Source organism: Pelomonas margarita (genome assembly GCF_043555875.1).
Classification (GTDB): domain Bacteria; phylum Pseudomonadota; class Gammaproteobacteria; order Burkholderiales; family Burkholderiaceae_C; genus Pelomonas; species Pelomonas margarita.
In genome coordinates this window covers 1-57,671 of the sequence record NZ_JBIGHW010000001.1, presented here as the reverse complement: position 1 = coordinate 57,671, position 57,671 = coordinate 1, and the positions used below count along the sequence as shown (strand labels likewise).

Here is a 57,671-nt window from a genome sequence, read left to right as displayed (position 1 = left end):
ATCTTGGCAAGACCGCCGAACCCTACTGGCAACCCCTGTTCGCCGGCTACGACTTCTCCAAGCGCTGGTTCACCGAGAACAAGCCAGACGTCGTCTTCCTCGTCTACAACGACCACGCGACGGCCTTCAGCCTCGACTTCATCCCCACCTTCGCCATCGGCACCGCAGCCCGCTTCGAGCCCGCCGACGAGGGCTGGGGCCCGCGCCCGGTGCCCCCCGTGATCGGCCACCCCGACCTGGCTGCGCACATCGCGCACAGCGTCATCCAGGACGACTTCGACCTCACCATCGTCAACCGCATGGACGTCGACCATGGCCTCACCGTGCCGCTGTCGCTGATGTGCGGCCAGCCCGACCCGGTGCAGGGTGCCTGGCCCTGCACGGTCATCCCGTTCGCGGTCAACGTCGTGCAATACCCGGTGCCGTCGGGCCGGCGCTGCTTCATGCTGGGCCAGGCCATCCGCCGCGCCGTCGAGTCCTACGGGCCCGACCTGAACGTGCAGATCTGGGGTACCGGCGGCATGAGCCACCAGTTGCAGGGCCCGCGCGCCGGCCTCATCAACCGCGAGTGGGACAACCGCTTCCTGGATCGCCTCATCGCCGAGCCCGACGCGCTGTCCCAGGTCAAGCACGACGAGTACGTGCGCGAGGCCGGCTCCGAGGGCATCGAGCTCGTCATGTGGCTGATCGCCCGCGGCGCGATGGCCGACATCAACGGTGGTGCGGCCCCCAAGGTCGCGCACCGCTTCTATCACGTGCCCGCGTCGAACACGGCGGTGGGCCATCTGATTCTCGAGAACTCCTGAGGAACCGCTTATGAGCAAGACCATCCGCGTGGCCCTGGCCGGCGCCGGCGCCTTCGGCATCAAACACCTGGACGGCATCAGCAACATCGACGGCGTCGAGGTCGTCTCACTGATCGGCCGTGACCTGGCCAAGACCCAGGAAGTCGCCACGAAGTACGGCATCGGTCATGTGACGACCGAGCTCGCCGACAGCCTCGCGCGGCCCGAGGTCGACGCCGTCATCCTGTGCACGCCCACGCAGATGCACGCCAGCCAGACGCTGGCCTGCCTGAAGGCCGGCAAGCATGTACAGGTCGAGATCCCGCTGTGCGATGTGCTGGCCGATGGCGAGGAAGTCGTTCAGGTGGCCCAGGCCTCGGGCCTGGTGGCCATGTGCGGCCACACGCGGCGCTTCAACCCCAGCCACCAGTGGGTGCACAAGAAGATCGCCGCCGGCGACTTCAACATCCAGCAGATGGACGTGCAGACCTACTTCTTCCGTCGCACCAACATGAACGCGCTGGGCCAGCCGCGCAGTTGGACCGACCATCTGCTGTGGCACCACGCCGCCCACACGGTGGATCTGTTCGCCTACCAGGCCGGCAGCCCCGTCGTGCAGGCCCATGCCATGCAGGGCCCGGTCCATCCGCAGCTGGGCATCGCGATGGACATGAGCATCCAGCTCAAGGCTGCCAACGGCGCGATCTGCACGCTGAGCCTGTCCTTCAACAACGACGGCCCGCTGGGCACCTTCTTCCGCTACATCGGCGACACCGGCACCTACATCGCCCGCTACGACGACCTCGTCAACGGCAAGGAGGAGAAGATCGACGTGTCGCAGGTGGACGTGTCCATGAACGGCATCGAGCTGCAGGACCGCGAGTTCTTCGCCGCCATCCGCGAGGGTCGCGAGCCCAATGGCAGCGTGTCCCAGGTACTGCCCTGCTACCGCGTGCTGCACCAGCTCGAGCAGCAGCTCAACGCGGCGTGAAGACCCGCCCATGAAGACCCGGAAGATCGGTCCCTTCGACGTCTCGGCCGTCGGCCTGGGCTGCATGAACCTGAGCCACGCCTACGGCGTGCCGCCGCCCCGACCCGTGGCTGCGGCGGTGCTGCACGCGGCGCTGGAACAGGGCATCACGCTGTTCGACACGGCGGCGCTCTACGGTTTCGGCGCCAACGAGGCGTTGGTGGGCGAGGTGCTGGCCACGCACCGCGAGCGCATCGTGCTGACCAGCAAATGCGGCATGCACGGCGTCAACGGGCAGCGCGTCATCGACGGCCGGCCCGACACGATCCGCAGCAGCGTCGAGGCCAGCCTGACGCGGCTCAGGACCGACGTCATCGACGTGCTCTACCTGCACCGCCTGGATCCGGCCGTGCCGGTGGAGGACAGCGTGGGTGCCATGGCGCAGCTGGTGCAGCAGGGCAAGGCCCGCGCGCTGGGCCTGTCGGAGGTGTCGGCCGCCACGCTGCGACGCGCGCATGCCGTGCACCCTATCGCCGCGGTGCAGAGCGAGTATTCGCTGTGGACCCGCAACCCCGAGATCGCCGCGCTGCAGGCCTGCCGCGAACTGGGCACCGCCTTCGTGGCCTTCAGCCCGCTGGGCCGCGGCTTCCTGGGCGGCAAGCTGCGCAGCGTGCAGGGGCTGGAGCCCAAGGACATCCGCCGCGCGATGCCGCGCTTTGCACCTGAGCACTTCGCGGCCAACCTGCCGCTGCTGGACGCCTTCGACCAGGAAGCCGCCTCGTTGGGCTGCACGGCCGCGACGCTGGCAGTGGCCTGGCTGCTGCATCAGGGCGATGACATCGTGCCCATCCCGGGCACGGCCCGCCCCGAGCATGTGCGGGATCTGGCGCTGGCCCCGCGCCTGCCGCTGGACGCGGCCACGCTACGGCGCCTGGACGCGCTGATCAACCCACGCACCGTGCACGGCGCGCGCTACAACGCCGCGACGCAAGCCGAAATCGACACCGAGGAGTTCTAGGGCCGTTGGCCCGGCGGCTGGCTCAGACGGCGAACAACCGCTGGATGCCGGCCCGCAGCCACACGGTGCCCGAATCCTTGTGCGCGCGGCGGTGCCAGAACTGGTGTACCGGGATCACCGGCGCCCGCACCGGCGTCTCCACGATGCGCAGCTCCGCATAGCGGGAGCAGATGTCGGCAAGGTCGCGCGGCACCGTGGCGATGAGGTCGCTGCTCTCGATGATGGGCGGCAGGCTCATGAAGTGTGAGATCTCCAGCGCCACATCGCGCTTGAGGCCCTGCTGCTGCAGGTACTGCTCGAACACATGCGCCCGCCCCTCCGGCTTGACGAGCACGTGGCGCATGCCGAGGTAGGCGTCCACCGTCAACGGCTCGCTACCGACGCCCGGGTGGTTGCGCCGCACGATGCAGACATGGTGGTTGTCGAACAGCTTCTGGCGGAAGAACTCGGCACTGTCCAGATCCGGAAAGTAGCCCAGCGCCAGGTCCGCCGCGCCTGAGGCCAGCGCCTCTGACGCCGCCAGCCGCGGGCGCGACACCACACGCAGCCGCAGCCGCGGCGCGGCCTGCACCAGATGCTCCAGCAGGGGTGGCACGAAATGCATCTCGCCGATGTCCGGCGTGATCAGCGTGAACGTGCGCTCGCTGGTGGTGGGGTCGAACTCGGCGCTGTTGAGGATCTCGGTCTTCACCGTCTCCACGACACGCCGTACATGCGGCGCCAGCGCCTGCGCGCGCAGCGTGGGCTCCATGTGGCTGCCCGTCTTGACGAACAGCGGGTCGCCAAACAGCGCACGCAGCCGGTTCAGCGCCGCGCTCATCGCGGGCTGGCTCAGGCCGATGGCCTCGCCGGCACGGGTCACGCTGCGGTGCTCCGCCATTGCATCAAAGCTCACCAGCAGATTCAGGTCGACCTTTGATATATCCATTTCGTGGATTCTAAATATCCACACCATCATCTGGATGAATTGAAACCGATTTTCTAGAGTCGCCTCCCATGCCAAGCAATGCCTCGCGCCCCAAGCGCCAAGAGGCTCACCCGGAGACGACACCCATGAGCACGCTGACCCTGGCGCAGGCCAACACCCTGCTGGCCGCCGCACTGGCTGCCGCCCGCGCGGCGGGCCACGCCCCCATGGCCGTCGTCGTGTTGGACGAGGCCGGCCACCTGAAGGCCGCACAGCGCGAGGACGGCGCCAGCATGTTCCGCATCGACATCGCCACGGGCAAGGCCTGGGGTGCCGTCGCGATGGGCGCCTCCAGCCGCGTGCTGGCCGAGCGCGCCAAGGGCAACCCGAACTTCTTCACGACGCTGGCGGACACCGCGAAGGGCCGCTTCCTGCCGCAGACCGGCGCCGTGCTCATCCGGGACGGCTCGGGCCGCCTCCTCGGCGCGGTCGGGGCATCCGGCGGCAGCGGCGACGAGGACGAGGCGATCTGCATCGCCGGTGTGGCAGCCACCGGCCTGGTCGCCGGCTGAGCGGCCATGTCGCTTCGAGCCTGTGCCTGCCGCGGCATCGACGTGCATGCGCACGTCGTGCCCGAGCACTTCCCGGCCTACCTCGGCGCGCAGGTGCCGGCGTCATGGCCGTCCACCGTCGCGGCGCCCAACCAGGGCGGCCTGTGCCATCGCCACGTGATGATCGCCGGCAAGCAGTACCGCACCGTCTCCGAGAAATGCTGGAGCACGCCGCGCCGCCTGGCCGACCTGCCCGGCATGGGCCTGGCGCGGCAGGTGATCTCGCCCATGCCCGAGCTGCTCAGCTACTGGCTGGAGGCCCGTGACGCCCAGCCGCTGCTGCGCTACCTGAACGAGCAGACCGCCGCGATGGCGGCCGACAGCGGCGGCGCGCTGCTGGGTCTGGCCGCCGTGCCGCTGCAGGATCTGGACCTCGCCATCGCCGAGCTGCGACACGCCGTGCAGGCGCTGGGCCTCGTCGGCGTGGAGCTGGGCAGCAACGTCAACGGCGTGCCCATCGGCGACCCGCGCTTCCTGCCGTTCTTCCAGGCCTGCGAGGCAATGGACGTGCCGGTCTTCGTGCACGCACTCAAGCCCACCGGCATGGACCGCCTCGTCGGCCCCGCGCCGCTGCAACAGGTGCTCGCCTACCCGAGCGACGTCGGCCTGGCCGCCGCCTCCGTCATCACCGCCAACCTGCTGCTGGCCTGCCCGCGGCTGCGCATCGCCTTCAGCCACGGCGGCGGCACGCTGGCGATGCTGCTGCCACGGCTGCAGCAAGGCTGGCAGGTATTTCCGGCGCTGCGCGACCAGGTGCGCGAGGCGCCCGTCGATCAGGCGCGCCGGCTGTTCTTCGACACGCTGGTGTTCGACGACGCAACGCTGCGCCACCTCGTCGAGCGCTTCGGCCCAGGTCAGCTGATGCTGGGCAGCGACCACCCCTTCAACTTCCATGACCGCACGCCGGCCCAGCGTGTCGAGGCCGCCGGCTTCGACGACGTCACGGTGGCCGCGCTGCTGCATGGCAATGCCGAGCGCTTCCTCGGCCTCACTCCCAAGGTGCTTTCTTCATGAGTTCACGCTGGATCAGCGGGCTGCGCAGTGTGGCCCTGGACGTGCCGGACCTGGCGCGTGCCGAAACCTTCTACACCGACATCTGGCGCCTGAGGGTCGCCGCGCGCACGGCCGATGCGCTCTACCTGCGCGGCACCGGTGCCGACCACCACCTGCTGGCACTGCACTCGGCCGACCGGCTCGCCATCCGCCACGTCACGCTGCGTGCCCGCAGCGAGGCGGCGCTGGCAGACGTTGCCCGGGCCGCAGTCGACGCGGGCGGGCGCGTGCAGCAAGCCCTGGCCCCCATCGCCGAGCCAGGCGGCGGCCTCGGCCTCACCGTGCGCGACCCCCACGGCCGGCTGTTCCAGGTCGTCCACGGCGACACGCAGCACGCCGACACCACCGGCGAGCCCGACCGCCCCAGCCGCCTCGCGCACACCGTGCTGAACAGCCACGCGGTGGAGGACAGCCGCGCGTGGATCGAGCGGGCGCTGGGCTTCACGCTGGCGGACCGCACACGCATCATGGCCTTCCTGAACTGCGCCAGCGACCACCACACGCTGGCCCTGGGAGACGCCGACAACGACGCGCTCAACCACATCGCCTTCGTCATGCCGGATGTCGACGCCGTCATGCGCGGCGGCGGCCGCATGCGCGATGCCGGCCACGCCATCGAGTGGGGCCCGGGCCGCCACGGCCCAGGCAACAACGCCTTCAACTACTTCATCGGCCCCTTCGGCGAGGTCATCGAATACACGGCCGAGGTCGAGCAGATTGATGACAGCTACCGCCCCGGTGGCCCTACCGATTGGACCTGGCCGCCCGGCCGTGTCGACCAATGGGGCATCTCCGCCCCGCCCAGCGCCGCGCTGAAAGCCGCGCAGCGCAGCGTCTTCTTCATCCCGACCTGAGGCCCTTCCCGCCATGAAATTCACCACCTTTGCCACCGCCGACGGCCGCACCCGCCTGGGCCTCGTCGACGGCCAGAACGTCATCGACCTGAACGCCGCCCAGCCCCAGGTACCGGCCGACCTGCGCGCCGCGCTGGCCGCGAGCGTGGATCTCGCGGCCGCCGCCACGGCGGCGCTGGCAAGCAACGCCCCGCGCGTGCCGCTGGTCAGCCTGACGCTGGCGCCGCTGGTGCCCGAGCCCGGCAAGACCATCTGCCTGGGCCTGAATTACTACGACCACGCCAAGGAAGGCGGCCGCGAGAAGCCCGAGTACCCGTGGTTCTTCTTCCGGGGAAAAAGCTCGCTGATTGGCCACGGCGCCGCCGGCCAGCTGCCGCGCGTGTCAGAGAAATTCGACTACGAGGCCGAGCTGGCCCTCGTCATCGGCGCCACCGTGCCGCGCCACGTCAGCCAGGCCGACGCGCTGCAGTACGTGTTCGGCTACACCTGCTTCAACGACATGTCGGTGCGCGACTACCAGAAGCGCACCCCGCAGTGGACGATCGGCAAGAACTTCGACGCCACCGGCGGCTTCGGCCCGGTGCTGATCACGGCCGACGAACTGCCCCCCGGCGCCACCGGCCTGCGCATCCAGAGCCGGCTCAACGGCCAGGTCATGCAGGATGCCTCCACCACCGACATGATCTGGAGCGTCGCCGAGACCATCGCGCTGCTGTCCGACTGCATGACGCTGGAGCCGGGCGACGTCATCGTCATGGGCACGCCGGCAGGTGTGGGCCAGGCGCGCACGCCTCCTGTGTGGATGAAGGACGGCGACGTCATCGAGATCGAGATCGAGCGCATCGGCACGCTGGTCAACCCCATCCGCCGGGAAGAGGGCTGAGCCATGACCATCGAGAAAGCCGCAGCGGGGCCAGCACCGGGCCGCTACCAAGCGGCCCCGCATCCCCTCGGGGGATCGGGCGCCGTACCCAGCGACCGCGGGGCTGACATGCACGACGTCGCCATCGTTGGTTTCGGGCCTTCGGGGGCCGTAGCCGCCGCCCTGCTGGGCCAGGCCGGCTTCAAGGTGTTCGTGGCCGACCGTGCCCACGAGGTCTACGACCGCCCGCGCGCGATCGCGCTGGACCATGAGGTGCTGCGCGTGTTCCAGCAGCTCGGCGTGGTCGAGCAGGTCGAGCCCTTCACCGAGCCTTTCACCGACTCCTGCTACTACGGTGTCGACGGCGCGCTGATCCGCCGCATGACCATGGTGGCGCCGCCCTACCCGCAGGGCCACACGCCGTCGGTCGTGTTCACGCAGCCACCGGTGGAGGAAGTGCTTCGCCGCGCCGTCGCCGCAATGCCCTCGGTCATCATCAGCACCGGGCTGACCGTGTTCGACTTGCAGCAAGCCGACGACCAGGCGGTGCTGCACTGCCGTGCCGAGGACGGCAGCGAGCACCCGGTGCGCGCCCGCTACGTGATCGGCTGCGACGGTGCGTCCAGCACCGTACGAGAACTCGTCGGCATCACGCTGCGGGACCTGGCCTTCGACGAGCCCTGGCTGGTCGTCGACGTGCTCGCCAACGCACAGGGCTTGGCCAAGCTGCCCATCACCAGCGTGCAGTACTGCGAGCCCGACCGGCCCTGCACCTACGTGATCGGCCCCAAGAACCACCGCCGCTGGGAGATCTCGCTGAAGCCCGGCGAGGACCCCAAGGCCGTCGTCGAGGATGCAGCGACCTGGGCACTGCTGTCGCGCTGGCTCACGCCCGCTGACGGCACGCTATGGCGCCAGGCGGCTTACCGCTTCCATGCGCTGGTGGCCGAGCGCTGGCGCGTGGGCCGCGTCTTCATCGCCGGCGATGCGGCCCACCAGCAGCCGCCTTTCCTCGGCCAAGGAATGTGCCAGGGCGTACGCGACGTCGTCAACCTCGCGTGGAAGCTGGCTGCCGTGCTGCGCGGCGACGTGCAGGGCCTGGCGGCCGATGCGCTGCTGGACAGCTACAGTCTGGAGCGCGGTGCGCACGTGACCGAGCTGACGACGCGGCTCAAGGGCATAGGCACCGTCATCTGCGAGCGCGACGTCGACGCAGCGCGTGCGCGCGACCGCCAGATGCTGGCCGAGGGCGTGGCGCCCCGGCCGCGCCAGGACATGCTGCCTCGCCTGAGCATCGGCCTGCTGCACGCCAGCGCCGCTGCCGGCAGCCTGGCACCCCAGCCCTGGCTGCTGCAGCAGGGCCGGCGCGTGCGCATGGACGATCTGCTGGGCTGTGGCTGGCGGCTGCTGGTGGCAGCCGCCAGCCACCTGGGCGGTGCCACGCCGGCGCAGGCGAGCGCGCTGCAACTGCAGACGCTGCACCTGGGTGACGGTGACGGCTGCGTGGCCGAGGCCGAGGGCGTCATGGCGCGCTGGTTCGCGGCGCAGGGCTGCACCGCTGTGCTGCTGCGCCCCGACCACTACGTCTACGGCACGGCTGGCGACGCGGCGGGCCTGCGCGCGCTGCTGGACGGCGCGGTGGCAGCGCTTCATGGCTGACGGCCTCGTGCTGTGGGCCGCGCCGGGCGCCTGCTCGCGCATCAGCCTGACCGCGCTGCTGCATTGCGGCCAGGCCTTTCGGCTCGCCGGCGTGACCCTGGCACGCGGCGAGCAGCTGCGCCCCGACTACCTCGCGCTGAACCCCAAGGGCAAGGTGCCGCTGCTGCAGACACCGCACGGTCCGCTCACCGAGACCCTGGCCATCGTCTGCTGGCTGGACGAGCAGCACCCGCTGGCCGGCCTGCTGCCCCGGGCCGGCTGGCCCCGCGCCCAGGCGCTGAGCTGGCTAGCCTTCGTCAACGCCGGCCTGCATCCGCTGCTGTACCGCGCGCGCATGCCGCAGCGCATCCACGCCGACACCGGCGCGCACGCCGGCGTGCGCGAGGCGGCGCTGGCCGAACTGCAGGCGCAGCTCCAGGTGGCCGAGGACACACTGGCCGACGGTCGGGCCTGGCTGATGGGGCCGCACTGGTGCATCGCCGACGAGGCGCTGGGCTGGCTGTGGACGCGCGCGCTGCAAAGCGGCCTGGCGCCCGGCCCCTTTGCCGCCGTGGCGGCGCTGGCCGACCGGCTGGCAGCCCAGCCCACCCACCAGGACGCGCTGCGGGCCGAAGCCGCGCTCCACTGATACTCATCCCGCCATGACCACCGTCCCCCAAGCCATCGCCGCCCGGCTGGCCGAGCTCGGCAGCAACGCCGCCCTGCCCGACGTGCAGGCACTGTATGCGCCGTTGCTCGCCCGGCAAGCCACCGAGGGCGTGCTGCACGTCGCGTCACAGCGCTACGGCGCGCACGAGCGCCAGGTGCTGGACGTGTACCGCCCGACGGCCGACGCCGCCGCGCCACGCCCGCTGCTGCTGTTCTTCCACGGTGGCGGCTTCATCCGCGGCGACAAGGCGCACAAGGCCAACATCGGCTGGCACCTGGCACGCCACGGCATCGTCACCGTGCTGCCAAACTACCGCCTCGCGCCAGAACACCGCTGGCCCGCCGGTCCCGAGGACGTGGCGGCCGCCGTGGCCTGGGCGCGTGCGCACGCGGCGTCGCTGGGCGCCGACCCGCAGCGCATCGTGCTGATGGGTGAATCGGCCGGTGCTGCGCATGTGGCGGCGGCCGTGCTGCTGCGGCGCTTCGGACTAGACGACCTCCGCGGCGCCATCCTCGCCTCCGGCCCCTACAACGCGCGGCTAGAGCGGCTGTCGCGCGCAGCCTTCGGCGTCGCGACACCGGACCCGCGCAACGATGCCTATTTCGGCACCGATGACCCTGACGCACTGGCCGCGATGAGCATCGTCGAACAGGTCGATGCCGCCCCCCTGCCGCTGCTCATCAGCTACGCCGAGCGCGACCTCGTGCAAATGCAGGTGCAGGCGGGCGAGCTGTTCGCACGGCTGGCAGGGCGGCATGGCTTCAGGCCCGAGCTGCAAGTCATTGCGCAGCACAACCACTTCTCGCAGACGCTGGCCGTCAACACCGGTGACGCCAGCCTCAGCGGCCTGATGCTGGACTTCATCGCGCGCCACGCCTGAGCCACGGCAGGCCTCGCAGCCGCGCCCTCGCGTGGCCAGGCCGCCTCGGTGTTTTCCCCTGAAACCACGCCCTGCGGGCGCCCCATGGGCCCGCCACGCCCCGGCCGCCCGGCCTCGACCAACGTCATCCACCAAATGGATTCAGAGAATTCACTTCATCCCCTGGATGAATAAATAGCCTGTCCATAGACTGGCCCGCAACAGATCAAAAGACCCGCCCGCAACGCCGCAGGGCGAGGTCCACAGGAGACAAGCCATGAGCCCGACCCCATTGCTGGCGACACCATCGCCCAGCCCTGCCCGCGCACCGCGCCGCAGCCTCTCGCCGGCCACCGCCGCCGGCACCGTTTTCCCCCGCCCCTAAAGAACCACCGCACCGGCCCGCAGGCCGGCTGCCGGCACACGGTCCACGCACGAGCACCGACTCGGCATCCCCACACAGGAGACAACCTCGATGACCCACTTCGCGCCCTTCCGCCCTAGCGCCATTGCGCTGGCACTGTCCACGGTCAGCCTGCTGGCCCAGCCGGCGCTCGCCCAGCAGACCGATGCGCCCGCCGCCCCGGCCAAGGCCGACGTGAACGAACTGCCGACCGTGGTCGTCACGGCCCAGAAGCGCACGCAGACACTGAAGGAAGTGCCGGTCGCGATCAGCGTGGTCAGCGCGGAGCAACTGCAAAAGCAGGGCGTGTCGGAGATCTACGACCTGGCCAAGAGCGTGGCCGCACTGGAGTTCGGCGACAGCAAGACCGGCGGCGCCGGTGGCAGCGCCTCCATCCGCGGCATCGGCACGGCCGTGTTCACGACCTCGGCCGAAAGCTCGGTCGGCGTCGTCGTGGACGGCGTGCCGCTGGGCAACACCGCGGGCGGCGCGCTGTTCGACCTGGAGCGCGTGGAAGTGCTGCGCGGCCCGCAGGGCACGCTGTTCGGCAAGAACGCCTCGGCCGGTGTGCTGAACATGGTGTCCAAGGCGCCCCGCCTGGACCGTTTCGAAGGCTCGGCCTCGCTGGAGCTGGCCGGCCTGGGCAAGCTCGGCTCGCAGCTGGGCAACCTGGTGGTGCGCGGTGCGGTCAACCTGCCGGTCAACGACATCTCGGCGCTGCGCATCACGGCCCACGCCGACCGCCTGACGGGCGTCTACCGCAACGTATTCAACGGCACCGATGCCGTCACCAACGCCAGCGGCGTGCGCGCCCGCTACCTGCTCAAGCCGGCGGCTGACCTGAACATCAACCTCATCGCCGAGTACGACCGCAGCAAGAGCAGCAACGCGGTCTTCTTCGCCCCGGCCATCGCCTATGCGAAGAACACCGCCGGGAACCACTCGCCACTGGCCGAGTTCGCGGCCTGCGGCGTCACGGTGAGCCTGGACAACAACAGCGTCTGCTCCGACTCTCCGGAGGTCTGGCAAGCCAAGGTGGCCGGCCTGTCCGCGCAGGTCGACAAGACGCTGGCCAACGGCGTGACGCTGACCTCCATCACCGCACTGCGCGAGCGCAACACCGGCCCCGACTTCGCCGCCATCGACATGTCGGTGGGCTACGACAAGGTGCGCACCGCCAACACCGTCATCAAGATTCGCCAGCTCACGCAGGAACTGCGCCTGTCCTCGCCCAGCGGCCAGGCGGTGGACTGGGTGGCCGGCGTCTTCCTGTCCGACTACCACGGCACCAAGACCTCCACCACCACCATCACGCCAGCCCCCTACCTGCCCTCGCCGCCGGTGCCGCGCTCCATCTCCACGCTGATCGACTACGAGACCGACACCGGCTCCGCCGCGCTGTTCGGCCAGGCCACCATCAAGCTGGACGAGCGCTTCAGCCTGCTGACCGGCCTGCGCTACACCCGCGATCGCGTGAAGGACCGTCAGGTCCGCAACGGTGACGTCGTGTTCTCCACCTTCGCGCTGCCGACGACCGTCATCACCAGCCACGGCGCGGTGCGCGAGACCGACCTGTCCGGCAAGCTGGGTCTGCAGTACGCGCTGGACAAGCAGACCCAGGGCTACCTGACGCTGAGCCGCGGCTACAAGGGCCCGCAGATCGACAACGACACGCCCATCGGCGCGATGTCTGCCAGCGGCAGCACCACCGGCGCCATCGTCAAGGCCGAGCAGCCCACCAGCGTGGAGCTGGGTGTCAAGACCAGCCTGTTCAACCGCCACCTGGAACTGGACATCGCGCTGTTCAACACCGGCATCAAGAACTTCCAGGAGCAGAACTGCACGCTCAGCGCCGTCGGCGCCCTGAACTGCATCCCGCTCAACGTGCCCAAGGTCAAGAGCTACGGCCTGGAAGTGGACGCCCGTGCCCGCGTGCTGGGCGCCCTCAGCCTGCGCGCCAGCGGCGCCCTGGTGCTGGGCACCGAATACACGGCCGGCTTCACCTTCGACAACCAGAACGTCGGCGGCCAGCGTCTGCTGTACTCGCCCAAGGGAAAGCTGACCGTGGGTGCGGACTACGACACCACCGTCTGGGGCGGCTACGAATGGAGCCTGGGCGCCGACGTGACCTACAAGACCACTGTCCGCCTGTGCAACACGCTGGCGGCCGAATGCAGCTACCGCGCGCACAGCATCGTCGGCCTGCGCACCGGCCTGCGCAGCCCGGACGACCGCTGGGGCGTGGGCCTGTTCGTTCGCAATGCCGGCGACGAGCGCGTGCCCAATGCCATCCTCTACCCGCTGCCAGGCAAGGGCGCAGGCTCCGGCTACGCCTACTCGCTGGGCGCCAACTCCTTCCGCACCGTGGGGCTGCAGGCCGACTGGAAGTTCTGAATGGCCCTGAAGCCCCTCGCCCAACCTCGCGTCGCTGAACGCGAGCGAGTCTGGTCGGTCCCCCGAGGGGACGGCGATGCTCGCGGCATCGAGCCGCGAGCACATCGCCCGACGCGGCCCGGCTTGGGAGCGGCCCGGCGCTCGGCCCGCCATGCCCCGCGTCATCTGAGGCGGGTGTTGGGCAACACCATGAGCAACTGACATGACGCCGCCCCTCGTCCACACTCGCAGCGCTGCGCACCGGCGCGTCGCGTCGCTGCCCCGAGGGGATGGCGCCTCACCCGCCCTCGACCACTGACATGCACGACCTGTTCCGCGATCCCCCCACCCACCACCGCCCACTGCTGCGCTGGTGGTGGCCGGGCGGCGCCGTCGACGCCACCACGCTGTGCGAGCAGCTGCGCGGCTTCGCGGCCGCCGGTTGGGGGGGCGTGGAGATCCAGCCCTGCCGCATCGGCCTGCCCCATGACGGCCCGGCAGCACCTGCCGACCTGCACGACGTCTTCACGCCACGCTGGTTCGACACCGTCGCCACCGTCATGGCCGAGGCCGCCCGGCTGGGGCTGCGCGTGGACACCACCTTCGGCTCGGCCTGGCCCTTCGGCGGCGGTGAGGCCATCACGCCGGAACTCGCCACGCAGGAGCTCAGCCTGGCCTGGACCAGCGTGCAAGGCCCCTGCCGCTGGCAAGGCCAGCCGCGCCGGCCCGAACGGCCGCAACGCTCGGCCAGCTGGCTCGCCAGCCACGGTGGCCTGCCTGAAGAACAGGCACTGCCGGCCGATTGGCTGACCCGCATGGCAGCGGCCGAGACCGTCGCCGTCGTCGCATTGCGCGGCAGCACGCCCAGCCTCGGCCCCTACCCCGGCTTCGTGCCCATGACGCTACCTGACCGCTGGGGCCAGGTATTCGCGCCGGGCTGGGTCGACGCCTCGCAAACGGTCGACCTGACCGACCGCCTGCAGCCTGACGGCCAGCTCAGCTGGGACGTGCCCGAGGGCGACTGGCAGATCGTCGTCGTGCAGCGCTTCGTCAGCGACCAGCTCATTCTGGAAGGCGCCGGCCACGGCCCGCAGCTGGTGCTGGACCACCTGCAACGCGCCGCCTTCGACGCACATGCCGCCCGTGTGGGCGACGCCGCGCTGCCGCACTGGGCCGCCCATGCCGGCAGCACCTGGCGCAGCGTCTTCATCGACAGCCTGGAAGTGCCGACCGACCTGCTGTGGACGGCCGACTTCGCTGCCGAGTTCCAGCGCCGGCGCGGCTACGACCCGCGCCCACACCTGCCGCTGATGCTGCAGCCCGGCTGGCGCAACTGCTTCCAGGCGCGCCGCGGCGCCGCGTTGTTCGACGCCGCTGATGCAGGCGAGCGCCTGCGGCACGACTACCGCCTCACCGTCTCCGAGCTGATGATCGAGCGCCTGTACGCGCCGCTGGCCGACTGGGCCCGCGCACAGGGCCTGCAGTCCCGGGTCCAGGCCCATGGCGCGCCGGTGGACTGGCTGCAGGCCTACGGCACCGCCGACATCCCCGAGACCGAGGACCTTGCCGGTGGCGCAGCGCCGCATTTTCTGCGTGTGGCCCGCTCGGCGGCCCACATCTACGGCCGCGACACCGTCAGCGGCGAGGCTTTCTGCTGGCTGCTGGAAGGCCTGGCCATCACACCCCGCCAGGTGCGCGAGCGGGCCGACGCCTTCTATGTGGCCGGTATCCAGCAACTCGTGGGCCATGGTGCCAGCGCGAGTGTCGCCGGCTGGCCCGACGGCCAGCACCCGTGGTACCCGTTCGAGGCCATGGAGATCGGCACGCCGCTGGACGAGCACAACCCCTGGTGGGCGTTCGCCCGCCCGCTGACCGACTACCTCGCCCGCAACCAGAACTTGTTGCAGCGCGGCCGCGCCGTGGTGCCGGTGGCCGTGCTCGCGCCGCTGGACCTGTTCGCCTTCATGGGTGCCGCCGACCGGCTGACGCCGCCGGCCTGGCACGACGCGCTGCAGGACGCCGGCTACGACTGGGACTGGATCAACGAGCACGGCCTGCGCGCCTGCCACGTGGAGGCCGGCGCGCTGGTCACGCCGGGCGGCCACCGTTACCGCGCCGTCGTGCTGACCGACCTGCACGCACTGCGCGCCGAGGTGGCCGAGTGCCTGGCCGCCTGCCTGGCGGCAGGCGTGCCCGTGCTCGCCTGCGGCAGCTTGCCTCGCCGTGAGGCCGGCTGGCTGGACGCAGCGGCTCGCGACGCCCGCGTGCGACAGGCGCTGCAGCCCGTGCGCACCGTCGCACCGTCCGCGCTGGGCCAGGCCCTGCGCGAGGCCGGCGTGCCCGCCACCTTGGAACTCGCCGCCGGGCACGGCTGCAGTTTCCATGTGCGCGAGGACGGCGAGCAGCGCTGGGTGCTGCTACGCAACCCCGGCGCCACGCCGCAGGCACCGGTCTGGGCGCTGGCCCCGGGCCTGGCTGCCGAAACCTGGGATGCCTGGACTGGAGAAGTGCACGGGATGAAGACCCACGACGCCACCGACATGCAGCTGCCGCCCACCACGTCGCGCTGGCTGCGCATCGCCCCCAGCGCGCAATGCCGCCCAGCGCGGCCGCGCCGCGCCGCGGCCCGCAGCACCACGCGCGAGCTGCGCGGGCCCTGGCAGGTCAGCGGCGACGGCGTGGGCCTGGCTGGCCGCCGCATCCGCTTCGACGCCACCTGGGACTCGCTGAACGACCTGCGCAACCTCGCCGATCTGGCCGACTTCGCCGGCCAGCTGCGCTACACGCTGACGCTGGACGTCACGTCCGCCGAGCTGGCCGCCGGCACGCTATGCCTGGACCTCGGCACGGCGCACGATGCGCTGTCACTGCAGGTCAACGGCGACACGCCATGGATGCGCAGTGAAGGACCGTTCGTCTTCGACGTGACGCGCCGGCTGCAGGCCGGCAGCAACACACTGGTCATCACCGTCGCGAACGTGCCCGAGAACGCCCACCGCGACCCCCAGCGCCCCGGCGGCCTGCCGCTGCCCGGCCGGCGCCTGACCCGACTTCCCACCGGCCTCCTCGGCCCCGTTCGCCTGCTTGCTGAAAGCCTCTCATGAGCACTTCGCGCATTTCCTTCCCTGAAAAAGTGGCCTACGGCCTGGGCAACTTCATGCCGACCGCCGTGACCGCCACCGGTGGCATGGCGATGTACTTCTACACCGACGTGGCCGGGCTGTCGGCCGCCTTCATTGGCGCGCTGCTGCTGCTGGTACGCATCGTCGACGCCGTCTGGGACATCTTCGTCGGCCGCCGTGTCGACGCCACGCGCAGCCGCTGGGGCCAGGCGCGCCCCTACCTGCTGTGGTTCGCGCCGGTGCTGGCGCTGGCGCTCGTGGCCAGCTTCACGGTGCCGCCGCTCGAAGGCATGGCGCGCACGGTGTACTTCGTCGCGGCCTACACCGTGCTGTGGTGCGCCTACAGCCTCATCATGATTCCGTTCCAGTCCATGCTACCCATGGTCGCGCCGGATCCCGACGAGCGCCTGCGCATGGCGGGCGTCAGCAGCTTCGTGCAGTTCATCTTCGTGGTCGGCTGCGCGGTAGGCTTCCCCGTGCTGAAGGACGCGCTGGCCGATGGCAGCCCGGCCCAGGGCTTCCAGCGCGCCGCCATGGTGTTCGGCGCTGCCGGCCTGCTGTTCACCTGGGCCTGCTTCGCCTTCGTGCGCGAGCGCGTGCCGCCCATGACCGGCGGACCCGCCCCCGACCTCAAGGCCGACCTGCGCGCGCTGCTCGCCAGCCGTGCCTGGCGGGCCGGCGTGCTGGCGCAATGCGTGCTGGCCACGCTGATCGGCCTGCCGCTGGCGGCGTGCGTGTACTACTTCACCGCCGTCATCGGCAAGCCGCAGCTCATCGGCCCCTTCATGGGCCTGGGCGGCATCGGCCTGGTGGCCGGCGTCGTGCTGAGCGACCAGCTGACGCGGCGCGTGTGCAAGAAGCGCGTCTATGTGGGCGGCATGCTCGCCGGTGCCCTGCTGTGGACGGCCATCCTGCTGGGCGGGCCCGACCGCCTGCCGGTGGTGTTCGTGCTGTCGCTGCTGGCCAATGTCTGTCTGGGCATCAGCGCGCCCATCAGCTACTCGATGAACGGCGACATCGCCGACGACATCGAGCACCGCAGCGGCAAGCGCGTCGTCGGCACGCTGATCGCGACGATCAACTTTTCCAACAAGGTCGGCGCGGGCCTGGCCAGCGCCATCGTCGGCGGCGTGCTCAGCATCACGGCCTACCAGGCCGGCGCTGCGCAGCAGGCTCCGCAGGCGCTGCAGGGCGTCGTCGCGCTGATGAGCATCATCCCCGCCGTCATGGCCCTGGGCGTGGCCGCCATCATGGGCTGGGCCTATCCGCTGGGTCGCGCCCAGCTGCAGCAGATCAATGTCGAACTGGCCGAGCGCCGCGCCGCGCTGGCCTGACCCTTTCTTGCGAAATCCGATCATGAACCACGCTTTTCCAGCCGGCTTCCTCTGGGGCACGGCCACCGCCGCCCACCAGATCGAGGGCGGCAACGACAACTGCGACACCTGGGCCGAGGAATGGGCCGAGGGCTCGCCTTATGCCGACAAGAGCGGCGATGCCATCGCCCACTACCGCCTCTTCCGCGACGACATCGCGCTGCTGGCCTCGCTGGGCCTGAAGGCCTACCGCTTCTCCATCGAATGGGCGCGCGTGGAGCCGCGCGAGGGCGAGTTCAGCCCCGAGGCGCTCGCCCACTACCGCGCCGTGGTGGATGCCTGTGTCGAGCACGGCCTGGAGCCGCTGGTCACGCTGCACCACTTCACATCGCCGAAATGGCTGATGGCGCTGGGCGGGTGGAAGGGCGAGCGCACGCCGCAACTGTTCGCCCGCTACGTCGAGCGCGTGATGCCGGCGCTGGGCCCGGCGGTGAAGCGCGTCGTCACGCTCAACGAATGCAACATCGGCGTGCTGCTGCAGAGCATGTTCGCGACGCTGGGCTTCGTGCCGCCCATCGGCGTGGACGTCAAGAGCTGGCGTGCGCCCGGGTGGCGCGAGAGCGCAGCCAAGGCCTGCGGTACCGACGTCGCCACGTATTGCGCCTTCCAGATGGCCGGCGACGAGCGCGGCGTGGCCACCATCTCAGCGTCGCATGTTGCCGCGCGAGAGGTCATCCGCCGCGTGGCGCCGGGTGTGCAGGTCGGGCTGTCGCTAGCACTGAGCCAGCCGCACGTGGCACCCGGTGGCGAGCAGCAGGCCGCCAAGATGTGGCACGGCAACTTCCGCCAATGGCTGCCGGCCATCCAGGGCGACGACTTCTTCGGCCTGCAGAACTACACCCGCGAGATCTACGGCCCCGAGGGCCAGATCGCGTCGCCTGAGGGCGCTGAGACCACCGGCATGCGCTACGAGTTCGCGCCGCAGGCCGTCGCCTCGGTCGCCCGCCGCGTGGCGCATGAGCTGAAGCTGCCCATCCTTATCAGCGAGAACGGCTATTGCGGCGACGACGATGCGCGGCGCGTCGACTTCATCGGCCAGGCACTGGCCGGCCTGCACTCAGCCATCGCGGATGGCGTGCCCATCATCGGCTATGCCTACTGGACGGCCTTCGACAACTTCGAGTGGGTGTTCGGCTACCAGCCGCGCTTCGGCCTGATTGCGGTGGATCGCAGCACGCAGCAGCGCGCGCCCAAGCCCAGCGCCCACTTCCTCGGCGACATCGCGCGCCACAACGCCTTGCCCGACGGCGTCACCACACATCACCAACCCGGCAGCTCGCAGGACCTGGCCATGGACCACCGCTACATCCCGCCGATGCCCGAACCCGGCGTCGTCTTCACCAACGTGCGCATCTTCGACGGCAGCGGCAGCCCCCCCTTCGCCGCCGAGCTGCGCGTGGACGGCCGCCGCATCACGGCCATCGGCAACAGCGTGTCGCACGACAACGCCCGCGTCATCGACGGCCGCGGCGGCATGCTGATGCCCGGCCTCACCGAGGCCCATGCGCACCTGACCTGGCCCACCAGCGTCGAGAAGTTCGTGCCCGGCATGAGCCTGCCTCCCGAGGAGCTGACGCTGACTGCCGCGCGCAACGCCCGCATCCTGCTGGACCACGGCTTCACGAGCGCCTACTCCGCCGGCGCCCTGGGCAAGCGCATCGAGCCCGCGCTGAAGGACATGATCGACAGCGGCGGCATGCCGGGGCCTCGCCTCATCGCCTCGTCCGTCGAACGCGAGCCACCCATGGAAGGCACACTGCTGGACCCAGGCAAGGTCGACGAGCATGGCGCAGGCCCAGCCAACGTGGCCGCCTTCGTGAAGGGCTGCAAGGACATCGGCGCTAAGGCCGTGAAGTTCCTGATCTCGGGCGAGAGCGCCCTGAAGCCCGGCGCGTCGCTGGAGCTGCTCTACACCGAGGAAGAGCTGATGGCCGCCGGCGCCGCCGCGCGCGAGCACGACCTCTGGCTGACCGGTCACGCCCACGCGGCCAACGCCGTCAAGCTGGGCCTGAAGGCGGGCTTCCGCGTGCTCTACCACTGCACCTATGCCGACGAGGAGGCGCTGGACATGCTGGAAGCGGCGCGCGACACGGTGTTCGTCGCGCCCAGCATCGGCATCGTGCAGGCCACGCTGGACGCCACGCCGCCGCCGCACTTCGACATGACGCACATGAAGCAGGACGCCGCCATCGTTCTGGAGACGCAGAAGAAGCTCGTGCCCGAACTACGCCGCCGCGGCGTGCGCCTGCTGCCGGGCGGCGACTACGGCTTCCCCTTCAACCCCAACGGCCGCAATGCGCGCGACCTGGAGCTGTGGGTGCAGCACTTCGGCTACACGCCCGCCGAGGCACTGCATGCGGCCACGGCCCTTGGCGGACAGATCATGGGCATGGGCGACGAGCTGGGCCAGCTGAAGGAGGGCTTCCTGGCCGACCTGCTGCTGGTAGACGGCGACCCGACCGAGAACGTCGCCATCCTGCAGAACAAGCATCACCTGAAGGCCATCATGAAGGACGGCCGCTTCCACAAGTCGCCGAACTGACATGGACCGCCGTCTCGTCCTCGCGCACGGGGCTGCGCTGGCCGCCACATGCCTGCCTCTGCGTGCTGCGCCGCTGATCGCGCAGCGCCCCTCAGCCCGCGTCATCGTCGACAACGACTTTGCCGGTGACCCGGACGGCCTTTTCGCACTGGCCCATCAGTGGCTCAGCCCGACGACCAAGACCGTGCTGGTAACGACGACGGCGCTGGATGCCAAGCTGGCGGCGATGGCGGGCGAGCCCGCCGGCCGCACGGCCGCCAAGGGCCGTGACCTTGTCACCGAGCTGGCCCGCATCGCCGGCATTGCTCCCTGCCCTGTCATCACCGGCGCCGAGAGCTTCGGGGCCAGCGATGCGCAGGTCAGCGCTGCCGCGCGCGCCATCGTCGCCGAGGCCCTGCGCGACGATCCGCTGCCGCTGTTCATCACCTGCGGCGGACCGCTGACCAACGTCGCCGCCGCGCTGCGCCTGGCGCCGCAAATCGCCACACGCATGACGCTGATCTGGATCGGTGGCTCACTCACCCCAGGCGGCGAGCCCGAGTACAACTTTGCGACCGACGCCGCTGCCGCGCGCGCGGTGCTGGCGCATCCCACGCTGCCGCTGTGGGTCGTGCCGCGCGAGACCTACCGGCAACTGGCCGTCTCGGTCGCCGAGCTGGGCGCCGACCTGCGCCCCGCCTCGCCGCTGGGCCGCTGGCTGTACGAGCGCTATCTGACGCTGCCGCCCTTCGTACAGCTGGGCCCGACCGTCACGCTGGGTGACGGCGCCCTTGTCCACGCCGCTGTGCTGGACCGCGCCGCGCCCACACACCACACCCGCGTCGAAGAGGCCGGACGCGAGTTGCCCGTCATAGCCCGCATCGACAACCGCGCGCTGCTGACCGACCTCCTGGCCAAGCTCAGGCTCAACGCCACCTCCAACCAAGCATGAAGATGCCCCACACCTGCTCGCGGCCCGCCCTGAAGCAACTGCTCTGCGGCCTCATCACCAGCGTCGCGCTCGGCCACGCGCCAACAGCACTCGCGGCCGACGCGCCGCCGCCCGTCCATGTCTTCCGCACTGTGCCCGCCGCGCCGATGGAACTGCCTGCGCCCTTGCCCTTCGGCGGCACCGGCAGCGGCCCCGCATTCCAGTGGACCGGCCTGGGCCAGGAACGCATCCTGCGCAATGTGCAGCGCCCGCAGCTCTACCCGGTGCGCCCGGCCGCTGGCAAGGCCAACGGCCGCGCGGTGCTGGTGGTGCCGGGCGGCGGCTACCGCTTCGTCGCCATCGAGAACGAAGGCATGCCCATCGCACGCCGACTGGCCGACGCGGGCTACACGGCCTTCGTGCTGGTCTACCGCGTCAAGCCCACGCCGGTGACCGACGCGGACTTCGCCGCCGAGGTCAACGCCGAGATCGCCCAGCGCTTCGCACCCGGCGCGCCCAAGGCCGCCGACGACCTCGCGCCCTATGGCCCGGCCATCGAAGACGCGAAGGCAGCGATGGCCTGGTTGAAGGCCCATGCCACCGAGCAGGGCTTCAATGCCAGGCGCCTGGGCTACATCGGCTTCTCGGCCGGCGCCCGCACCGGCCGCGCGCTGGTGACGCAGGCGACGGCAGACGAGATGCCTGACACGCTGGCGCTGATCTACGGCGGTTTCTACGCCACAGCGCCCCGCCAGCCGGTGCCGCCGCTGTTCCTGGCGCAGGCGGCCGACGACCCGCTGTTCCCGCCAGACGGCTTCGACATCGTGCAGAACTGGCGCCGTGCCGGCCAGCGCGTCGAGCTGCACCTGTACGAACGCGGCGGCCACGGCTTCGGCTCCATGCCGCGCGGCACGACGGCCGACGGCTGGCTGGACGCCTACCTGCTCTGGCTGGCCAAGCAGTGACGACGACGATGCGCGTGGAACAGCTGCTGCGGCAACTGACGCTGGCCGAGAAGGCCGGCCTGATGAGCAACGCCAACGCGGCCGTTCCGCTGCTGGGCCTGCCCGCCTACGACCACTGGACCGAGGCGCTGCACGGCCTGGTCTCGCCCGGCGAGGCGGCCACCGTCTACCCTGCGCCCATCGCGCTGGCGGCGAGCTTTGACACGGATCTGCTGCACACCATCGGCCGCGAGATCACTGTCGAGGGCCGCGCCGCCCACACCCGCGCGCTGCTGCGCAGCCCGGTCGGCACCGGCATGTCCGAGGGGCTGAGCTTCATGGCGCCCAACCTCAACATCCTGCGCGACCCGCGCTGGGGCCGAGGGCAGGAGACGCTGGGCGAATGCCCGCAGCTGACCGCTCAGCTCGGCGTCGCACTGATCCGCGGCCTGCAGGCCGACGACCGCGCCTGCGCCGTGGCCAAGCACTTCGCCGTGCACAGCGGGCCAGAGCCGCTGCGCTTCACGTTCGAAGCGCGCGTCAGCGCCTACGACCTCGCCGACACCTACCTGCCGGCTTTTCGCGCCGCGGTGGTGGACGGCGACGTAGGCGGGCTGATGACGGTCTACAACGCCGTCAACGGCCAGCCGGGTGCTTCGCATGCAGGCCTGGTGCAGGAAACGGCGCGCGCCACCTGGGGCTTCAGCGGCTTCGTCATGTCGGACTGCAACGCCGTGCGCTTCCTGCACCAGCACCACCGCACGGCGGCCAGCGACGCCGAAGCCGTGGCCGTCGCGGTGAAGAGCGGTATGGACACCGAGCTCTACGCCGGCCCGGTGCCGGCTGCCGCGGCCTACCTGGACGCCGTGGCGCAAGGCCTGCTTACCGAGGCCGACCTGGACCGAGCACTGGCCCGCAGCCTCGCGGTGCGCGAGCGCCTCGGCGTGCTGGGCGTGCACAAGGCCGACGCTGAAGCACCGACTGCCGATCACGCGCGCACCGCGCTGCGCGCGGCCCAGCAGGGCCTGGTGCTGCTGAAGAACGACGGCCTGCTGCCGCTCGCCGTCGGCATCCAGCGCATCGCCGTCATCGGGCCACTGGCCGACGACCTCGACTCCATGCTGGGCAATTACCACGGCCAGCCCACGCAGGGCCTCACGCCGCTGCAGGCGCTGCGCGAGCGCTTCCCCGGCACCGGGTTCCTCCATGCTGCTGGCGCCAATGTGCCGATGACGCCGGTGGACGTGCCGACCGCCTGGCTGCGCACCGAGACCGACACACCCGGCCTGGACGCCGAACGCCACGCCGGCTTCGGCCCCAGTGAGGTGGTGTCGCGCTGGGTGGACACCCAGGCCCTCTGGTTCGGCCGCGCGGGCCAGGGATTCACGCGCTGGCGCGGTTGGCTGGTCGCGCCCGCCACGGGCCGCTGGCAGCTGGGCAGCCACGGCACCGGCATGAGCCGCTTGTGGCTGGACGATGCACTGATCGCTGATGACAGCCACCCGCACGCACCGGCTGACTGCCTGGCCGCCGTCGACCTCGTGCAGGGCCGGCGCTACCGGCTGCGCTTCGAGCTTATGGGCATGCCCATGGGCTTCAGTCGGCTCGTGGCCTTCCCGGAAGTGCCCGACGCGCTGGCGCAGGCCGAGGCCGCGATGGCGAGGGCAGATCTCGTGCTGGCCTTTGTCGGGCTCAACGGCCGGCTGGAGGGCGAGGACCTGCCGGTCCAACTGCCCGGCTTCGAAGGCGGCGACCGCCAGACGCTGGCCCTGCCTGCCGAGCAGCAGCAGTTGCTCGCGGCCGTTCAACGCAGCGGCAAACCCTGGGCGGCAATCGTCATGGCGGGCGGCGCAGTGTCGGATGACCACATCGACGCGGCCGGTGCCGTGATGCAGGCCTGGTATCCCGGCCAGGAGGGCGGCAGGGCCATCGCGCAGGCACTGGCCGGCGACGTGAACCCAGCCGGCCGCCTGCCGGTCACCGTCTACCGCGACGTGGCCGACCTGCCACCTTTCGAGAGCTACGCCATGACGGGCCGCACCTACCGCTACTTCGACGGCGCGGCGCGCTACCCCTTCGGCCACGGGCTGAGCTACACGCGCTTCGACTACGGCAACGCAGCGCTCTCCACCGAGGTGCTGCAGGCCGGGGACGGGCTGAGGGTCGAAGTCGACGTGCGCAATGTCGGCAGCCGCGATGGCGACGAGGTCGTGCAGGTCTACCTGACCCTGCCAGGCACACGCCACAGCCTGCGTGCCTTCACGCGCATCCACGTCGCCGCAGGCACCATGCAACGCGTGCGACTGGAACTGGACGCGCGGCAGCTCAGCCACGTCGCCGATGACGGCAGCCGCTGGGTGGGCGAAGGTCGCTACACGCTGCACCTGGGCGGCGGCCAGCCCGGCACGGCGGCACCGGGCGTCGCGCTGCCTTTCGACATCCATGGGCGAGTGCAACTGGCGAACTGACATGACGCCACAGTTCCGCAACCCCATCCTGCCGGGCACCCACCCCGACCCCAGCATCTGCCGCGTCGGCGACGACTACTGGCTGGTCCACAGCTCCTTCGAGTTCTTCCCCGGCATTCCGATCTTCCACAGCCGCGACCTCGTGCATTGGCGGCAGTTGGGCCATGTGCTGACGCGGCCAAGCCAACTCGATCTGCGCGGCAGCCCTGCGTCGCTGGGCATCTTTGCGCCGACGCTGCGCCACATCGGCGGGCGCTTCCACGTCATCGCCACCAACGTGCACCTGCGCCGCAACTTCATCGTGTCCGCCGAGCACGCTGAAGGACCGTGGAGCGACCCGCTGTGGCTGGACTGGCCCGGCATCGACCCGTCGCTGTTCCAGGACGAAGACGGCCGCGTCTTCATCAGCGGCAACGGCGGTTTCCTGGGTGACGAGCCGGTGGGCATCTACCAGGCCGAACTCGACCTCACGACGGGCAGCCTGCTGTCGCCCCGCAAGCGTGTGTGGGCCGGCACCGGCGGCCATGCACCCGAGGGACCGCACCTCTACCGGCGCGGCGGCTGGTACGTCCTGCTGATCGCCGAGGGCGGCACCGAGTACGGCCACATGGTCACCGTGGCGCGCAGCCGCCAGGTCGATGGCCCGTTTGAGGCTTGCCCACACAACCCCATCCTCAGCCACCGCAGCAGCGGCAGCCCCCTCCAGGCCACCGGGCATGCCGACCTCGTGCAAACACCCGCGGGCGACTGGTGGGCCGTGCTGCTGGGCATACGCCCCGCACCGCTGCCGTTCGCGCCGTCACGCCAGCATCTGGGCCGCGAGACGCTGCTCGCACCGGTGGACTGGGGTGACGACGGCTGGCCGCGCATCGGCCGCGAGGGCCGCGTGCACGAGACGATGGACGCGCCGAAGCTGGCGGCCGCGCCGGTCAATGCGGCGCCGACGCGCACGCATTTCGATGGCCCTGCGCTGCCGCACGAGTTCCAGCATCTGCGCGAGCCCCGCCATGCCAGCCTGAACACACGCCCCGGCTGGCTCACACTGCAGGGCGCCACCGACACGCTGGACACGCCCGCCGGCACGCCGGCCTTCGTCGGCCGCCGCCAGCAGCATTTCGACTGCCACGCGGCCACGTGCCTCGACTTTGATCCCGCGGACCATGGCGACGAAGCCGGGCTCACGGTCTACAAAAGCGCGGCCTTCCACTACGACCTCGTGCTGGCCCGTCGCGATGGACAGCGCGTCATCCGGCTGCGCCGCCGCGTCGCAAGCCTGTGCCAGGTCGACGCAGAGCAGGCCGTGCCCGACGGCCCGCTGGTACTGGGCATCGAGGCCGATGCGACGCATTACCGCTTCTTCTTCCAGCCGCCAAACGCCGAGCCGACCTCGCTGGGTCGCGGCGAATGCGCGCTGCTGGCCACCGAGGTGGCCGGCGGCTTCACCGGCGTCTATCTTGGCCTGACTGCCAGTGGCAGCAGTCCGGCGCATTTCCAGTGGCTGGACTACCACCCCCTCTCCCTATGACGACTCCGACCGCTCTGAACGAACCCCTGTGGCTGGCTGCCGAGGACACCGCCGCCCGCGCCGAGCGCGAGGCCGGCTGGCACTGGGCCTGGGACGACGGCCCCGCCGACGGCGAGCTGCGCCAGTGTGTCTGGGCCTTCGACCTAGCCGAGCCGCTGCCGGCCGCACGGCTGACGCTGGCGGCGCAGAAAGGCCTGCCCGGCGTATGGCTGGACGGGCGCCTGCTCTTTGCCTCCCAGGACGGCATGGCCGGCCGCGAACTGCGTGACCTGGAACTCGGCGACCTCGCAGCCGGCCCGCACCGGCTGGCGGTGACCGTGCGCACGTTTCATCCTTTCATCCAGGAGCCGCGCCAGGGCGGCATCGGCGCGTTGCTGCGCAGCGGCGACGTCTTCATCGCACCGCAACCCGGCGACTGGCGCATCCGCACCGGCACCGCCGAGGGCTGGCAGAACGCATCGCTGGATGACGCCTGGCCAACGGCTGTCGCGCCTCACGAAGTCATCGACTGGCTGCCTGCGCCGGCCCAGGCCGGCCGGCTGATGCGGCGCCGCTTCGATCTGCCGCAAAACGCCGCCCAGGCCACGCTGCAGATCACGGCGCTGGGCGGCTACGAGGCCCGACTGAACGGCAAGCGCGTCGGCGATGCGCTGCTGACGCCTGAAAACAGCGACTTTCGGGTTCGCCTGCTACTGCAACGCTACGACGTGACCGATCTGCTGCGCGCCGGCGAGAACGTGCTGGGTGTGACAGTGGCCGACGGCTTCTACGCCAGCGAGGCCATCGGCCGTGGCCGCTACCCCTTCGGCGCTGCGCCGCGGCGGCTGTGGGCACGGCTGGAGTTGACGTCGGCCGATGGCTCGACACAGCTCGTCACGACAGACCTCGACTGGCAGTCCGCACCGGCACCCACGGTCTTCGCCGAGATCTATCACGGCGAGACCCACGACGCGCGCCTGGAGCCCGCCGGCTGGGACGAGCCGGGCTTCGACGCCAGCGCGTGGGACGCCGTTTGGATGGCCCCCGCGCCGCCCTGCGCACTGATGCCGCAGGAGAGCCCACCGATCCGGGCAACCCAACTGCTGAAGCCCAGGAGCATCCGCCGCCTCACCAACGGCGACCATGTCGTCGACTTCGGTCAGAACTTCGCCGGCTGGTGCCGCATCCGCGTGCGCGGCGAGGCAGGCCGCACGATCACGCTACGGCACGCCGAGATCATCGGCGACGACGGCGCGGTCGACATGCGCAACCTGCGCGCGGCCCAATGCACCGACCGCTACACCCTGCGTGGCGACCCGACGGGCGAGCAGTGGGAGCCCCGCTTCACGTACCACGGCTTCCGCCACGTGCAGGTCAGCGGCTGGCCGGGCGAGCTGCGCGCCGAGGACATCGATGGCATCGTCGTACACAGCGATCTCGGCATCACCGGCCACATCGACAGCACCCAGCCCATCGTGCAGGGGCTGTGGCACAACACGCTGTGGAGCCAACGCAGCAACTTCGTCGGCATGCCCACCGACTGCCCGCAACGCGACGAGCGCCTGGGCTGGACGGGCGATGCGCAGGTGTTCTGGCCCACTGCAGCCTTCAACATGGACGTGCGCGGCTTCACGCGCCGCTTTCTGGCCGACCTGCGCGCCAGCCAGCGCGCCGACGGCGCCTACGCCGACACCAACCCGCCTGCGCTGCCGGCCTATGGCGCGCATGGCTGGAGCGATGCCGGCGTCGTGCTGCCGCACACGGTGTGGCAGCACTATGGCCTGGACTCGTCACGCGCGCTGCTCGACGAGCACTGGGACTCGATGGAGCGCTGGATGGCCTGGATCGCCGACGTTAATCCGGACGGACTGTGGGCCAAGCGCCGCGACGTGGACTTCGGCGACTGGCTGTCGCTGGACGCGAAAAACCTGATGGAGGCCACCACGCCCAAGCTGCTCAGCGCCACCGCCTGTTGGGCGCGCATGCTGGGCATGATGGTTCAGATGGCGCAGGCCACCGGCCGCGTCGAGCGGGCTGCCCACTTCGCGGCCTGGCATGGGCGCGTGGCCGCCGCCTTCGCCGCGGCGTTCGTGCAACCCGACGGCAAGGTGGGCAACGGCAGCCACACCAGCTACATCCTCGCGCTGGCCTTCGGCCTCGTGCCCCCAACGCTGCAGCAGACCGCGGCCGACCAACTCGCCGCCAACATCCGCGAGCGCGGCACGCTGCTGACAACCGGCTTCCTGGGCACGCCCTTCAGCCTCGACGTGCTGGCCGACCACGGCCATGCGGACCTAGCCGTGGCGCTGCTGCTGCGCACCGAATACCCGAGCTGGGGCTACATGGTGGCGCGCGGCGCGACGACGATCTGGGAACGCTGGAATGGCGACACCGGCGACGTGGCGATGAACTCTTTCAACCACTATGCCCTTGGCTCAATCACGGGCTTCCTGTACCGGCGCGTAGCCGGCCTAGCCAGCGAGGCGCCGGGCTTCAAGTCGGTGCTGTGCCAGCCGCTGCTGGACACACGACTGGGCGAGGGCAATTGCCGGCTGACGACAGAACACGGCGTCCTCGCCAGCGCCTGGGGTCTCGACGATGCGGGCCGCCCCTGGTTCGAGATCAGTCTGCCTGCCGGCGTCACAGGCCGCATGGCCTTACCTGGCGGCCTGTCTCAACCCCTTGGCAGCGGCACACACAGGGTCGTCGGCAAGGCCCGTTGACACGACGGGCGCGGTTGACGCCCTCGGCCGAGATCGGCCGCAAGCCCAGCTTCAGATGACCTGGACGCCCAGCGCGGCGACGATGGCCGCCGCCTGATCGACCGACATGATGCTGCCCTGGTAATGCTGCAGCAGGTCGCCGACCTGCACCTCCCCGAGCCTGGCGCGGCGCAGGTCGGCCCGAGCGAAGCGGGCGCCCTTGAGGGCCGCGTTGGCCAGACTGCACTCCTGCCAGACCGTGTCCGTGAAGTCGCAGCCCGACAGGTCGGCGCCTTCGAAGTTCAGCCCGTCGAGCACCTGCTTGCGGAACGACATCCCGCGCAGGTCGGCATTGACGGCCAGGCTCTGCGCCAGCCGCATGCCCAGCGTCTGCGCCTCGGTGAAGCGGGCACCGGTGAGCTTGACCTCGACGAACGCCGCCGACGACAGCCGCGCGCGACGCCACTGGGTGTTGTTCAGATCGCAGGACTCGAAACTGGCATCGGTCAGGTCAGCGAGCTCAAAGTCGGCGCCGCCCGCGCGGCACCCACGCCAGCGCGTGCCGGTCAGCGAGGCGCGGCGCAGCCGCGTGCCCGCCAGGCTGCAGCCCACGAACAGCGCCTGCCCCAGGGCCAGGCCCTCCAGGTCTTCGCCGTCGAACACGCAGTGCTGGAAGCTGAGCTGCCGTGGCGTGAGGTCGATGTACTGCTGGAGAGCCTGCCTGTCCAGCGTCTCGCGGACGGCGGTGAATTCGGGTGTCGACATGGGAAAGGTGCGCCGGTCCGGACGGCCGGCGCTGCAATCTGCAATCAAAGGGCTCAGTGTGCCTGGGCGGGTGACGGAGCCAGGCCGGCCGGCAAGCGCCATGCAAGCGCCACCGATGCCAGTAGCAAGGCGCCCAGGCCCGGCAGCGTGGTGATCAGCAGCAGTGGCGTGTGCCCGGCCTCTGCCGGGCCATGAACCAACCCGGCCACCAGCGCGATCGCAGCGACGGCCGCGAACTGTCGCGCGGCATTGACGACGCCGGAGGCACCGCCCGCCTGGTCGCGCGGCACGGCGTGCAGGGTCAGCGACGTCAACGGCGGGCCGATGAAGCCGACCCCGAGCCCCAGCAGCCCCTGCGCCAGGAAGCCAGGCCATTGCATGACTAGCGCCACGGGCTCGCCCCACAGGCCGGCCGCGATGCCGGCCATCAACGCAATGCCCGCGGCCTGGAACAGCAGCCCGAGCAGGATGCAGCGCCCTCCGAGCCGGGCGAACGCCAGCTTGCCCAGGTAGGTCACGCTGAGCATGACGCCCAGTGCGATGGGCATGCACAGCAGTGCCATGCGCGTGGCGCTCAGGCCGGCCCCCGACTGCCAGGCCAGCGTCAGCACGAACAGCTGCGCCGGCACCAGCCCCGTGCACAGCAGCGACAGCAGCAGGCCGCGCCGGTAGCCGGAATCGCGCATCAGGCGCGGCTGCACGATGGGGTGGCCGCCCTGCCCCTCGATGCGCCGGCAGTGGCGCCACAGCAGCCAGCTCCACAGAGGCGCGCTGCCCAGCAGCAGCACGAGCGGCCAACGCCAGCCCTGCTCCGGCCCCTGCATCAGCGGCACGGTCCACGCCAGGGCAGCGACCAGGCACAGCACGGCGCCCGTGAGGTCCAGGCTCGTGCCAGGCGCAGGCGCGTCCTTCGGCAGCAGGCGCAGCGCACCCACGATGGCCAGCAGGCCCACGGGCAGGTTGATCAGGAAAACCGAGCGCCAGCCCAGGCCGCCCACGTCGGCGTCCACCAGCAGGCCGCCGATGACCGGGCCAAGCGCGGAGGACACGCCGCCCAGCGTGCCGAAGATGGTGAACGCGCGCATGCGCTCATGCGGCGCATACATCGCCTGCATCAGCGTCAGCACCTGCGGCACCATCACGGCGCCACACGCGCCCTGGGCGACCCTCGCCAGGACCAGGCCGCCCGCCGTCGTCGCCAGGCCGCAGGCCAGCGATGCCACCGTGAAGCTCGCCACGCCCCAGACGAACATCGTCCGGTAGCCGTATAGATCGCCCAGCCGGCCGCCGACGACCAACAGCACCGCGAACGCGAGCGCGTAGCCGGCCACGATCCAGGCCACCTGCGCCCCGCTGGCATGCAACGCCTGGCCGATGCCGGGCAGCGCCACGTTGACGATGGTGACGTCCAGCAGATCCATCACGAAGGCGATCGCCACGACGACGAACGCGAGCGTGCGCCGCCCCGGCGACAGCCCGGCCGCCGTGGCCGGACATGGCTGCGCCACCGACCCCGAGGGGCCGGCACTCTGGCGTCCGCTCATTCAGCGCACCTGCCCACCACTGAGCCGCGAGCCGGGCACGCGCCAGGCCTGGACGGCCTGCCCCAGCGCGATGGCGATGCACACGCCGCCCGCGGCGACGAAGGTCGGCAGCAGCCCGCCCGTCCAGTTGCGCGCCAGCGTGACAAACAGCGGCGACAGGAACTGGCCCAGGAAGAAGGCGCTGGTCCACCAGCCCATGCCGCGTCCGCGGAACTGGTCAGGCAGCTCGCGCAGGCCCCAGCCGATCAGGATGGGAATGCACATGCCCGCGCCCAGCTGCTGCACGAAGGCAAAGCCGACGACGGTGGTGATGTCGTGCGACAGGCCGATACCCACCATGCCCACGCCCAGCAACAGGAACAGCACGGTGAACTGCAGCGCCGCGCTGCGCTTGGACAGCAGCTTGAACACGATGGCGCCCAGCGGCACCGCGGCGCTGGCCACGGCGCTGTAGTTGCCAATGCGGTGAATCTCCTTGAGACCCATCGCATCCAGCGCGAGCGAGAACTGCAGCGTGTAAACAAAGTACAGCGCGGCCAGCACGAAGGTGGTGCCGGCGATGCGCAGCATCATCGCGTAGGGGAAGCGCGGCTGAATCCAGCTGCCCGAGGCGGTAAAGCTGGGCGCCGGCCGCTCGGGCTCGAACAGGAAGAACCACGCGGCCAGCGCGATGACCAGCGCCAGGCCGTAGACGAGGAAGGAGAAGTTCCAGCCGAACGACGCCAGGTAGCCGCTGGCGGCCAGCAGCACCGAGCCGCAGGCGGACCCGACGATGCCCTGCCACATCAGCCACTTGTTGCGCTGGTCCTTGTCGAAGTAGTCGCCCAGCAGCGTGTTGCCCATGGTCAGGATGAAGGCCTCGCCGACACCCAGCAGCAGGCGGCCGGCGAACAGCACCGCAAAGTCCTGGATGAAGAAGGGCAGCATGCCGCCCACGCCGTAAACGGCCGCGAAGCCGATGGCCAGCTTGCGCCGGCCCACGCGGTCGGCAAGCCAGCCGGCAAAGGGCGACAGCAGCGCCACACAAAGCCCAGGCGCCGACAGCACCAGCGGCGCCAGCGTCTGGATGTTGGGCACATGCTGGAAGTTCTTCACCAGCAGCGGCACGATGGGCATCAAGGCCACAATGGCCATCATGGGCAGCAGGCTGATCGCGATGATGATCAGGCCCTGAGGGATGCCGGCACGGCGGGGGGTGTGCATGGTTGTCTCCGTCTTTTTGGTATTGCTGTCGCAGCCGTGATGCGCCGGTCAGCCGGCGGAACGAGCGTCTCGTTCCTGCGCCAGCGCCGCCTGGATGCGCTGCATGATGTCCAGTACCTCGGCAGTGGCGGACACCGGGTGAAGGGGATGTTCGGTGCTGCCGGCCAGGATGGCCGCGTTGACCGCGCGGAACATCGGCACATAGCCGGCTCCCTCGCGCGCAAAGCTCAGCTCCTGCACCGCGGGCGGTGCCGGCGGCTTGCCGGTGGTGATCTTCAGGCCGCCGGGCGAGAACAGCGGCTCCAGGAAGTCGATGGCGCCGCTGCGCCCGCCCAGCCAGCCACGCGGCGGCACGAGGCAGGTGATGGACGTGGCCAGCTGCGCCAGCGCACCGCCCGCGTAGCGCAACGTAATCGCTTCCTCCAGATCCACGCCGTCGGGCTGGGTGCGGCCGGTGACGCTGATGGCCTCCAACCGGCCGAGGAACATCTGCGCCAGCGTGATCGTGTAGACGCCCATGTCGTACAGCGCGCCGCCGCCCAGTGCGGCGTCCCAGAAGCGTTTGGGGCCGTCCGGCGGAACGGGGTAGCCCAGGCCGGCCTGCAGCAGGCGCGGCTCGCCGATGGCGCCCTGCCCGACCAGCTCGACCGCCTTGCGCATGGCCGGGCTGAACTTCATCCACATGGCTTCCATCAGGAAGACGCCGTGCTCGGCGGCGATGCGGCCCAGCTCGCGGGCCTCGTCGCCGGTCATGGTCAGCGGTTTCTCACACAGCACATGCTTGCCCGCGCGCAGCGCCTGGGCCGCCAGCGCGAAATGCGTGGCATGCGGCGTGCCGATGTAGACGGCGTCGATGTCGGGACTGGCGCACAGCTGCGCATGGTCGTCGAAGGACAGCGCCAGCCCGTGGGCCTGGGCAAAGGCTTCGGCATTGGCTCGCGAGCGCGAACCGATGGCGACGACCTCGGCGTCCGGACACAGGCGCAGGTCACCCACCGTGCGCTTGCCGATGCCGCCGGTGCCCACGATGGCCCAGCGTACTTTTCCGCTCGTCATGCGCGCAGCTCCTCGGAATGGGCGTACTCGCTGGCGATGTGCTCGCAGGCCCGCACCGTCAGCGCCATCGTCGTCAGCGTCGGGCCGCAGGTGCCGTTGGTGACGAAGCAGCTGCTGTCGGTGACGAAGACGTTGGGCGCATCCCAGAGCTGGTTCATCGCATTCAAGACCGAGGTCTTGGGGTCGTCGCCCATGCGCGCGCCACCGCATTCATGGATGGCCGCGCCGACCGCGACGCTGCGCTTGTAGGCCAGGCGGAACAGCAGACGCTCATGCCACTTGTTGTTGGGCATGAAGGGGCTGTCAGGGTCAATACCCAGCGGGCTGATGAGGAAGTCGGTGCGCAGGCCGGCCTCGCGCATCAGCGCCTTCTGCGTGTCGACCTGGTTGCGCAGCAGCTTCCATTCGTTGTCGCGCATGCGGATGCCCACGGACGGGATGGGCACACCCAGGCGGTCGCGACGGCGTGCCAGCGTCACGCGGTTGTCGGCATGCGGCAGCATCTCGCCGTGGCCGGTGAGGCCGACGATGGAGTCCATGTGCTGCGGCACCATGGGCCGGCCGATGATGCCCTGCAGGTTGAAGCCGCCGGCAAAACCGCCCGCACCGGGACGCTTGAGGTTCTGGAAGCGGGGGATGTAGATGCCGCCGTGGTTGTCGGCCGGCGAGGTGCCGTCCACCAGCTGGCCGCCCTTGAAGCCGGGCGCAGAGCCCAGGCTCAGCGTCAGCATCTGGTCCATGAAGTAGCGGCCCAGCAGGCCCGAGGAATTGCCCAGGCCGTTGGGGTGCTGTTCGGCGGCGGAGTTCAGCAGCAGGCGAAGGCTCTCGATGGTGGACGCGCACAGCACCACCACGTTGCCCTTCGCCTCATGGCGTGTGCCGCTGAACTTGTCGATGTAGGTGACGCCGGTCGCTCGGCCGCTGCGCGGGTCGGTGTTGACGCGCTCCACCGGCGAGTTGGAGCGCAGCGTCAGCTTGCCGGTGGCAGCGGCGGCCTGCAGCGGCGTGGTGGTGCGGTTGCGCTGATCGTCCACCGGCGTGGCTTCCTTGCGCACATAGCGCCAGGCCATGACCTTGCAATCCGGCCAACGGGCTTCGACCTTGGCCTTGAAGGCCTGCTCGGCAGTGCTCAGGCCAGCTGGGCGCACATAGCTGCCGCTGGGGCAGTAGGCGATGCCGTCGTCATTGCCCACCACGCCCAGAAAGCGCTCGACCCGCTCGTAGTAGGGCGCGATGTCGGCATAAGAGATAGGCCAGTCAAAGCCCGTGCCCTCGTGGCTCTTGAACTTGAAGGTGTGATCCGACATGCGCAGCGCCACGCGGCCCCAGGCCAGGAAGCGCCCGCCCACCTGCTTGCCGCGCAGCCACAGGTAGTTGTCCTGCGGCGACTGGTAGGGGTGCTCACGGTCGTTGACGAACAGGAAGCTCTTTTCCGGCGTGAAGAAGGACGTCAGCGCCTGCTTGTGCTGGCCGTTGATGCCGGCCTTGATGCGGGCCATGGAGCCGATGCTGGCGAAGTTGGCCTTGAGGGCTTCCTCGAACTTCTGCTCGGGCAGCGGGCCGCCGGCCTCCAGCACCAGCACGGTCAGGCCGCGCTCGGTGAGTTCCTTGGCCGCAAAGCCGCCGGTGGCGCCGGAGCCCACGACGATGGCATCGAATTGGTCTTGTTTCATGGTGTCGTTGTTCAAAGGCCCAAGCTGCGGCGCGTCAGCGCGAGCGACTCGGCGATGGGCAGCGTGGGCAGGTATTCAAGGCCGATGGGGCCGGCGTAGCCATGCTGGCGCAGCAGCGGCAGCAGCGTGGCCCAGGGCAGGCGGCCGGTGCCGGGCTCATGGCGGCCTTCGAAGTCGGCCACCTGCACATGGCCGATCAGTTCGATGCGGTCAGCGAAGGCATCGTCGAAGCTCTGGCCGTCGACGGCGTTGTGGAACACGTCGGCCAGCAGCTTGAGCGCCGGGCTGCCCACTTGCTCCACGATGTCCAGCCCCTGGCGGATGTTGCGCACGGCCATCAGGTTGCCGTTGATGACCATGTGCACCGGCTCCAGCAGGATGGTCGCGCCGCCGTCCTCGGCGATGCGGCAGGCCTCGCGCAGCACCTTCACCGCATTGGCGCGCAGCTCCCCGTCGCCCTGACCGGGCAGACCGAAGCCCGAGGCCAGGATCATGTGCGCGCCGTTCAGCCGGCGGGCCACGGGCACGGCGTCGCGCACGCCGGCCAGCACGGTGGCATGCTCGGCGGGGTTCACCAGGCTGGCGCGCGGGTCCACGCCAAAGCTGAACACCTGCACGCCGGTCTCAGCCATCACGTCGACGATGGCGTCCAGCGGCTTCTCGCGCCACAGCCACATGTCCACCGCGTCAAAGCCGTCGGCCTTGGCGGCGCGAAAGCGCTCGACGAAGTCCGGATGCTCGGCCTTGTAGAGCATCTCGATGCAGGGGATGAGCTTCATGCCGACACCTCCGCCATGCCGAAGACCTCGCGGGTACGGGCCAGCGAATCCAGCGTCGAGCCGCTGGGGCGGTATTCCAGCCCGATGTCGCCCTGGTAGCCGGCGGCCTTCAGCGCCGGCAGCCAGGCGGCCCAGGCTATGCTGCCCGTGCCAGGCTCGTGGCGACCATTCGTGTCGGCCACCTGAACATAACCGATCAGATGAGCGCGCTGCAGGATCTCGCGGTAGTCCTCGCCCATCACAGCGGCGTGGTAAGCGTCGTACAGCAGGCGCACGGCCGGGCTGTCCACCGCTTCGACGATGTCCAGGCCTTCGAGGGCCGAACCCATGAAGAAGCCGACATGGTCGATGCGGGTGTTCAGCGGCTCCAGCAGCAACCGCATGCCGGCGGCCTGGACGCGCGGCGCAGCGCGCTTCAGCAGGTAGACCATGTTGTCGTGCTGCTCGGCGGCCGAGGCACCGGCCAGCGCCGGGCCGCCGGCGATCACCATGTCCTTCGCCCCCAGGCGCTGGCACATCGCCATCGTGCGATCGATGGCATCCATCACATAGGCCTCCTTGCTGCGGTCGACGCAGCCCACGCGGGGCCCGACCGTCAGGCTCAGCAGCCGAACGCCCGTGTCCTTCAACGCGGCGGCCACCGCGTCCATGCCCTCCGGGCCCCACATGTGGAACTCCACGCGGTCCAGGCCCGCGGCAGCGGCCGCGCGAATACGGGCCGGCATGTCGCCAGCCTCGTTGAACATGTACAGGTCTTCAATGACGGCAGACAGCTTCATCGCGTCTTCTCCTTGTTGTTGTTCTCAACCGAGCAGCGGCTGCAGCACATGGCGCACAGTCCAGGCGTTCTGCATCATGCTGGCGGCCGCGGGTGCAGGGCCCTTGTCGCTCTCGACGATGAGCCAGCCGGCATAGCCGGTCTCGCGCAGCGCACCCATCAGCGCGGGCCAGTCCACCAGGCCGGCGCCCAGCTCGCCGAACCAGCGCTCGATGCGGCGCTCACCGCCGGCCTGCAGCAGCGCGCGCTCGGCGTTGGGGGCGCGGTACTCGTTCTGCGTGTCCACAGCCAGCGCGTCCTTGAGGTGGATGTGCTGCACGCGGGCATGGAAGCGGCGGTACCAGGCCGTCACGTCATGGCCAGCGATGGTCAGCTCGGCCGTGTCCATGCACAGGCCCACGGTGGCCGGGTCCAGAAGGGCCAGCCAGGTGGCCAGCTCGTCGGCGTCGCGCAGCGGGGCGACCGCGTCCAGGTGCAGCACGGTCTTGATGCCCAGCGCCGCCGTCATCGCGCCGACCGCGTTCCAGCAGTCGGCAGCGGCGGCCTGACGTTCGGCATTGAGCCCGCCGTGGCGACCGTGCGGCGGCAGCGCGCGCACCACCAGCACCTCGCCGCCCACGTCCGCCAGCAGCCGCGCGAACACGCCCGCCTGCTGCAGCAGCAGCGCATGCTGACCGCGGTCCGTGCAGTCCAGGCCGTGGTGCAGTTCCTCGAAGCTCATCTGCAGCGGGTCGAAGAACAGGCTGGCCACGCGCTGGATGCCCCAGTCGCGCAACTGCAGCTTGAAGTGCTCGATCGAACCGAAGTTCTGCACGATGTTCTCGGGTCTGCCCATCGGGTCCCAACGGCCGGTGCCGCCCGACAGTTCGATGGCGTCGAAGCCGCACGCGGCCGTGACCTTCAGCGCCCTCTCCTGCTGCTCCATGCGCGCGAATCCCGTGAAGCCGGCCTTCCACTGGTTGGTGGCGTATCCCCACTTAGTCATGGATGCCCCTCAGCACGTTGCGAATCGTCCAGGCCGCGATGGCGGTGCTCTCGGGGTAGTTGCCGCCGCCGACGTCGGCCTTGTCATGCTCCACGCCCACCCAGCCCTGCCAGCCGACCTCCTTCATCGCGCCGTACAGCGCCGGGAAGTCCACCAGCCCGCCCTCGGTGCCGATCTCGTAGAACCAGCGCGCCGTCGTCGGCGCCATGACCTCGGCGTCGGGCTTGCGGCGGTAGTCGCCGTTGGTGTCGACGTGGTGCGTGTCCTTCAGGTGGAAGGCGGCGCAGCGGTCGTGCAGCTTCAGGAAGAGCTCGGTCGGGTCGACACCGGCGATGACATGCTGGGCCGTGTCCAGGCACAGGAAGACATAGCGCGGGTCGGTCCAGTCGTAGAACTTCTGCAGCTGCTCGGCCGAGCGGATGCCGCAGAAGAACTCGTGGTGGCAGCAGGTCTTGACGCCGTAGCCCTCCAGCGTCATCTGGCCGACGCGGTTCCACAGCTCGGCGCAGGCGCGGAGCTTGTCGTCGGTGACCGGCTCGACATCAAAGTAGAGCCCGGCCGGCATGACGATGAAGTTCTGCACGCCGAGGCCGGCGCTGCTCTTCATGATGTATTCGGCGTAGCGAACGATGTGGTCGTGCGTGGCACGCACATGCGGCGTGCTCTGGCGCGCGTCGTACATCACCGCGTGGAACAGGCTCAGCACGCGGTCGATGCCGCGCGACTGCATGAACTCGCGCGCGGCCGGCAGGCTGCCGAACAGGTCACGCAGCGCGCCGAGGTGGAAGTCGAAGGTCTCGATGGCTTCATAGCCCACACCGGCGACCTGCTTGAGAAAAGCGTCGAAGCGCTCCACGGAGCTGTACTGCGAGATCTGGCCTTGGGCCGTATCCACGCGCCAGTGATCCATGTAGGCGTAGCGCAGCTTGCGCCCGCCCAGTGGCGTTCCGACAGTGGTCATGTGCGCCCCTCGTCCGACGGGTACGTCGGCCGGTCCCCCGAGGGGACGGCGGGCCGGCTCGGGAGCGGCCCAGCGCTCGGCCCGGTCATGCCGCCTGCCCCGTGTGCTTGGCGATGATGCGCCGCGCCAGCGCCTGGTGCTTGGCGACCATGTCGAAGGCGTCCACGCCGCGCATGTAGAGGTGGCCCTCCCATTCGCTGGACATGAAGCCGGTGTAGCCGCCGTCGTGGAAGACCGGCAAGATCTTGTCGTAGGCGATCGAGGTCTCGTTGCCGTCGGCGTCGAAGTCGTAGAACTTGCCGTGCACGTGCACCACCTGCGGGATGAGTTCCTTCCACATCTCGGCCTCACCGGGGCTGAGGATGTTGAACATCACCGACAGCGCACTAACGTCGGCCGGGTCGGCCTTCAGCGGCTCCACGCGGCGGGCGAACTCCTGGCGCTTCCAGCCAGCGTCCTTGGGCAAGTGCCACACCTCCAGCGCCAGCTGGATCAGGTGCTCGGGCAGCTCCTGGCGGCGCAGGTTCTCGATGTAGGTGGCCGGCAGGGCGAAGGCGCAGCAGCCGAAGTCGGGCACGAAGCCCAGCAGCGGCGAGTTGACCTTGGCATAGGCCTCGCGGTAGGCCATGACCGGCGGCGAGTTGGGGTTCAGCGGCGCATGCACCTCGGGGCCCATCTTGATGCCGTGCTTCTCCAGCAGCGGCAGGAGTCGGATGGCCACTTCGGCAGGCGCGGCGAACTGGCTGCGGATGACCGGGAAGCCCAGCTTCGCGGCGGCCTCGATCTGCGGCACGTGGTAGGCCACGGCCTCGTCGATGCTCATCATCGTGCCGCGCTTCAGGGCCATGTCGGCGTTGATGGCCAGGCTGCTGGGCGTCAGACCGTGCTGGGCCATCAGGTCCTTGAAGCGCGCGGCGAACTCGTCGCTGACGTTGGGAAAGCCGCGGATGCTGGAGAAGCCGATGATCTCCAGGCCCGGGCCGAGATTGCGGCGCGCGACCTCGGCGATCAGCTCCTCGAAGCCGAAGCGGCGCTCATGCCACTCGTTGGTGAAGCTGTACAGCGTGGAGCCAAGCTTGAAGCCCTTGGCGGCAGGCGTTTGGTTTGCGGTCATGGGGAGAACTCAGGCAGCCTGCAGGACCGCGTCGCCGCGGGTCACCCAGGTCAGCATCGGGATGTAGGGCGGGAACAGGTTCAGCGTCAGCACGACGCGGTGCGCGCCGGCGGCCAGCGGCTGCGGCGTGGGCACATGCAGCGTCACGGAGTCCTGGATGAACCACCACGCGGCTATCTGCTCGGGCAGCTCGGCCAGCGTGTAGCGGCGGCCTTCATGCTCGATGGTGGCGCCGTCCAGCGACACGGGCTGGTCATCCACGAGCAGCTCGCTAGGCATCACCACCGACAGCGGCAGCGAGCGGTACCAGGGGAGGCGGACGTCCAGCGCCAGGCCCTCGGGCGTGACGCGCGAGTCTTGCGGCGTGATCAGCACATCGCTGAAGTTGTTCTTGAAGAAGCGGGCCATGGGTGGCTTTCTGTATCGGGCGGCCGCTCAGGCCGCCAAGGTGAGGTCGCGGCCCGTGCGCGTGGTGGGCACGAACGGCAGGTAGGACACGCGGTAGCGGATGGCCAGGTCGATGCGGTGCTTGCCACTGCTGAGGCCGCCCGCGCGGGCCACGAGCACCTGGGCCTTCTCGCCGAAGTTCCACTTCTCGTCGAAGCAGGTCTCCAGCTCGTCCAGGCTCCACGAGCGGCCGCGCAGCGCCAGGCGCACGGACTCGCGCGGCACGTCCTGGCCGTCCACGCTGACGGCGATGTCCTCGACCATGGACAGTCCCAGGCCGCGGTAGTAAGGCAGACGCGCCAGCAGCGCGAATCCGGTGACTTGATCTCCCTGGGCGACGTTCTGGAAGCCGTCGTCGCAGAGCATGTGCTGATCCATCATGGTGTGGGTCTCCTTCTCACTTCAATTTCATGGCGCATTCGGGCCGAGCGCCGGGCCGCCCCAAGCCGGCCCGCGCTGGCGATGTGTTCGCGGCTCAATGCCGCGAACATCGCCGTCCCCTCGGGGGACCGACCGGGCTCGCCCGCGTGCAGCGGGGCGAGACTGGGCGAGGGGTTCACGCCAACGCGGCCGGGATGGGTTCATCCAGCAGGCGGCACAGCATGCGGTGTTGGCGCTTGACCTGCTCGACCGACTGCACCGGGTGCGCGTCCTCGATCCAGCGGTTGCCTTCGTACTCCGAGCAGATGTGGCCCTGGTAGCCACCTTTTTTCAGCACCGCGACGATCTCGTCGTAGGGGATGGAGTACTCGACGTCGTCCTCGGTCATCTCGTAGAACTTGCCGTGGATGTTGTGGATGCGCGGCATGAAGTCCAGCATGCGCTTGGGCTCGAAAGCCGCGTTGTGGCGCAGCGTCTCGGCCATCGCGATGGCCGGGCCGGTGCCGCCCATCTCACGCACCTCCAGCAGCACGTACTCGCTGAGCGTGCGGTCCGCGTAGGCCTTCTCGATGTAATCGGCGATGTGCTGTGGCACGCCGTTGCGGATGAAGCGTTCCTTCCAGATGCGCGGGAAGCGGTGCAGAAACATGCCCATGTCCGGCAGGAAGCCCAGCGCCTTGGAGCCGCTCTTCTCGTAGGCCTCGGCGTGGCGCACGATCCAGGGATGGTCGAAGTGCAGCGGCGCGTGGATCTCGATGAGGATCTTGATGCCCTTGTCTTCCGCATAGCTGGCGCAGGCCACCAGCACCTCGGGCGCGATGGACACCAACGCTCGGATGTAGGGCGCGCCCAGGGCGGCGCCGAAGTCGATGTCACGCTTGACGCTGGCCACCTGCTCGTCGAAGGGCATGGGGCGGCCCTTGTAGCGCTTGTAGTCCAGCATGAAGTCGTGGCAGACCGGGTAGGTGCCGTAGCGCTCCATCAGGCCATGCCAGTGGGCGATTTCCTGCGTGGGCATGCCCACCTCGGGCCAGCCGGTGAAGGTCTGCTCGCCCACCACCTCGATGCCCTTGGCGCCGATGTCGGCGCAGACGCGGATGCAGTCTTCCAGCGACATCGTGCGCAGGAAGGTGTCGTTCTGGAAGCTGTAGAGGCTGACGCCTCGCTTGATCTGATGGCTCATGGTGTGTCTCGGTTGATGTCGTTCACGCTGCTGCGGCCGGCAGCTTGATCCAGCGTCCGCCCTGGCGGGAGGAGCGCTGCACGGCCTCGATGAACTGCACGCCGCGCAGCCCGTCGGCGATGGTCGGGAAATGGCTAGCCTTGTCGGCCTTGACCGCCTTGCGGCCGCCCCCGCGCGCGGCGCGCAGGTGCTGGGCAATCTCGGCATACAGGGAAGCGAAGGCCTCCAGATAGCCCTCAGGATGGCCGCCGGGGATGCGGGCCAGGCGCGCACCGGCGGCATCGAATCCCGGGCCAGCACGCTCCAGGATCTGCGTCGGCTGGCCCAGCGGCGTGAAGCGCAGCTGGTTGGGATGCTCCTGGCTCCACGACAGCCCGCCCTTGCTGCCGTAGACGCGCAGGCGCAGGTCGTTGAGATGGCCGGGGGCGACCTGGCTGGCCCAGATCATGCCGCGAGCACCGTTGGCGTAGCGCAGCATGACTTGCGCGTTGTCGTCGATGGCACGGCCGGGCACGAAGCTGTTCAGCTCGGCGCAGACCTGGAACAGCGGCTCGCCCGTCACGTAGTCGGCCAGGTGCCAGGCATGCGAGCCGATGTCGCCGATGGCGCCGCCGCCAGCCTGGGCCGGATCGGTGCGCCAGGCGGCCTGCTTGTTGCCCCCCTGCTCCAGCGGCTCGGCCAGCCAGTCCTGCGGGTACTCAGCTTGCACGACGCGCAGCTCGCCCAGGCGACCCGACTGCACCATCTGCCGCGCCATGCGCACCATCGGGTAGGCGCTGTAGTTGTGTGTCACGGCGAACACAAGGTTCTTCTTGCGCGCCAGCGCCAAAAGGGCCTTGGCATCCGCGCTGTGCGTCGTGACCGGCTTGTCGCAGATGACGTGGATGCCGGCCTTCAGGAAGGCCGTGGCCACGGGCGCATGCAGGTGGTTGGGCGTGACGATGGCGACGGCCTCGATGCCGTCCTCGCGCGCGGCTTCGGCGACGGCCATCGATTCATAGCTGTCGTAGCAGCGCTCGGGCGCCAGGCCGAGCGCCTGGCCAGAGCGCAGCGCCTTGTCGGCCGTCGACGACAGCGCGCCAGCAACCAGCTCGTACTGAGCGTCCAGCCGGGCAGCGAAGCGGTGCACGCCGCCGATGAAGGCGCCCTCGCCGCCCCCCACCATGCCGAGGCGGATGCGTGCAGGTTTCATGTCAGCCCCTCGTCCGACGCGTACGTCGGCCGATCCCCCGAGGGGATGCGAGCCGGCTCGGGAGCGGCCCAGCGCTCGGCCCGCTCACGGGCGTTGATTGCATTGCTCATTGCAGCCCCAGCATGCGGCGCAGTTGGGCCGGATCGGTCTCGGCCCCGGCGAAATCGTCGAAGGCCCGTTCGGTCACGCGGATGATGTGGTCGCGGATGAAGGGCGCGCCTTCGGCCGCACCCTGCTCGGGATGCTTCAGGCAGCACTCCCACTCGAGCACGGCCCAGCCCTTGAAGTCGTATTGCGCCATCTTGGAAAACACGGCCTTGAAGTCCACCTGGCCGTCACCCAGCGAGCGGAAGCGGCCGGCGCGATCCACCCAGGGCTGGAAGCCCCCGTAGACCCCCTGGCGGCCATTGGGCCGGAACTCGGCGTCCTTGACGTGGAAGACCTTGATGCGCTCGTGGTACAGGTCGATGAACTGCAGGTAGTCCAGCTGCTGCAGCACGAAGTGCGAGGGGTCGTAGGCGATGTTCAGGCGGCGGTGGCCGTCCACACGCTGCAGCAGCATGTCGAAGCTGACGCCGTCGTGCAGGTCCTCACCCGGGTGCAGCTCGAAGGCGATGTCCACGCCGGCCGCGTCATAGGCGTCGAGGATGGGCTTCCAGCGCTTGGCCAGCTCGTCGAAGGCGGTCTCGACCAGGCCTGCCGGGCGCTGCGGCCAAGGGTAGAGGAAGGGCCAGGCCAGCGCACCGGGGAAGCTGATGCTGGCGCTCAGGCCCAGGTGCTTGGAGGCCTGGGCGGCCTTGAGCATCTGGTCCACCGCCCAGGCTTGGCGTTCGGCCGGCCGGCCGCGCAGCGTCTCGGGCGCAAAGGCGTCGAAGGCGCCGTCATAGGCCGGATGGACGGCCACCAGCTGCCCCTGCAGGTGCGTGCTCAGTTCAGTGATCGCGATGCCGTTGTCGCGGGCCACGCCGGCGAAGTCGTCGCAGTACTGCTGGGACGACGCCGCGGCATCCAGGTCGAAGAAGCGCTTGTCGCCACTGGGCACCTGCACGCCGCGGTAGCCGAGCGAAGCAGCCCATTTCGTGATCGCGGGCCAGGAGTTGAAGGGCGCCTGGTCGCCGGCGAACTGGGCCAGAAAGATGGCCGGGCCTTGGAGGTTGGTGGGCATGTCGTGCTGCTGTTAGTTGAAGCGCAGGCGGCGCTCAAGGCCGCCTGCCGGGGACAGAAGCCCGTTCAGAACTTGGTGCTGATGCGCACGCCGTAGGTCCGCGGCTCACCGATGTTGACGGTGCCGGGCTGGCGGTTCTCCACATTGATCTCTTCGGTCAGGTTCTTGCCGAACACCTGCACCGAGTAGCGGTCGTCGGCGCTGCGCCAGACCAGCTGCGCGTCGTACTTGGTGAAGGCCGGCTGGTGGTAGCGGGTGGCGTAGTCGTCGCCGTAGCTGCTCATCAGGTAGCCGCTGTTGTAGCGGGCCGTGGCGCCCACCTCGAAGTAGCTGCCGTTGCTCAGGTCGAAGGCATGGGTGTAGCCCAGACGCAGCGAGCCCTTGGGTGCGCGGTCGAGCGGCTGACCGGTCCAGTCGATGACGACGGTGGGCGCGGCCGGCGGCTTGTTGACCGGCTGGTAGCTGCCGAAGCGGGACTTGTTGTACGACAGCCCGAAGTCGAAGGTGCCGTCATTCCAGGGGCGCAGCCGGCCTTCCAGTTCCAGCCCGGTCATCTTGGCGGACGCCGCGTTGACGGTACGTGAACCGCAGGTGTTGACGTTCTGCGCATTGGTCGTGCAGACGGTCGAGGTCAGCTGCAGGTCGGCGTAGTCGTAGGCGAAGACCGAGGCGCTCAGCTGCAGGCGGTTCTTGAAGGCCTGCGTTTTGATGCCCAGCTCCACCGCCGTCAGCTCCTCGGGCTTGTAGGTCAGGGTGTCGCTGCTGGTGTTGAAGCCGCCAGCCTTGTAGCCGGTGGAGACGCTGCCGTAGACGAAGGTATCGCGGGTCAGGTCCCAGTCCAGGCCCAGCTTCCAGGTGGTCTGCGAGAAGTCCACCGTGCGGTTGAAGGGCGAGGCAGGGATGGTCAAGCCGCCGCCGTTGAACTCGTCGCGGGCGCTCTTGGTGTCCTTGCTGAAGCGCACGCCGGTCACCAGCTTGAGCGTGTCGGTCAGCGCATAGCGACTCTGGCCGAACAGCGCCTTGGCCTTGTTCTCCACGGTCGGCTCGAACTTCAGCCGGAACGTGAAGTTGGGGTTGATGAAGGTGTTGTAGCGGATGCTGCGCGTGATGTCTTCTTCGAACAGGTAGGCACCAGCCACCCAGGTCAGCGGCCCCGTGCCGGTGGAGTGCAGGCGCAGCTCGTGCGACAGCTGCTCGGACTCGCCGGCCAGCGTCTCGCCCAGGAAGGGCGCGCCGTTGAACGGGGAGATGAAGCTGTTGGACAGCGTCGACTTCAGGTGGCCGACCTGGTAGACCAGCTCGGCGGGGCCGAAGTTGTGGCGGAACTCGGCGCGCAGGCCGTTGTTCTCGTTGAGCCGGAAGGTGGGGCGGGCGTAGTACGGGTCGACCGTGCGCTGGGCGTCGTCGTCGTTGCCAATGTAGACCGGGTTCAGCAGGTCGTTGTACCAGTTGGCATTGCCGCCCTTGGGCGTACCGGTGTAGGAGCCCTTCATCGTCACCGGCGTGAAGCCGTTGGCGTTGACCTTGCTGTGCTCGGCCGTCAGCAGCAGGCTGGTGTCGGGCGAGAACGTCAGCATCGCGTGCAGGCGCGCGGCCATATCGTCCTGGTCCTCCAGGCCGACGCCGGCGCCGCCCTTCAGGTAGGTGTCGCGCTTGTTGCTGCCGACGGCAGCGCGCAGCTTGAGCAGCTCATTGACCGGCACGTCGATGGTCGCCTCCGCGCGCCGGGCGTTGTAGTTGCCGAGCTCGACGCTGACCGTGCCGCCCAGGCGGTTGCCCGGCTTTTTGCTGATGACGTTGACCGCGCCACCGGTGGCGTTGCGGCCATACAGCGTGCCCTGCGGGCCGCGCAGCACCTCGATGCGCTCCACGTCCAGGAAGGACGAGAACTGCGACTCGGGTCGGCCGATGTACAGACCGTCGACGTTGAAGGCATTGGACGGATCACCACGCTCCGTGTTGTTGATGCTCATGACGCCGCGGATGTTGATCTGCAGCCGGCCGGATTCCTGGGTGACCTGCACGCTGGGGCTCAGCTCCTGCAAAGCGCGAGCGTCGACAGCGCCGGCCAGCCGGAGGTCCTCGCCGCCGATCACCGACAGGGCCACCGCCGTCTTGGACGCCGGCTGCATGACCTTCTGGGCGGTCACGATGACCGTGGGCAGCTCGGAGCGCGAGCTCGCCTGGGGTTCGGAGGCGGCCGCAGCGGGCGCTGCCGGCGCCTCGGCCTGAGCCAACACCTGGCCAGCCGCCAGGGCCAGCGCCGTGAGGCCGAGGGTGCGACGGCCGATATGCAGGGAATGTGTCAAGTTTGTCTCCTTCTCGTTGTGGGCGTGGCCCGCCGGGAGCCACACGGTGGAGCGCTGCAGCGCTCGCTGATCTGATGCCGAGAAGGTAAGCGCTTTCCCAAATCCGACCACACAGGGTTTACGCGAGCGATCGGCACTTCGCATCAATGAGTGCCATCGATGTCGTGAATGCATGCTTGCATGCACGACATTCTCGGGCCGCCGTGCAGCGCGCGACCCCACCGGGCGGCGGCCCGGCGCGTGCGGGTTTCAACGCACGAGCAGGCAAACCGTTTCCCGCTATGCTGCACACATGCCCAACCCACCCCCACGCCCCGGCCGCCAGGCGCGCGCGGCCGCACCGTCCGAGCCCGGCGGCGCAGCCGCCTCCATCGCGGCCGTGGCCGCCCTGGCCGGCGTGTCGACCGCCACCGTGTCGCGCGTGCTCAACCAGAGCAAGCCCGTCAACGCCGAGACGCGCGGGCGCGTCGAAGCCGCCGTCGCCCAGCTCGGCTACCGCGCCAATCCGTTCGCACGCAGCCTGATCAGCGGAGCCAGCCAGCTCATCCTGGTCGTCGTGCCCGACATGGCCAACCCGTTCTTCGCCGAGATCGTGCAGGGCATCGAATCGGTGATGCGCCGGCATGGCTACAACATCGTGCTGTCGGTCGCCTCCGGGAATGGCCCGCTGGATCCGGTGTACGACCGCCTGACCGACGGCGTCATCAGCCTCGCCCACGCGCACAGCCAGCGCAGCGGGGCCGACGGCACCGCACGCCGCGACGTGCCGTGGGTGGCCTGCTCCGAGTTCATGACCGGCGCCGACATGCCGTACGTCAGCATCGACCACGCCCAGGCCGCGATGGATGCGGTGCAGTACCTGCTCAACCGCGGCCACCGCCGCATCGCGCTGATCACGGCAGAGGAAGACTACGCCTGGGCGCAGCAGCGCCGCCTGGGCTACGAGACCGCCCTGCAACGCGCCGGCCTGCCGGTGCTGCCGGCCTATGTGCGCGTGGCGCGCGGCACCGACTACGGCGACGGCAGCGACGTGGCCGGCGGCCTGCTGACGCTGCCGGAGCCGCCCACAGCGGTGTTCGCCGTCGCCGACACGCTGGCCATCGGCGCCATCAAGGCCTTTCGCCGTGCGGGAAGGCGGGTGCCCGACGACATCGCCGTCGTCGGCTTCGACAACGTGCCGCTGGCGCAGGTTTTCGAGCCCGGCCTGACCACCATCGCCCAGCCCATGCGCGAACTCGGCGCGGCCTCCGCCGAGCTGCTGCTGGCCCAGCTGACGGGCGAGCAGCCGCCGTCACGCGTGCTGCCGCATGCGCTGGTCGTGCGCGATTCCGGCTGAGCTGACGTGCGCTTCAACAAGCTAGACCTGAACCTGCTGGTGGCGCTGGACGCGCTGCTGGTGGAGAGCAGCATCAGCCGCGCCGCTGCGCGCGTGCACCTGAGCCAGGGCGCGATGAGCAATGCGCTGGCCCGGCTGCGCGAGCATTTCGGCGACGAGCTGCTGGTGGCCGTGGGCCGGCGCATGGAGGCCACGCCGCGCGCGCAGGCGCTCGCCCCCATGGTTCGCGACCTGCTCGTGCGCATCGACGCCACGCTGCAAGTGCAGCCGCTGTTCGACCCCACGACGACTGACCGCCGCTTCCGCATCGTCGCGTCCGACTACTCCATGTGGGTGTTCGTGCCGCAGTTGCTACAGCACGCCGCCGAGCTGGGCGCCACAGCGTGCTTCGAGTTCCTGCCCCAGGTCGGCAACGCCACGCAGGCGCTGGAGCGCGGCGAGGCCGACATCCTCATCATCCCGCTGCGCTATGTGTCGCCGGAGCACCCGGCCGCGCCGCTGTTCCGGGACGAGTTCACCTGCCTGATGGACCGCCACCACGCGCTCGCGGGCCAGCCGCTGACCCGTGAGGCCTACGCCGCCGCCGGCCATGTGGTGATGCAGCCGCCAGGCACGCCGGCCGCCGCCATCGACGCCAGCCACCTGGAGCAGCTCGGCATCACGCGCCGCGTGGAGGTAGCGTCCTACAGCTTCTCGTCATTGCCGGGTTTGGTGGCGGGCACGCAGCGGCTGGCCACCGTGCAGCGCCGCATCGCGCGCAAGGCCTGCACCCACCTGCCGCTGGTGGCGGTCGACCCCGAGTTCGAGCTGCCCACCGTGGATCAGCGCCTGCAGTGGCACCGCCACCGGGCCACCGACCCGGGGCTGCTGTGGCTGCGCGAGACGCTCGCAGCCGCCGCGCAGCAGATGGATTCGCTCGCCGGTTGAGGGCGTTCAGCCCAGCGCCCGGCCGGCCTCGCGGAACAGCGCCAGCAGCCAGGCGATGCCCTGGTCCTGCGAGCGGTACTTGTGCCACTGCACGGCCTGCTGCATGGGCGGGATCGCCAACGGGCACGGCAGGATGGCCAGCGGCCACACCGGCATCATCAGCCGCGCCAGGCGCTCGTGCAGCGTGGCGATCAGCTCGGTGCCCACCAGCAGCCCCGGCATGGGCGCAAAGCCGTAGCTCGTGGCCGCCACGCGCCGGCTTACGCCCAACCGCTTGACAAAGGCGTCCTCGAAGGCGCTCGCCCGCACGGCCTGCGGGCGCATGATGACGTGCGCCTCGGCCAGGTAGCGTTCCAGCGACAGCGCCTGCGGAGCCTGTGCCAGCCGGCTGCCAGCCCACACGACGCAGACGAAGCGCTCCTCGTACAACACCTCGTGCGGGTGCTCGGCCGACATCAGCGGCTGTGGCAGCACCAGCAGGTCGGCCTCGCCGCGCTCCAGGTCACGCTGCGGGTTGTCCACCTGGGGCAGGAACTCGAACCGCACCGTGCTGCCCTGCGCCGCCGCGGCCGCCATCACGCGTGGGCAGACCACCATCTGCGTGTAGTCGGACGTGAAGATCTTGAACACGCGGTCGCTGCGCGTGGCGTCGAAGCTAGGCTGCATGGCGATGGTGCTGTCCACCCGCACCAGCACGTCGCGCACGGCCTGCTGCAGCGCCTCCGCGCGCGGCGTGGCCTCCATGCGCCGCCCCACCTGCACGAGCAGGTCGTCGCCAAAGTAGTCCCGCAGCCGGGACAGCGCATCGCTGGTGGCCGAGGGGCTGAGGTTGAGCCGCTGGGCGGCACGCGTCACGCTGCGCTCGGTGAGCAGCGCATCCAGCGCCACCAGCAGGTTCAGGTCCAGTCTGTTGAAACGCATGGCCTCGCCAATGATTCGGTTTCGTCGAATTATGGAATGGATGGAATCCGCTTTTCCGAACGATTGGCGGTCGATAGCCTGCCGGCCATGTTCAAGTACTTCCCCACCAACTACGTCTGGAACCTCTCGGTCGATCTCGCGATCGAGATGGGCGCGCGCATCGGCGAGATCGAGGCCATGTGCGCCCCGCTGCAGGAGGCCGCCCGGGCGCCCGATGCCGCCGGCACGCAGGCCTTCCGCGAAACCTGGGTGCGCATGGCCGACCAGCTCTGCGAGCTCGCCGAGGAGGACCGCGCGCGCGGCCGCCAGCACTCCGCCGGCGAGAAGCTGCGACGAGCCGCCAGCTACCTGATCACGGCCGAGCGCCTGCAGGCCCACGACGCGCCAGGACGCATCGCGCTCTACCAGCGCGAGCTGGCCCTGTTCCTCGAAGGCTCGCGCCTGATGGGAGACCGCGTGCAGCGGGTCGAAATTCCCTACGAGGGCAAGCTGCTGTCGGCCCTCTACCTGCCGGCCGAGGGACTCAAGCCCGGCAAGCGCGCGCCGCTGCTCGTTCAGCTCAACGGCCTCGATTCGACGAAGGAGTTGAAGTACCTCGTCGGCCTGCCCGCCTGGCTCGCCAAGCGCGGCGTCTCCTCGCTCATCGTCGACCAGCCCGGCACCGGCGAGGCGCTGCGTCTGCAAGGCATGACCGCGCGTTTCGACACCGAGCACTGGGCCAGCCGCGTCGTCGACTGGCTGGAGCAACACCCCGAAGTTGATACGAAGCGCATCGGCTGCGAAGGCGTGTCGCTGGGCGGCTACTACTGCCCGCGCGCGGTGGCCTTCGAGCCGCGCTTTGCCTGCGGCGTGGTCTGGGGCGCCAACCACGACTGGCGCGAGGTGCAGAAGCGCCGGCTGGAGAAGGAAGGCGACTTCCCCGTGCCGCATTACTGGGCCCATGTCTGCTGGGTCTGGGGCGCCAAGGACATCCCCGACTTCATGCGCATCGCCGAGAACGTGCACCTGGACGGCGTGCTCGACCGCATTCGCGTGCCCTTCCTCGTGACCCACGGCGCGCGCGACTCGCAGATCCCGCTGAAGTGGGCAGAACGCACCTATGAGCAGTTGGTCAACAGCCCGGCCCGCGAGCTCAAGGTCTTCACCGACCGCGAGGGTGGCAGCCAGCACGCCAGCTTCGACAACAGCATCAACGCCGGCCACTACATCGCCGACTGGGTGGCCGAAACCCTGGGCGCGCGCACCGCGCCCCACGTCTGAGGAAAGACACAAGCACATGCAGATCATCGGACCCGATGCACTGGTCTTCGGCGTCGACGACGTCGCCGCCTGCGCACAATTCCTGGCCGACTACGGCCTCACGCCCGTGGGCGTCACCGAGGCCGGCGGCCGCTTCGAGGCCGAGGACGGCACGGCCGTCGTCATCGCCGCGGCTGACGACCCCGCCCTGCCACCGCCGCTGGGCACAGCCAGCCTGCTGCGCAAGACCGTCTACGGCGTGCAGGACGCCGCCGCGCTCGCCGCCATCGCCGAGGAACTGGGCCGTGACCGCGAGGTAACCCGCCTGGCCGACGGCTCCATCGAGGCGCACGACGACATGGGCTTTCTGCTGGGCTTCCAGGTCACCGTGCGCCGCCCGCTGCAGGCGCGCGGCGAGGCGGCCAACGTGCCCGGCGCGGCGGCCCGCGCCGTCAATGCGGTGGCCGTCAGCGAAGACACCGTGCACCGCCCGCTGACGCTGTCCCACGTCGTCTACTTCGTGCCCGATGAGGCCCGCGCCACGGCCTTCTACACCGAGCGCCTGGGCTTCAAGTGCACGGACCGGCTCGAAGGCGCCGGCCCCTTCCTGCGCCCCGCCGGCACGCTGGACCACCACACGCTGTTCCTGATCCAGACACCGCCGTTCATGAAGGGCATCGAGCACTTCACCTTCCACATGAACGGGCCCACCGCCGTGATGCAGGCTGGCTACCGCCTCGTGGCCAAGGGCTACCAGTCCTTCTGGGGCCCGGGCCGGCACAAGATGGGCTCCAACTGGTTCTGGTACTTCAACAGCCCGCTGGCGACGCACATCGAGTACGACGCCGACATGGACCAGCACGACGACAGCTGGACGGCCCGCGCCGCACCGCTGGGCGCCGACGCCTCGCAGGCCTTTCTGTTCCAGTCGCGCGACAAGTGGGCGCCAGGCGGACCGCCGCCCGGTGCCGGCGGTCCGCGCTGAGCCCGCCCCCATGACGCGCCTGTGCCACCAGCAGGACCTGGCCGAAGGCCAGGTCCGCGGCTTCGACCCCGAAGGCCGCGGCCAGGACAGCCTGCTGCTGGTGCGCCATCAGGGCCGGCTGCATGCCTGGCGCAACGCCTGCCCGCATGTGGACGGCGCGCCGCTGGCCTGGCGCCGTGATGCCTACCTCAGCGCCGACGGCCGCCACATCGTCTGCTACGCGCACGGCGCGCGCTTCGACATCGCCACCGGCCGCTGCATCAGCGGCGCCGCGCTGGGCCAGGCCTTGAGCCCCCTGCGCCTGCGCATCCAGAACAACGGCGAGGTCCACCTCGCCCCACCTCACCCTCAGGAGACAAACCCATGAGCCTCGCAGCGTCCCGCATCCTCATCATCGGCGGCGGCTTCTCCGGCATGGCCGCAGCCATCGAACTGCGCAAACACGGCGCCGAGGTCGACCTGGTCGAGATCGACCCCGACTGGCGCAACTACGGCGCCGGCATCAGCCTGGGCGGCGCCACGCTGCGCGCGTTCCGCCAGCTCGGCGTGCTGGACGAGTTCCTGCAGCACGGTGCCGCCAGCGACGGCGTGCAGCTGCGCCTGCCGCACGGCCAGCCAATCGGCGAGCTGCCCACGCCACGCATCGCCGGCCCTGACGTACCCGGCGGCGGCGCCATCATGCGCCCCGTGCTTGCGCGCATCCTGGCCGACGCTACGCGCGCCAGTGGCACCGTCGTGCGCCTGGGCACCACCTTCACCGCCATCACGCAGGACGCAGACGGCGTGGACGTCAGCTTCACCGACGGCCAGCGCCGCCGCTACGACCTCGTCATCGGCGCCGACGGCCTGTACTCCAAGGTGCGCGAAGCCGTGCTGCCTGACGCACCCAAGCCACAGTACAGCGGCCAGGCCGTGTGGCGCGCCGTGCTGCCGCGGCCGGACGAGCTCAAGACCATCACGATGTGGATGGGCGGCGCCGTGAAGCCCGGCGTCAACCCGGTCTCGGCCGACGAGCTGTACGTCTTCGTCACCGAGCACCGCCCAACGAACGACTTCGTCGAGCCCGCCACCTTCGCCGACACGCTGAAGGCGCTGCTGGCCCCCTTCCCTGACCCGCTGCTGCAGGGTCTGCGCGCGCAGATCACGCCCGATTCGCAGATCGTCTACCGACCGCTGGAAGGCCTGCTGGTGCGCGGCGACTGGTACCGCGGCCGCGTCGTGCTGATCGGCGACACGGTGCACGCGACGACGCCGCACATGGCCTCGGGCGCCTGCATCGGCATCGAGGACGCCCTCGTGCTGGCCGACGAACTGGCCCGCCATGGCAGCGTCGCCGCGTCGCTGGCGGCCTTCCAGGCGCGCCGCTTCGAGCGCTGCCGCCTCGTCGTCGACAACTCGGCCCGGCTGGGCCAGATCGAGATGGAAGGCGGCTCCAAGGAAGAGCACGGCCAGATCATGCGCGAAACGCTGATGGCCCTGGCCCAACCCATCTGATGCCCGTCGCCATGCGCCCTCCCCGCCGCACCCGCCGCTTGGTGGACCTGTCGATCTACCTCGAGAACGACGTGCTGTCCGACCCGCCCCCGCTGGCGCCCAAGATCACCTACCAGAAGCACCAGGACACGCTGCACGAGTTCATGGCCATGATCCCGGGCACGACGCCCGAGGACTATCCAGACGGCGAAGCCGCCGCGGCCGAGTGGGTGACGCTCACCACACACAACGGCACCCACCTGGACGCGCCCTGGCACTTCCACTCTACGCAGGACGCCAAGAACGGCGGCACCCGGCCCAGCATCACCATCGACGAGGTGCCGCTGGACTGGTGCCTGCAGCCCGGCGTGAAGCTGGACTTCCGCCACCTGCCCGACGGCCATGTTGTGACGGCCGCCGAGGTCGAGGCCGAGCTGGCCCGCATCGGCTGGGAGCTGCAGCCGCTGGACATCGTGCTCGTCAACACCCGCGCGGGCTCACGCTACGGCCACCCCGACTACCTCGGCGCCGGCTGCGGCATGGGCTACGAGGCCACGATGTACCTGCTGGAGCGCGGCGTGCGCCTGACGGGCACCGACGCCTGGAGCTGGGACGCGCCCTTCTCGTACACGGCCAAGAAGGTGGCCGCCACCGGCGACAAATCCCTGATCTGGGAAGGCCACAAGGCAGGCCGTGACATCGGCTACTGCCACCTGGAGAAACTGCACAACCTGGAGGCGCTGCCCGCGCACGGCTTCCTGGTCAGTTGCTTCCCGCACAAGATCCGCGGCGCGTCCGCCGGCTGGACGCGCGCCGTCGCGATTTTTGAAGACTGAACCATGCGCCTCGCCACCCTGAACGACGGCAGCCTGGACGGCCGCCTCATCCTCGTGTCGCAGGACGGCCGCCACGCCACCCCGGCGCCGGCCTCGACACTGATCGGCGCACTGCAGAACTGGACGCAGGCTGAGCCCGCGCTGCGCGAGTGCGCGGCCGCGCTGGAGGCCGGCAAGGCCGCCACCTTCGACTTCGACCCGCTGCGCTGCGCCGCCCCGCTGCCGCGCAGCCCGCAGTGGCTGGACGGCTCGGCCTTCCTGAACCATGGCCGGCTCATGGAGACCGCCTTCGGCACGCCGCCCATCCCCGAGTTCGACACCGTGCCCGTGATGTACCAGGGTGCCAGCGACGACTTCCTCGGCCCGCATGCCGACGTCCCGCTGCCCAGCGAAGCCGACGGCATCGACTTCGAGGGCGAGTTCGGTGCCATCGTCGACGAGGTGCCCCTGGGTGCCAGCCCCGACGAGGCGCTGGCCGCCGTGCGCCTGCTGGTGCAGCTCAACGACTGGAGCCTGCGTGCGCTGGGCCAGCGCGAGGTGCGCACCGGTTTTGGCTTTCTGCAGGCCAAGCCCTCCACCGCCTTCGCGCCGATCGCTGTCACGCCCGATGAACTGGGCCCCGCCTGGCAGGGCGGCCGCCTGCACCTGCGCCTGCACATAGACTGGAACGGCAAGCCCTTCGGCCGCCCTTCTGCCGCCGAGATGAACTTCGACTTCGGCCAGTTGATCGCCCATGCGGCGCGCACGCGCCGGCTGCGGGCCGGCAGCATCATCGGCTCCGGCACCGTCTCCAACGTGGCGCGCGCCGCCGGCTCGGCCTGCATCGCCGAGCGTCGCATGATCGAGAAGATCGATGGCGGGGAGATTCGCACCGGCTTCATGCGCTTTGGCGACCGCGTGCGCATGGAGGCCCGCGTCGACATCGACACCACCGGGCCCTTCGGCGTGCTGGACCAGCGCGTGGTGCGCGCATGACAAGGCTCGTCAGCCTCGGCGGCGCGATGGCCGCCGTGTCCACGTCGCTGGACGGAGCGCCGCGCCCGCCCGCGACGCAGCCCCGTCCACTGCCGCCCGCAGCCCCACCCGCCGCGCCGCGCGCCCAAGCCGGACCGGCGCCATGACTCTGCCGCCCATCCACCGCGTCGTCACCGGCCATGACGCCCAGGGCCGCGCCATCGTCGCCAGCAACGGCCCGCTACCCACGGTCGTCGAGCTGCAGGGCATTCCCGGCACCGTCTTCCACGAGGTCTGTGCGCATTGCGGCCTATCGTGACCGAGCGTTTCGGGATCGTGACCGGCCGGTCCGGTGCCGTGACCGGTAAAGTCCGGAGAGCCTGAATGGGTTGCGTATGACTGACCTGCGAAGCCATAGGCTGCCGGCCTTTTGCCGAAGCGCCGATGGCACCGCCCACGATGGACATACGCATGATCAAAGACGTACTGCGACTCAAGGCTGCACCTGATTGGTAAGTTGCCTCAGGTGGCTCTTCTGGCGAGCTACCCACCCTATAGCCTTGGGGACATCCACTCTCGGAGTCCAGGCCATGGCGTTCAACACCATCCAGTTCCAGCAGGGCATGTCGCTGCCTGAATTCATCGAGCGCTTCGGCACCGAAGATCAGTGCGCCCAGGCCCTCAAGGCCGCTCGCTGGCCCGGCGGCTTTCGCTGCCCGCGCTGTGATGCGGCCGAGCACTGGATCGTCGGCCATGGTGCACGCAAGCTCTTTGAGTGCCGGGCCTGTCATTACCAAACCTCGCTCACCGTGGGCTGCCTGTTCGAGCACACCAAGCTGCCGCTGCGCACCTGGTTCCTGGCGATCTACCTGCTCAGCCAGGCCAAGACCGGGCTGTCCTCGCTGGCGCTCAAACGCCACCTTGGCGTGAGCTACCCCACCGCCTGGGCTCTGCAGCACAAGATCAACCACGCCATGGCGCTGCGCGAGGGGCAGCATCAGCTCGCGGGCATGGTCCAACTGGATGATGCCTACCTGGGCGGTGAATACCCGGGCGGCAAGCCCGGGCGCGGTTCGGAGAACAAAACGCCGTTCGTGGCAGCCGTGTCGCTCAACGAGAAGGGGCGTCCGCAATTCCTCAAGCTCAACCGCGTCAGCGGCTTTACCGCCGAGGCGATCAAGGGCTGGGCCAAGGCCAATCTGGCGCCGACTGCGCTGGTGGTCAGCGACGGCCTGGGCTGCTTCGCGGCCGTGACGGCGGCGGGCTGCACGCACACGCCCATCGTGGTCGGCGACCGCAAGCCGCGCGATCTGCCGCAGTTCAAGTGGGTCAACACGATCCTGGGCAATCTCAAGACGACGTTGCACGGTGCGTTCCACTCGCTGGGCTGGTCCAAGCATGCCGACAGCCACCTCGCCGCCTTCGCCTATCGCTTCAACCGCCGCTTCGACCTGCGCGACTTGCTCGCTCGGCTGATCGTTGACGTCGCACGCTGTCCGGCGCACCCAATCCCGGCGATCAGGGGCGGGACTGAGGCACATTACTAATCAGGAGGCTGCATGGCAGCCTGTCGCATGAGGCAATTGCCCGGAGCCTGTCGATCTCCAAGGGCGTGGTGGCGAAGTACAGGGCACTGGCCAGCGCGGCGGGCCTGAGCTGCTGGGAGGTCGTCGAGCCGCTGGGCCAGGTCAAGTTGGAGCGATGGCTGTTCGCTCCATCCAGCGAGCAGCGCCGCGTGGCCCAGCCGGACTTCGCTCGCGTGCACGTCAAGCTGCGCCGCAAAGACGTAACACTGACGCTGCTTTGAGAGGAATACCGCGCCGCCCACGACGGCGAGCACACCTGGAGCTTCGACGAACGCGCCTGGCGACGAATAACGATCAACGATCGACTTCGGGCGACGACCGGCTTCTTCCAACTCCGGGCGGCGAGTGCTCAGAGGGAGACCGATCCTGCCGCGACGGGACCTTGGACCCTTGACCGAACTGCTCGCGAACGAACGTCGTGCCGCGCACGAAGGACGCAATGCGCTCAGCCAGCTCATGGCCACCTGCGACCTCAGAAGCGGCGAGCGCCTTCATGATGTGCGCCCAGCTCACCCTCGCGTCGGCACGACTCAGCGTGGCAGCTCGACCCGCTTTGATGGTGACCGAAGCAGCACGCAGGCGCCCCTCCTCCTTCGCTTTGATCCGCCACAGCGGCTCAGAGTTCCGGCTCTCCCCGCGCGAGGCCTGCCGCGTTGCTTCAGCCTCGATGCCCCAGCCTCGCAGCTTCTCGGCGAACGTCTCCCGCCACCGCTGCAGGTCCGCCTTGCGAGGATTCAGGCGCTTGCCCGATGCCGCCTCCGCCCGCACGCTCAGGTGCACATGCGGATTGGCCTGGTGCTCGTGCAGGACCGTGACGTAGCGATGTCCCGCGAGTTCGGTCTGTGCAAACTCGCACGCTGCCTTCTGCAAGAGCGTCGCGTTCGTGCCGGCGGGCATCGACAACATGATGTTGAAGGCTTCCCGCCGGTGCCCCTCCTCTGGGACCAGTGAACCGCCATAGCGCCACTGATCGGTCAGGTCTCGCACGGCTTCCTTGCCTATGCGGACCACCTCGCGGTCGTCCTCGATCTCCAGCTTGCCGTTCTTGCTGATGTACCGGAAATGCGCCGGGATCGCCGCCATCCCTCGGCCACCGCCCGTCACCTTGACCACCACCTGCTGTGCCCTGCGCACCGTCGCCTCGATGCGCTTTCGGATGACGGCAGCCTTGCGCCGCAGCACCGTGCGTATTCCACTGATCGCGGACACCCATTCCAGGCTGATCGCGGACAGTGTTCCAGGCGATCGCGGACACCCTGAGTGGGGTGCCTGAGTGACGGGCCGGATGGTAGGTCAACTGTCCGCCATCAA

Annotated in this window: 48 protein-coding genes and 1 pseudogene (1 of these 49 running past the window's edge); 30 read left to right on the top strand and 19 right to left on the bottom strand. The window is 69.7% G+C overall.

Annotated features, from left to right (window positions below):
• The 3 genes in view from ACG0Z3_RS00245 to ACG0Z3_RS00235 are tightly spaced (at most 10 nt apart) and all read left to right on the top strand, a layout consistent with a single transcriptional unit that may run on beyond the window.
• Positions 1-806, top strand: the 3' portion of a protein-coding gene (locus tag ACG0Z3_RS00245) for a class III extradiol dioxygenase subunit beta (protein WP_394394376.1). The gene continues 61 nt to the left of window position 1, outside the view; only the last 806 of its 867 coding nucleotides appear in the window; its start codon lies beyond the left edge, outside the window; its stop codon occupies positions 804-806.
• Positions 807-816: 10 nt separating this feature from the next.
• Positions 817-1,776 carry a Gfo/Idh/MocA family oxidoreductase gene (locus ACG0Z3_RS00240; RefSeq protein ID WP_394394375.1) on the top strand — a complete coding sequence of 320 codons (960 nt, stop codon included), beginning with the start codon at positions 817-819 and terminating at the stop codon, positions 1,774-1,776.
• A 10-nt stretch (positions 1,777-1,786) separates the two neighbouring features.
• On the top strand, positions 1,787-2,773 hold the full coding sequence (locus tag ACG0Z3_RS00235) for an aldo/keto reductase (protein ID WP_394394374.1): 987 nt from the start codon (positions 1,787-1,789) through the stop codon (positions 2,771-2,773).
• A 22-nt stretch (positions 2,774-2,795) separates the two neighbouring features.
• Here the strand turns inward: ACG0Z3_RS00235 and ACG0Z3_RS00230 are convergent, their stop codons facing one another.
• Complete coding sequence (locus tag ACG0Z3_RS00230) at positions 2,796-3,701, bottom strand: LysR family transcriptional regulator (protein ID WP_394394373.1); 906 nt, start codon at positions 3,699-3,701, stop codon at positions 2,796-2,798.
• Positions 3,702-3,826: 125 nt separating this feature from the next.
• On the opposite strand from ACG0Z3_RS00230, the gene ACG0Z3_RS00225 reads away from it, so the two are divergent.
• From ACG0Z3_RS00225 to ACG0Z3_RS00150, 16 genes are all read left to right on the top strand, one after another.
• Complete coding sequence (locus tag ACG0Z3_RS00225) at positions 3,827-4,252, top strand: GlcG/HbpS family heme-binding protein (RefSeq protein WP_394394372.1); 426 nt, start codon at positions 3,827-3,829, stop codon at positions 4,250-4,252.
• 6 nt (positions 4,253-4,258) lie between these two features.
• Complete coding sequence (locus tag ACG0Z3_RS00220; protein ID WP_394394371.1) at positions 4,259-5,305, top strand: amidohydrolase family protein; 1,047 nt, start codon at positions 4,259-4,261, stop codon at positions 5,303-5,305.
• Positions 5,302-6,198 carry a VOC family protein gene (locus ACG0Z3_RS00215; protein WP_394394369.1) on the top strand — a complete coding sequence of 299 codons (897 nt, stop codon included), beginning with the start codon at positions 5,302-5,304 and terminating at the stop codon, positions 6,196-6,198. Before ACG0Z3_RS00220 ends, ACG0Z3_RS00215 begins: the two co-directional genes overlap by 4 nt.
• A 13-nt stretch (positions 6,199-6,211) precedes the next feature.
• Positions 6,212-7,081 (top strand): fumarylacetoacetate hydrolase family protein, encoded by an 870-nt coding sequence (locus tag ACG0Z3_RS00210; protein WP_394394368.1) that lies wholly within the window; start codon positions 6,212-6,214, stop codon positions 7,079-7,081.
• A 108-nt stretch (positions 7,082-7,189) separates the two neighbouring features.
• The gene (locus tag ACG0Z3_RS00205; RefSeq protein ID WP_394394366.1) at positions 7,190-8,719 is read left to right on the top strand and encodes a bifunctional 3-(3-hydroxy-phenyl)propionate/3-hydroxycinnamic acid hydroxylase; all 1,530 of its coding nucleotides are present in this window, start codon (positions 7,190-7,192) and stop codon (positions 8,717-8,719) included.
• Positions 8,712-9,347: a glutathione S-transferase family protein gene (locus ACG0Z3_RS00200; RefSeq protein WP_394394365.1), complete on the top strand. Its 636-nt coding sequence runs from the start codon at positions 8,712-8,714 to the stop codon at positions 9,345-9,347. The genes ACG0Z3_RS00205 and ACG0Z3_RS00200 overlap by 8 nt, the downstream gene beginning before the upstream one ends.
• Before the next feature lie 13 nt (positions 9,348-9,360).
• Entirely contained in the window at positions 9,361-10,248 is an 888-nt protein-coding gene (locus tag ACG0Z3_RS00195; protein WP_394394364.1) for an alpha/beta hydrolase, read from the top strand.
• 454 nt (positions 10,249-10,702) lie between these two features.
• Positions 10,703-13,024 carry a TonB-dependent receptor gene (locus ACG0Z3_RS00190; RefSeq protein WP_394394363.1) on the top strand — a complete coding sequence of 774 codons (2,322 nt, stop codon included), beginning with the start codon at positions 10,703-10,705 and terminating at the stop codon, positions 13,022-13,024.
• A gap of 299 nt (positions 13,025-13,323) precedes the next feature.
• Positions 13,324-16,107: a glycosyl hydrolase gene (locus tag ACG0Z3_RS00185; protein WP_394394362.1), complete on the top strand. Its 2,784-nt coding sequence runs from the start codon at positions 13,324-13,326 to the stop codon at positions 16,105-16,107.
• Complete coding sequence (locus tag ACG0Z3_RS00180) at positions 16,104-17,459, top strand: MFS transporter (RefSeq protein WP_394394361.1); 1,356 nt, start codon at positions 16,104-16,106, stop codon at positions 17,457-17,459. Before ACG0Z3_RS00185 ends, ACG0Z3_RS00180 begins: the two co-directional genes overlap by 4 nt.
• Positions 17,460-17,481: 22 nt before the next feature.
• Positions 17,482-20,040: a family 1 glycosylhydrolase gene (locus tag ACG0Z3_RS00175; RefSeq protein ID WP_394394360.1), complete on the top strand. Its 2,559-nt coding sequence runs from the start codon at positions 17,482-17,484 to the stop codon at positions 20,038-20,040.
• 1 nt (position 20,041) lies between these two features.
• On the top strand, positions 20,042-20,971 hold the full coding sequence (locus ACG0Z3_RS00170) for a nucleoside hydrolase (RefSeq protein ID WP_394394359.1): 930 nt from the start codon (positions 20,042-20,044) through the stop codon (positions 20,969-20,971).
• Positions 20,968-21,915 carry an alpha/beta hydrolase gene (locus ACG0Z3_RS00165; RefSeq protein WP_394394358.1) on the top strand — a complete coding sequence of 316 codons (948 nt, stop codon included), beginning with the start codon at positions 20,968-20,970 and terminating at the stop codon, positions 21,913-21,915. Before ACG0Z3_RS00170 ends, ACG0Z3_RS00165 begins: the two co-directional genes overlap by 4 nt.
• Positions 21,912-24,362, top strand: coding sequence for a glycoside hydrolase family 3 C-terminal domain-containing protein (locus tag ACG0Z3_RS00160; protein ID WP_394394357.1), 2,451 nt, complete (start codon positions 21,912-21,914; stop codon positions 24,360-24,362). The genes ACG0Z3_RS00165 and ACG0Z3_RS00160 overlap by 4 nt, the downstream gene beginning before the upstream one ends.
• A 1-nt stretch (position 24,363) precedes the next feature.
• Entirely contained in the window at positions 24,364-25,887 is a 1,524-nt protein-coding gene (locus ACG0Z3_RS00155; protein ID WP_394394356.1) for a glycoside hydrolase family 43 protein, read from the top strand.
• Positions 25,884-28,589, top strand: a complete 2,706-nt coding sequence (locus ACG0Z3_RS00150; RefSeq protein ID WP_394394355.1) for an alpha-L-rhamnosidase — start codon at positions 25,884-25,886, stop codon at positions 28,587-28,589. The genes ACG0Z3_RS00155 and ACG0Z3_RS00150 overlap by 4 nt, the downstream gene beginning before the upstream one ends.
• Before the next feature lie 51 nt (positions 28,590-28,640).
• Here ACG0Z3_RS00150 and ACG0Z3_RS00145 read toward each other — a convergent pair whose 3' ends face one another.
• From ACG0Z3_RS00145 to ACG0Z3_RS00070, 16 genes are all read right to left on the bottom strand, one after another.
• On the bottom strand, positions 28,641-29,333 hold the full coding sequence (locus tag ACG0Z3_RS00145; RefSeq protein WP_394394353.1) for a pentapeptide repeat-containing protein: 693 nt from the start codon (positions 29,331-29,333) through the stop codon (positions 28,641-28,643).
• A gap of 53 nt (positions 29,334-29,386) precedes the next feature.
• Positions 29,387-30,877, bottom strand: a complete 1,491-nt coding sequence (locus ACG0Z3_RS00140; protein WP_394394352.1) for an MFS transporter — start codon at positions 30,875-30,877, stop codon at positions 29,387-29,389.
• Positions 30,878-32,080, bottom strand: a complete 1,203-nt coding sequence (locus tag ACG0Z3_RS00135) for an MFS transporter (RefSeq protein ID WP_394394351.1) — start codon at positions 32,078-32,080, stop codon at positions 30,878-30,880.
• A gap of 48 nt (positions 32,081-32,128) precedes the next feature.
• Positions 32,129-33,136: a Gfo/Idh/MocA family protein gene (locus ACG0Z3_RS00130; RefSeq protein WP_394394350.1), complete on the bottom strand. Its 1,008-nt coding sequence runs from the start codon at positions 33,134-33,136 to the stop codon at positions 32,129-32,131.
• Entirely contained in the window at positions 33,133-34,809 is a 1,677-nt protein-coding gene (locus ACG0Z3_RS00125; RefSeq protein ID WP_394394349.1) for a GMC oxidoreductase, read from the bottom strand. Before ACG0Z3_RS00125 ends, ACG0Z3_RS00130 begins: the two co-directional genes overlap by 4 nt.
• A gap of 11 nt (positions 34,810-34,820) precedes the next feature.
• The gene (locus tag ACG0Z3_RS00120) at positions 34,821-35,588 is read right to left on the bottom strand and encodes a TIM barrel protein (protein ID WP_394394348.1); all 768 of its coding nucleotides are present in this window, start codon (positions 35,586-35,588) and stop codon (positions 34,821-34,823) included.
• Positions 35,585-36,367, bottom strand: a complete 783-nt coding sequence (locus tag ACG0Z3_RS00115) for a TIM barrel protein (RefSeq protein ID WP_394394347.1) — start codon at positions 36,365-36,367, stop codon at positions 35,585-35,587. The genes ACG0Z3_RS00120 and ACG0Z3_RS00115 overlap by 4 nt, the downstream gene beginning before the upstream one ends.
• Before the next feature lie 24 nt (positions 36,368-36,391).
• Positions 36,392-37,351, bottom strand: coding sequence for a sugar phosphate isomerase/epimerase family protein (locus ACG0Z3_RS00110; protein ID WP_394394346.1), 960 nt, complete (start codon positions 37,349-37,351; stop codon positions 36,392-36,394).
• Positions 37,344-38,312: a sugar phosphate isomerase/epimerase family protein gene (locus ACG0Z3_RS00105; RefSeq protein WP_394394345.1), complete on the bottom strand. Its 969-nt coding sequence runs from the start codon at positions 38,310-38,312 to the stop codon at positions 37,344-37,346. The genes ACG0Z3_RS00110 and ACG0Z3_RS00105 overlap by 8 nt, the downstream gene beginning before the upstream one ends.
• 85 nt (positions 38,313-38,397) lie before the next feature.
• A complete protein-coding gene (locus tag ACG0Z3_RS00100; protein WP_394394344.1) occupies positions 38,398-39,426 on the bottom strand; it encodes a sugar phosphate isomerase/epimerase family protein in 1,029 nt (342 codons plus the stop codon).
• Between the two features lie 9 nt (positions 39,427-39,435).
• A complete protein-coding gene (locus ACG0Z3_RS00095) occupies positions 39,436-39,834 on the bottom strand; it encodes a C-glycoside deglycosidase beta subunit domain-containing protein (RefSeq protein WP_394394343.1) in 399 nt (132 codons plus the stop codon).
• A 27-nt stretch (positions 39,835-39,861) separates the two neighbouring features.
• On the bottom strand, positions 39,862-40,254 hold the full coding sequence (locus ACG0Z3_RS00090; RefSeq protein WP_394394342.1) for a C-glycoside deglycosidase beta subunit domain-containing protein: 393 nt from the start codon (positions 40,252-40,254) through the stop codon (positions 39,862-39,864).
• 175 nt (positions 40,255-40,429) lie between these two features.
• Positions 40,430-41,437: a sugar phosphate isomerase/epimerase family protein gene (locus tag ACG0Z3_RS00085; protein ID WP_394394341.1), complete on the bottom strand. Its 1,008-nt coding sequence runs from the start codon at positions 41,435-41,437 to the stop codon at positions 40,430-40,432.
• 22 nt (positions 41,438-41,459) lie between these two features.
• A complete protein-coding gene (locus tag ACG0Z3_RS00080; protein WP_394394340.1) occupies positions 41,460-42,629 on the bottom strand; it encodes a Gfo/Idh/MocA family protein in 1,170 nt (389 codons plus the stop codon).
• Between the two features lie 106 nt (positions 42,630-42,735).
• Positions 42,736-43,794, bottom strand: coding sequence for a sugar phosphate isomerase/epimerase family protein (locus ACG0Z3_RS00075; protein ID WP_394394338.1), 1,059 nt, complete (start codon positions 43,792-43,794; stop codon positions 42,736-42,738).
• A gap of 65 nt (positions 43,795-43,859) precedes the next feature.
• Positions 43,860-46,103 carry a TonB-dependent receptor gene (locus tag ACG0Z3_RS00070; RefSeq protein ID WP_394394336.1) on the bottom strand — a complete coding sequence of 748 codons (2,244 nt, stop codon included), beginning with the start codon at positions 46,101-46,103 and terminating at the stop codon, positions 43,860-43,862.
• Positions 46,104-46,395: 292 nt separating this feature from the next.
• Here ACG0Z3_RS00070 and ACG0Z3_RS00065 point away from each other — a divergent pair, with 292 nt between their 5' ends.
• Both ACG0Z3_RS00065 and ACG0Z3_RS00060 read left to right on the top strand, forming a co-directional pair.
• A complete protein-coding gene (locus ACG0Z3_RS00065) occupies positions 46,396-47,439 on the top strand; it encodes a LacI family DNA-binding transcriptional regulator (protein WP_394394335.1) in 1,044 nt (347 codons plus the stop codon).
• Between the two features lie 6 nt (positions 47,440-47,445).
• The gene (locus tag ACG0Z3_RS00060; RefSeq protein ID WP_394394334.1) at positions 47,446-48,366 is read left to right on the top strand and encodes a LysR family transcriptional regulator; all 921 of its coding nucleotides are present in this window, start codon (positions 47,446-47,448) and stop codon (positions 48,364-48,366) included.
• Between the two features lie 6 nt (positions 48,367-48,372).
• Here the strand turns inward: ACG0Z3_RS00060 and ACG0Z3_RS00055 are convergent, their stop codons facing one another.
• Positions 48,373-49,287, bottom strand: coding sequence for a LysR family transcriptional regulator (locus ACG0Z3_RS00055; protein WP_394394332.1), 915 nt, complete (start codon positions 49,285-49,287; stop codon positions 48,373-48,375).
• 87 nt (positions 49,288-49,374) lie between these two features.
• On the opposite strand from ACG0Z3_RS00055, the gene ACG0Z3_RS00050 reads away from it, so the two are divergent.
• The 9 genes and pseudogenes from ACG0Z3_RS00050 to ACG0Z3_RS00010 all read left to right on the top strand — a co-directional run bounded on the left by ACG0Z3_RS00050 (position 49,375) and on the right by ACG0Z3_RS00010 (position 56,581).
• A complete protein-coding gene (locus tag ACG0Z3_RS00050; protein WP_394394330.1) occupies positions 49,375-50,547 on the top strand; it encodes an alpha/beta hydrolase family protein in 1,173 nt (390 codons plus the stop codon).
• Between the two features lie 16 nt (positions 50,548-50,563).
• On the top strand, positions 50,564-51,511 hold the full coding sequence (locus tag ACG0Z3_RS00045; RefSeq protein WP_394394328.1) for a VOC family protein: 948 nt from the start codon (positions 50,564-50,566) through the stop codon (positions 51,509-51,511).
• A 10-nt stretch (positions 51,512-51,521) separates the two neighbouring features.
• Positions 51,522-51,878, top strand: a complete 357-nt coding sequence (locus tag ACG0Z3_RS00040) for a Rieske (2Fe-2S) protein (RefSeq protein WP_394394326.1) — start codon at positions 51,522-51,524, stop codon at positions 51,876-51,878.
• The gene (locus ACG0Z3_RS00035; protein WP_394394324.1) at positions 51,875-53,005 is read left to right on the top strand and encodes an FAD-dependent oxidoreductase; all 1,131 of its coding nucleotides are present in this window, start codon (positions 51,875-51,877) and stop codon (positions 53,003-53,005) included. Before ACG0Z3_RS00040 ends, ACG0Z3_RS00035 begins: the two co-directional genes overlap by 4 nt.
• Before the next feature lie 11 nt (positions 53,006-53,016).
• Entirely contained in the window at positions 53,017-53,820 is an 804-nt protein-coding gene (locus ACG0Z3_RS00030; RefSeq protein ID WP_394394322.1) for a cyclase family protein, read from the top strand.
• Between the two features lie 3 nt (positions 53,821-53,823).
• On the top strand, positions 53,824-54,795 hold the full coding sequence (locus ACG0Z3_RS00025; RefSeq protein ID WP_394394320.1) for a fumarylacetoacetate hydrolase family protein: 972 nt from the start codon (positions 53,824-53,826) through the stop codon (positions 54,793-54,795).
• Between the two features lie 142 nt (positions 54,796-54,937).
• A pseudogene (locus ACG0Z3_RS00020) lies at positions 54,938-55,069 on the top strand (cupin domain-containing protein); the annotation flags it as partial.
• Between the two features lie 295 nt (positions 55,070-55,364).
• On the top strand, positions 55,365-56,321 hold the full coding sequence (locus tag ACG0Z3_RS00015) for an IS1595 family transposase (RefSeq protein WP_394395345.1): 957 nt from the start codon (positions 55,365-55,367) through the stop codon (positions 56,319-56,321).
• 68 nt (positions 56,322-56,389) lie between these two features.
• On the top strand, positions 56,390-56,581 hold the full coding sequence (locus ACG0Z3_RS00010) for a hypothetical protein (protein WP_394394318.1): 192 nt from the start codon (positions 56,390-56,392) through the stop codon (positions 56,579-56,581).
• 73 nt (positions 56,582-56,654) lie between these two features.
• Here the strand turns inward: ACG0Z3_RS00010 and ACG0Z3_RS00005 are convergent, their stop codons facing one another.
• A complete protein-coding gene (locus ACG0Z3_RS00005) occupies positions 56,655-57,542 on the bottom strand; it encodes a relaxase/mobilization nuclease domain-containing protein (protein ID WP_394394316.1) in 888 nt (295 codons plus the stop codon).
• Between the last annotated feature and the right edge of the window lie 129 nt (positions 57,543-57,671).

Coding starts and splice junctions, on each gene's coding strand:
- ACG0Z3_RS00240 (WP_394394375.1), top strand. CDS start 817: ATGAGCAAGACCATCCGCGTGGCCCTGGCCGGCGCCGGCGCCTTCGGC.
- ACG0Z3_RS00235 (WP_394394374.1), top strand. CDS start 1,787: ATGAAGACCCGGAAGATCGGTCCCTTCGACGTCTCGGCCGTCGGCCTG.
- ACG0Z3_RS00230 (WP_394394373.1), bottom strand. CDS start 3,701: ATGGATATATCAAAGGTCGACCTGAATCTGCTGGTGAGCTTTGATGCA.
- ACG0Z3_RS00225 (WP_394394372.1), top strand. CDS start 3,827: ATGAGCACGCTGACCCTGGCGCAGGCCAACACCCTGCTGGCCGCCGCA.
- ACG0Z3_RS00220 (WP_394394371.1), top strand. CDS start 4,259: ATGTCGCTTCGAGCCTGTGCCTGCCGCGGCATCGACGTGCATGCGCAC.
- ACG0Z3_RS00215 (WP_394394369.1), top strand. CDS start 5,302: ATGAGTTCACGCTGGATCAGCGGGCTGCGCAGTGTGGCCCTGGACGTG.
- ACG0Z3_RS00210 (WP_394394368.1), top strand. CDS start 6,212: ATGAAATTCACCACCTTTGCCACCGCCGACGGCCGCACCCGCCTGGGC.
- ACG0Z3_RS00205 (WP_394394366.1), top strand. CDS start 7,190: ATGCACGACGTCGCCATCGTTGGTTTCGGGCCTTCGGGGGCCGTAGCC.
- ACG0Z3_RS00200 (WP_394394365.1), top strand. CDS start 8,712: ATGGCTGACGGCCTCGTGCTGTGGGCCGCGCCGGGCGCCTGCTCGCGC.
- ACG0Z3_RS00195 (WP_394394364.1), top strand. CDS start 9,361: ATGACCACCGTCCCCCAAGCCATCGCCGCCCGGCTGGCCGAGCTCGGC.
- ACG0Z3_RS00190 (WP_394394363.1), top strand. CDS start 10,703: ATGACCCACTTCGCGCCCTTCCGCCCTAGCGCCATTGCGCTGGCACTG.
- ACG0Z3_RS00185 (WP_394394362.1), top strand. CDS start 13,324: ATGCACGACCTGTTCCGCGATCCCCCCACCCACCACCGCCCACTGCTG.
- ACG0Z3_RS00180 (WP_394394361.1), top strand. CDS start 16,104: ATGAGCACTTCGCGCATTTCCTTCCCTGAAAAAGTGGCCTACGGCCTG.
- ACG0Z3_RS00175 (WP_394394360.1), top strand. CDS start 17,482: ATGAACCACGCTTTTCCAGCCGGCTTCCTCTGGGGCACGGCCACCGCC.
- ACG0Z3_RS00170 (WP_394394359.1), top strand. CDS start 20,042: ATGGACCGCCGTCTCGTCCTCGCGCACGGGGCTGCGCTGGCCGCCACA.
- ACG0Z3_RS00165 (WP_394394358.1), top strand. CDS start 20,968: ATGAAGATGCCCCACACCTGCTCGCGGCCCGCCCTGAAGCAACTGCTC.
- ACG0Z3_RS00155 (WP_394394356.1), top strand. CDS start 24,364: ATGACGCCACAGTTCCGCAACCCCATCCTGCCGGGCACCCACCCCGAC.
- ACG0Z3_RS00150 (WP_394394355.1), top strand. CDS start 25,884: ATGACGACTCCGACCGCTCTGAACGAACCCCTGTGGCTGGCTGCCGAG.
- ACG0Z3_RS00145 (WP_394394353.1), bottom strand. CDS start 29,333: ATGTCGACACCCGAATTCACCGCCGTCCGCGAGACGCTGGACAGGCAG.
- ACG0Z3_RS00140 (WP_394394352.1), bottom strand. CDS start 30,877: ATGAGCGGACGCCAGAGTGCCGGCCCCTCGGGGTCGGTGGCGCAGCCA.
- ACG0Z3_RS00135 (WP_394394351.1), bottom strand. CDS start 32,080: ATGCACACCCCCCGCCGTGCCGGCATCCCTCAGGGCCTGATCATCATC.
- ACG0Z3_RS00130 (WP_394394350.1), bottom strand. CDS start 33,136: ATGACGAGCGGAAAAGTACGCTGGGCCATCGTGGGCACCGGCGGCATC.
- ACG0Z3_RS00125 (WP_394394349.1), bottom strand. CDS start 34,809: ATGAAACAAGACCAATTCGATGCCATCGTCGTGGGCTCCGGCGCCACC.
- ACG0Z3_RS00120 (WP_394394348.1), bottom strand. CDS start 35,588: ATGAAGCTCATCCCCTGCATCGAGATGCTCTACAAGGCCGAGCATCCG.
- ACG0Z3_RS00115 (WP_394394347.1), bottom strand. CDS start 36,367: ATGAAGCTGTCTGCCGTCATTGAAGACCTGTACATGTTCAACGAGGCT.
- ACG0Z3_RS00110 (WP_394394346.1), bottom strand. CDS start 37,351: ATGACTAAGTGGGGATACGCCACCAACCAGTGGAAGGCCGGCTTCACG.
- ACG0Z3_RS00105 (WP_394394345.1), bottom strand. CDS start 38,312: ATGACCACTGTCGGAACGCCACTGGGCGGGCGCAAGCTGCGCTACGCC.
- ACG0Z3_RS00100 (WP_394394344.1), bottom strand. CDS start 39,426: ATGACCGCAAACCAAACGCCTGCCGCCAAGGGCTTCAAGCTTGGCTCC.
- ACG0Z3_RS00095 (WP_394394343.1), bottom strand. CDS start 39,834: ATGGCCCGCTTCTTCAAGAACAACTTCAGCGATGTGCTGATCACGCCG.
- ACG0Z3_RS00090 (WP_394394342.1), bottom strand. CDS start 40,254: ATGATGGATCAGCACATGCTCTGCGACGACGGCTTCCAGAACGTCGCC.
- ACG0Z3_RS00085 (WP_394394341.1), bottom strand. CDS start 41,437: ATGAGCCATCAGATCAAGCGAGGCGTCAGCCTCTACAGCTTCCAGAAC.
- ACG0Z3_RS00080 (WP_394394340.1), bottom strand. CDS start 42,629: ATGAAACCTGCACGCATCCGCCTCGGCATGGTGGGGGGCGGCGAGGGC.
- ACG0Z3_RS00075 (WP_394394338.1), bottom strand. CDS start 43,794: ATGCCCACCAACCTCCAAGGCCCGGCCATCTTTCTGGCCCAGTTCGCC.
- ACG0Z3_RS00065 (WP_394394335.1), top strand. CDS start 46,396: ATGCCCAACCCACCCCCACGCCCCGGCCGCCAGGCGCGCGCGGCCGCA.
- ACG0Z3_RS00055 (WP_394394332.1), bottom strand. CDS start 49,287: ATGCGTTTCAACAGACTGGACCTGAACCTGCTGGTGGCGCTGGATGCG.
- ACG0Z3_RS00050 (WP_394394330.1), top strand. CDS start 49,375: ATGTTCAAGTACTTCCCCACCAACTACGTCTGGAACCTCTCGGTCGAT.
- ACG0Z3_RS00045 (WP_394394328.1), top strand. CDS start 50,564: ATGCAGATCATCGGACCCGATGCACTGGTCTTCGGCGTCGACGACGTC.
- ACG0Z3_RS00040 (WP_394394326.1), top strand. CDS start 51,522: ATGACGCGCCTGTGCCACCAGCAGGACCTGGCCGAAGGCCAGGTCCGC.
- ACG0Z3_RS00035 (WP_394394324.1), top strand. CDS start 51,875: ATGAGCCTCGCAGCGTCCCGCATCCTCATCATCGGCGGCGGCTTCTCC.
- ACG0Z3_RS00030 (WP_394394322.1), top strand. CDS start 53,017: ATGCGCCCTCCCCGCCGCACCCGCCGCTTGGTGGACCTGTCGATCTAC.
- ACG0Z3_RS00025 (WP_394394320.1), top strand. CDS start 53,824: ATGCGCCTCGCCACCCTGAACGACGGCAGCCTGGACGGCCGCCTCATC.
- ACG0Z3_RS00015 (WP_394395345.1), top strand. CDS start 55,365: ATGGCGTTCAACACCATCCAGTTCCAGCAGGGCATGTCGCTGCCTGAA.